Source organism: Bacillus sp. FSL K6-0073, assembly GCF_038006085.1.
In the GTDB taxonomy this organism is placed as follows: Bacteria; Bacillota; Bacilli; order Bacillales; family Bacillaceae_G; genus Bacillus_A; species Bacillus_A cereus.
The window spans coordinates 5,155,103-5,212,773 of sequence record NZ_JBBOUN010000001.1 but is presented as its reverse complement, the minus strand read 5'-3'; the positions used below and the strand labels follow the sequence as shown (position 1 = coordinate 5,212,773).

Here is a 57,671-nt window from a genome sequence, read left to right as displayed (position 1 = left end):
TGATCAGAAGAATCTTATTGCCATTGATGGAGTAGTTTTAAACAAGCATGATTTATGTGAAAAGTATGATGTTAGTGAAAATAAAATATTAAACTTAATTAAAAAGATGTCAATTGAAGATTCTGAAACTTTCTTCCGACAATTCAGGGGGACTTTTGCAGGAGTTTTTTGGGATAAGGAGACGAATAAATTAAACGTATTTACAAATCATATTGGTGATAAGGAAGTTTTTTATTACCTATGTAAGGAAAGCCAAGTTTTCTATTTCTCAACTGATTTTAAATCTCTTATAAAGATGGTTCATGAACAAACAAGTAGACAGTTTAAGATTAATAATAATGCAGCTTATAGTTTAATGGTACATTCTCATGTACTATGTAATGAAACGTTATTTGAAGATGTATATAGGTTAACACCAGGGCACTATATACAATATTCTAATGGTACTATCGAAAAGGAGTGTTATTATGCCATAGATAATACTCCTATTAGTATTTCAAAAGAAGAGGCTTTAGCTAGGCTGGATACTTTGTTTAGAAATGCTGTGAAAAGAGTTTTTGAGAAAGATTTGGAATATGGATATAAACATCTAGTTGCTCTAAGTGGTGGCTTAGATTCTCGAATGACTGCTTGGGTGGGGCATAATATGGGATACACCAATATGTTGAATTACACGTTTTCACAAACTGATTATTTAGACGAGACGGTGCCCAAAGAAATTACTGATACGCTAAAAAGTGAATGGATGTTTAAAGCTTTAGATAATGGTACATATCTTTACAAGTATTTTGATGAATCAGTTAAGATATCCGGTGCTAGAAGCCAGTCATGTACCATTTCTCATACACTTAGTATGCTTAGTAATCTTAATTTAAAAGAATATGGACTTGTTCATACAGGACAACTTGGGGATGTAATAATTGGTACTTTTTATGATCAGGGAAGGAAACAAAATTTCAAACCTGGATCTGGAGCGTATTCTACTAAACTGCTGGATAGGGTTCAATACACTGAAGAGAAAGCTGTACATTTAGAGGATCAAGAGATATTTAAATTTTATAATAGAGGTTTTACAGGAGTAAATATAGGACTAAAACCTATGTTTCTCTATACAGAAACAACATCGCCATTTTTAGATGTAGATTTTCTAGATTTTTGTTTATCTTTACCATTAGAGTATAGAAGCGGACATAAGATTTACATTGAGTGGATAAATAAGTTTTATCCTGAAGCAGCAGATTTCATTTATGAAAAGGTAAAAGGGAAAATTAATCGAAAGACGATTACAGTTCAAGGCATACCAGTTCCATGGACGAGCGTTCCGGCGGCGGCAGTAAAATTAATTAAGAATAAATTAGGCTTAAAGTTAAGTTCAAAAAAACATATGCATCCGATGGATTATTGGTATCAAAATAATAAAAATCTAAGAGATTTTTATGAGGAAAAATATAATGAAAATATTAACTTATTAACTGAAGAAAGCCTAAGAAAAGATTGTAAGTTTTTATTTAGAGAAGGAAATACTCTCGAAAAAGATCAAGTAGTTACATTATTAGGTTTTTTAAAACAAATGGATATTTATATTAAATAGTAATGGTAATTTTGTTGTTAGAAACAGAATAATGTATTTAGAAATAAAGGTGTATTACTGAAGTATATGGTTAACTATTAGATAAGGAATAATGAAAAAGATTTTTCACTTTGAAAATCGTTTATAAAGTAGAATTATTGATTGTTTTTAACAAGGAAACAATATGAGTATAATTTATACGCAATTAAAATAGTTCAAGGAAAATAAAATGGATAGGATATAGTAATGAATAAATTAATTATATACGGTGTGTTTTTATCCTCGTTTTTCTTTATAGTAGGTAATAGATTTAATAACACATATATATACCCTTCTGGTATATTATGCTTTATGTATATTGCATATACTTTGTTAAATTTATTAAAGGTAGGAAGTTTAAGAGTTAATTTACCCAAAAGGGAATTGACTCTGATATTATTTCTAATAACATATATGTTATTTACCTTTTTTATAGGTTTATACATAGGATTAGAAAATAAGTCAATATATAAGGTGTTTTTTGATAATTTATATATATTTACTTTTATACTTATGCTTACTACCTTCTCATGGACGGATGATTTTTCTATGAAATTGTCTAAGATGGTGAGTTATTCATTTATAGCTATGGGATTAATAGGTATTTTTCTATATATAAAAGGAATCTATGGGCTGGGCATCAGATTCAGTTCACCATATTTTACTGTTTTTGACGAAAATACAATGATGCACTATTTTAGTGAGGTTAGATTTCAATCAGTTTTTTCGCAAAAAACGAAATATGCATTTTATTGTTTAACAGGAATGTTTATACTTAAAACTAATTCTCATCTAGATGTAAAAATACGTTGGATAGGGATAATAATATTAGCTATTAACGTTGTTTTGACAAATTCAATAATGTCCCTTGGAGCGATGGTTGTATTAATGGTAACATTTATTGAGTATAAAAAAATTAATAAATATTTTAGATACCTTATTGTTCTTGTTACGATTTTAGGAGCAATTATATGTAGTTTCATAGTATTTAATTATACTGCAGACGTGCGGGATTTAAGTAGCTGGGGATCTAGGAAGTATATTTGGGAAGGTGCATTGGATTTACTAAGACAACATCCTAATGGTGTAATAGATAACTGGTATTTATACAAAATAAATATTTATTTCCAAGGTGCACACAATGTATTTTTAAATGAATTTCTTGATTATGGAATTATAGGAGGAGGATTATTCTTAATAATCTATTGTCTTATTTTCTATAATTTATTTAAGATTAGCAAAGAAACAATTGGATTCTTTTTAGTCACTACAATATTATTTATGGTTGACAATATACTATATTGGGAAATTGTTCCTGTGTTTTGGTTATCTTATTTGATAGTCAAAATTAATTTAACAAATAATCGCCCGCATCAAATATAGGGATTTTAGAAATTTAATCATGATTTTTATACTAAAAGGTAGCAAAAATAATTCATTGCTACCTTTTAGTATAATTAAAAATTTGTAAGGAATTTCAAGAGGTATATAAATATGAAAAAAATGTTACTTATTCCAAAGGGGCAGTATGGATATAATACGGACTATTTAAAAATGGTGAATTATTTATCGAAACATAACGTCCATGTTGATATTTTATGTTTTGATAATAACCGTTTGAGAGTAAATCTCCCGGAAAATGTTAATGTTAAGTACATTAACATTAGTAAAAATAGAATAATAAATTATCTAAAATATAATATAGAGATAATTAAATTCATTTTAAAGAATAGAAAAGAATATAATTGGATTATCGTTAGTGGGACAATAGAATACTGTGGATATATTCCGTTGTTATTGAGAAAATTCACCTCAAAAGCAAATTGGATTATGGATATTCGAACTGGAGCGGTGTTTTCCAGTGAAAAGAAAAGGCATTTTTATGATAATGCTATGAAATGGTCTACGAAGTTCTTTGACCATATAACAGTTATTTCAGATTTATTGGCGAAAAAATTACAGATATCTAAATATACATTATTACCCTTAGGCGCAGATCGTATTGTGGATATTAGGGAGAAAAAAGTGAATACAGAGAAAATAAAATTTCTTTATGTAGGGACTTTTGAAAATAGAAATCTTGAAAATGTTATTAAAGCATATGATATTTTTTGTACAAAAAACGACAATCAAATTCAAACTAGTTTGGATGTAGTTGGTTCTGCATACACGGAAAAGTATCAGCAAAGAGTTATGGAAGCAATAGAGAACGTTAAAAATAAGGGTAATATTCAATATCACGGTAGAAAAAATCATGATGAAATAATAAACCTTTTCAAGGAAGCTGCGGTAGGTTTTTCTTATGTCCCCATTACGGATTATTATGATGTACAACCTCCTACCAAAACATATGAATATATTATTAATGGAATAGTATGTATAGGAACTAATACAAAAGCCAATGCAGAAATTATTAATGATAGGAATGGGATACTGATTAATGAGGACATTAATAGTATTGTTGAAGGAATAGAAAAAGTCTCTAAAGAAATTTGTAAATATGATATTTTACAGTTGTCGCAAACAGTGGAAAATTATGAGTGGGACAAAATAGAGTATCGATTTCATGAGTTTTTAAAAGAAATAGATATAAAATAATAGATTGAAAATAGAAGTTTACGTAGATGTGGTAATCTATTGAATAATTTATTATAGTTTGCATAGGTAGTTTCCGAAAAATAGAAATTAATTCTATAAGGTTGGTTGAAGACAATGAAAAATATATTATTTGTAATCCCTTATTTAGGTGGAGGGGGAGCAGAGAGAGTACTAATAGATTTAATAAATACATTAAATAAAAAAAATATATATAATATAACAATTTTTACAATTGGTAGTGGTATATTAGATGATCAATTAGATAAAGAAATAAGACATGTGAAATTATTTAATGTAGATTTAGCTAACCAAGATATAATATCAAAAATTAAAATAAGATTAATTCTTAAATTTCTTAAGATTTTAAGTCCATCTAAAATGAGAAAGTTTATTAGTATTTTTTTAAAAGAATCATTTGATATTGAAGTAGCTTTTTTAGAAGGATTCCCTATAAAATTTGTGTCACAAAGCTCTGCAATGAAAATAGGTTGGATTCATACAGATTTGAAGAGGTTTAATTATTGTAGAGCGTATTTTAAAAATAAAATTAATGAATTGGATACTTATTCAAGTATGAATAAATTAATTTTTGTTTCGGAAACATCTAAGGTAGGTTACTTGGAGTATTTCGAAGGAATTAGAAATCAAGATAATTTATATGTATTAAAAAATATATTAAATATAGAAAGGATTATGTCTTTATCTAAAGAGGAAATTGAATTTGATTTTAAATATATTTGTAGTGTAGGTAGATTGAGTGAGGAAAAAGGATTCGACCGTTTAATTGAAAGTTATTATAAATTAAAAAAGGAAGGAGAAATTGGAGACCTTAAACTGCTAATCATAGGTAGTGGAAAAGATGAAAATAAGCTAAATGAACTTGTTAGAAAGTTAAAATTAGAAGAATATATTATATTTGTACCATTTAGTAAAAATCCATATAAGTATATTAAAAATAGTGAATTTTTCGTTTCATCTTCTAGGGTGGAGGGCTATCCTACAGTTGTTCTAGAAGCATTGGTACTAAAAAAGATAGTTGTTGCTACGGATACAGGGGCTTCTAGTATTTTGAATAACGGAGAGTTTGGATTAGTAGTTTCAAATAATACAGATGGAATAATAAAAGGAATTAAAGAAGTAATGGATAGGAATTCTGTATATGCTAGGAAGGCGTTGTTGGGAGAAAAGATGGTGTTAAATGAAAATAAGGAGAAATTAGAAAGAATTATAGAAGTAATTAATGGTTATAAAATGTAATATTAGTAAATATAAGTAGGGTGGAAAAAACTTTATAGGGAAAGTCTAATATAAATTTAAAGAAAAAATGAAAAATTAAAAGAAAATTAGATTTTAGAAGTAGTTATGAAGTGTTTATAAGAATATCTCATCTAATACAATGGTTGCTGGGAATTCTGCTAAAGCAATTAGTAAAACAAGTAAATCCATTATTAAACAGAAAAAGGAATGTAAGAAAATCATTTGTTTGATGAAAGTTATACTTTAGGTGGTAATATTACTAACGAAAAAAGAAATGAGAAAAACATTACAAAATGGGATTTTTAAAATGAAAATTAATTTAGTATGTTGGGATTATAGGAGGAAAATTCTTGAAAAAGATTTTATTTGTTATTGGACAACTAGGAGCAGGTGGAGCTGAGAGGGTTCTTATAGATGTTGCAAATAACTTATCAAATAATAAAGAGTATTCCATAACAATTTTTACATTTTGTAAAAATAAACTAGATAATCAGCTCTCCAGAAGGGTGAATCATATTAGTTTATTCAATATAAATGCACAATCGAGAAAAATTAGTGATAGAATTCTAAATCGTATTGTGGTCACTAATTTATTTAGATTACTTGAAAAAATTAGTGCAAATTATATAAGGAAAATTATAGGTACACGTGTGAAAGGAACATATGATATCGAAATAGGATTTGTTGAGGGATTACCAATAAAAATAGTATCTTCTTCAAAATATATCAAATCTTCAAAACGCATTGGCTGGATTCATACAGATTTAAGTAGGCATAATCATGCCGAAAAATTTTTTGAAAGCCATTCAAAGGAAACTGAAACGTATAATAATGTAAACAGTATGGTTTTTGTTTCGGAGCAATCAAAAGATGGATACAAAAACTACTTTAAGGAATATCATAAAAATAGCTTTGTTATTCCAAACTTTATAGATTGTGATCGTATTAGAAAGTTATCTGAAGAGAAATGTGAATTGAATTTTAAATATATTTGTTCTGTGGGACGGTTGGTGAAGGAAAAAGGTTTTGATAGGTTAATTACAGCATACACATTACTCCGTAAAGAAGGGAAATTGAAAGATACAAAGTTGGTAATTATCGGAAGTGGTTATGAAGAGAACAATTTAAAAAATTTAGCTACTGATTTAGGTGTTGTAAATGATGTTGTATTTATTCCCTTTACGGAAAACCCATATAAGTATATTAAAAATAGTGAGTTTTTTATATCTTCATCGAGAGTTGAAGGGTATTCCTTAGTTGTAGCAGAAGCAATTCTTTTAGAGGTTCCAGTGGTGTCAACAAGGACTGGAACGGTTAGCATACTTGGTGAAAGTGAGTATGGTTTGATTGTAGATAACACAACAGAAGGTATTATCGAAGGGGTAAAGCAGTTAACTAGCGATATTCATTCCTTTAAATGTAGGGCAAGTAAAGGAAGTATAGAGGTTGAAACAATTAATCGAGAAAATATGAAAAAAGTAATTTCTTTAATTGAGAACTAAGTGCAGAAAATATTAAACATGAGAGATGTGTCATAAATCATGAGTAGTTTAACCAGAAATACAATTTATAGTTTTATAAATCAAATAGTATTATTAATTATACCTTTTATAACTTTTCCTTATATTTCGAGAGTATTAGGACCAGGAAACTATGGAACTATTAATTATGCAACTAGTATAGTAACTATTTTTGCCGTATTTGCGGGAACAGGATTAATTGGATATGCAACACGTGAAATAGCTATAGTTAGTAATGATAAAGAAAAACTAAGTTTGAAATTTCAAGAATTATTTATTATACAACTAGTATTAACAATTATTATGTTGTGTTTATACGGAGCGTTTTTATTTAATAATACAGAAATGAGAAGTGAATTTCTCATCTTCTTTATTACGGGATTAACAATGTTAACTAATTTATTTACTTTTCAATGGTTTTTTGTGGGTATAGAAAAATTCAAGTATATTACAACACGTGATCTTGTGGTGAAAATTATTTTTGTTCTTTGTGTATTTATATTCATCAAAGAACAAAATGATTACCTATTATATGTTGTATTAAATTTGGGGAGTTTTATGCTGACGGCTTCTTTAAACAGTTGGTATTTATTAAAGTTTATTAAACTGAAAAAAGGAAAAGTATCTTTAAAAAACCACCTAAAACCAGTGCTTTTAGCATTAGTCATTTCGTTTATAAGTACAGTTACATTACAATTAAATTCAGTTCTCTTAGGAACCATTGCTGTAAAGGCAAAATTAGGAGTTTATAATGTGGGTATAAAAATGACAACAATGTTAGTAGCTATTGTTTCAAATGCGTTTGCTGTATTATTACCAAGGCTTAGTTATTTGAATAGTAATGATGACCATAGCTCACAGCAGAAAATCTTAAATAAGAGTGGACATTTTTTAGGCATTGTTTCAATACCAGCATGCATTGGTTTTATTTTATATTCAAATTTAATAATAAAAACTCTCTTTGGGCAGTCTTATTCAGGCGCTATAATAGTATCACAAATTACATCAGTATGTTTAGTAATAATGCCACTGGTAGCAATTTATGCATATTATTTGTATTCTGCTAGCAAAGAACATATATCCATATATGCCATGATAATAGCCTTAGTTATTAATGTTATTGCAAATATTATTTTGACAACAAAGTATTTTGTCGTTGGTGCAGCGATTACATTTGTATTAACAGAGTTCTCTAAGCTAGTGGTTTATTATTTCTTTTTAAGAAGATTGGGTATGAATTCTAGGTTGTTTTCAAAGAATTACTTATCATATTGCTTTATATCTATTATAACAATTGTAGTACCGTATATAATATTTAGCCCTAAAGGGATATTTTCATCTGTATTTACTATAATAGGTAGTGTTATTCTTTATTTTATTTCATTGGGAATACTTAAGGATAAGTATTTTATGGATTGTGTCCAGATTATAAAAAATATGTTGGTACGTAGAGGAAGTAAATAAATTTTGACAATATAAGATTGACTACTTTAATAGATAACTGATAAATTAAGATATGAAATGGATTATAAGAATATAAAGAAGGTATAAAATATGAAAAAGAAAATTATATTTTGGATTCTAGGTATTGTTGGGGTTCTTATCGTTGCAGGTGGTGCATATGCATATAGCGTTTATTCTAATGTGTCTAATACTTTAGATGCGGTGCATAAACCGCTAGAACGTGATAAGTCTGAAAAACGTGATCAAAAAGTAGATGTTGCAGATAAAAAGCCTATTTCTATTTTATTAATGGGAACAGATCAAAGAGAAAGTGAAACATCAAGATCTGATTCATTGATGTTATTTACTTTGAATCCTCAAAAAAAATCAATGAAGATTACAAGTATTCCCCGTGATACTTATACAGAAATCATTGGTAAAGGTAAAAAAGATAAGATTAACCATGCTTATGCTTTTGGTGGTATTGATATGGCTGTAAAAACAACGGAGAATTTTCTTAATGTACCAGTCGATCATTACATTGAAGTGAATATGGCTGGTTTTAAAGATATTGTGGATGCTGTTGGTGGCGTTGATGTAAATAACGATTTAGATTTTACATCAAGGGATACACACTTTGCTAAAGGTGAAATTCATTTAGATGGTGAAAAAGCTTTAAAATATACTCGTATGCGTTATGAAGATCCACGCGGTGACTTCGGTCGTCAAATGCGCCAACGTCAAGTTATTCAAGCTGTAATTAAAAAGGGCGCAAGTGTATCGTCTCTATCAAGCTACGGTGATGTATTAAAAGCAATTGAGAAAAACGTAAAAACAAGTTTAACGCAAGATCAAATGTTTGATATTCAAAAGAATTATAAAGATTGCATGCAGAATAGTGAAGAGATTCAAATCCCAGGTGACGGCCACAAAGCCGCCGATGGTATTTGGTACTATTATGTTCCAGATGCAGCAAAACAAGATTTAACGAATAAATTAAAAGCGCATCTTGAATTAACTAAGTAATATGTAACAACCCAACTCCTTTGGAAGGAGTTGGGTTTATTTTTGCATGGATTTATATTAATATTATATGTTGTGAGATTAATAGATGAGGTGAATCGATGAATAAGAAAGCAGTACTTGTCCTTGTTATTTTTGTATTGTTTGTAGCTTCGATTGTGAGCGGTAAATTGTACTGGAATAAGAAGATTGCGAATGCAACAGGGCAAACGAGTGAAGTAACGAAAACAAAGGCTGAAGTAAAAGATAGCAAGGCAAAGAAAGAAGAGAAAAAGGAAGAGAAAAAACAAGATGCGAAATCATCTTTTAATGAGGCATACGCGAAGAACTTGCCAGATGCAGTGAAAGAGAAATTAAAGAAAGCCGCTGAGGATAAAAAGGCAGTAAACCTTGTTATTGTTGGTGACGAAGCTTCTTCATCTGAAAAAAGTGCTTGGGCAGCTAAGTTAACTGCGAATTTAGAAACTGCTTACGGTAAAGGTTTATGGAATGTGACTGTAAAGGAATATAAGGGTGAAAGCACAGAAGAGTTAATTACGAATAAACGTGATAAAGAGATTGCAAAAGAGAATCCAGATGTGATTTTATTTGAACCACCGTTTATTACTGATAACGGTAAAACTGGTAATGGAAACTCTGTTGTGAATACACAGAAGTTCGTTCAAGCACTTTCTACTAGTGCAAAGGGTGCTACGATTATGATTCAACCATCAAATCCAGTGTATGGTGCGAAGAATTATCCGAAATCGATTGAAGCATTAAAACAATTTGCGACGCAAAATAATTATACATATATTGATCATTGGGGAGCATGGCCGGATGCAACAACAAAGGCTATTTTACCGTACTTACAAGAAGAATTTGGTTTCCCAAGTGCTAAAGGTCATGATGTTTGGGCTCAATATGTAACGAATTATTTCATAGCTAAATAAAATCTGTGAGAAGAAAATCATTTGTTTTAATAAAGGATAAATGATTTTCTTTTTTATTAAGGTTTAATAATATTGGAGGTTTAATTATGGGAATACTTGTAACAGGTGGAGCAGGATATATTGGTAGTCATACATGTGTAGAATTACTAAATAGCGGTTACGAAATTATAGTAGTGGATAATCTTTCGAATAGCTCGGTAGAATCTATAAATCGAGTGAAAGAAATAACAGGAAAACAATTTAAGTTTTATAAAGAAGATATTTTAAATCGCGAAGCGCTTGACGCAATTTTTGAAGAAAATGAAATTGAAGCAGTTATTCACTTTGCAGGATTTAAAGCTGTAGGGGAGTCAGTAGCGATTCCATTAACATATTATCATAACAACATTACAAGCACGTTAGTGCTATGTGAAGTAATGCAGAAACATAATGTAAAGAAGATAATCTTTAGTTCATCTGCAACTGTATATGGTATCCCGGAAACGTCACCGATTACCGAGGAGTTTCCATTAAGCGCAACAAATCCATATGGTCAAACGAAATTAATGATTGAGCAAATTATGCGTGATGTAGCATTTGCAGATGCAGAATGGAGTATCGCATTACTTCGCTATTTCAATCCATTTGGTGCACACGAAAGTGGGCGTATCGGAGAAGATCCAAATGGAATCCCAAATAACTTAATGCCATATGTAACGCAAGTAGCAGTAGGTAAGTTAAAAGAATTAAGCGTATTCGGAAATGACTATCCAACGAAAGATGGAACAGGAGTCCGTGATTACATCCATGTTGTGGACTTAGCAAATGGTCACGTAAAGGCGCTTGAGAGAGTACTGAGTACAACAGGAGTAGATGCTTATAACCTGGGCACAGGCATGGGCTATAGTGTACTAGAGATGGTTGAAGCGTTTGAAAAAGTTTCGGGCAAAAAAGTTCCTTATAAAATTACAGAACGTCGTCCAGGTGATGTGGCAGTATGTTTTGCTGATGCATCGAAAGCAAAGCGTGAATTAGGCTGGGAGGCAAAACGTGGATTAGAAGAAATGTGTGCAGATTCTTGGAGATGGCAATCAAATAATAAAAGTGGCTATATGGATAGTGAAGTATAAAGAGTTTTGAGCTAAATGATTATGGTTTAATCTACTAGAGTTAATGATTCTTAATTTACAAGACTAGATGTATAGAAAGTAGGGGCAAAATGAATTCAATCTTAATCTGTGGCGGAGCTGGCTACATCGGTTCTCACGCTGTGAAAAAATTAGTAGACGAAGGTTTATCGGTAGTAGTGGTAGATAACTTACAAACTGGTCATGAAGATGCAATTACGGAAGGCGCGAAGTTTTATAATGGTGACCTTCGTGATAAATCCTTTTTAAGGGATGTTTTTAAACAAGAAAATATTGAGGCGGTTATGCATTTTGCAGCTGATTCTTTAGTTGGAGTTAGTATGGAAAAGCCCCTTCAATATTATAATAACAATGTGTATGGTGCACTTTGTTTATTAGAGGTAATGGATGAGTTTAAGGTAGATAAGTTCATTTTCTCTTCTACTGCGGCAACGTACGGTGAGGTAGATGTTGATCTTATTACTGAAGAAACTATGACGAATCCAACGAATACGTATGGAGAGACGAAGTTAGCAATTGAGAAGATGCTTCATTGGTATAGCCAAGCTTCTAATTTACGTTATAAGATTTTCAGATACTTTAACGTGGCTGGTGCGACTCCAAATGGTATTATTGGGGAAGATCATCGCCCAGAAACACATTTAATTCCTCTTGTGTTGCAAGTGGCTTTAGGTCAACGTGAGAAGATTATGATGTTTGGTGATGATTATAATACACCAGATGGTACTTGTATCCGTGATTATATTCATGTTGAAGATTTAGTAGCGGCTCATTTCTTAGGGCTTAAAGACTTGCAGAACGGCGGAGAGAGTGATTTCTATAACTTAGGAAATGGTAATGGTTTCAGTGTAAAAGAAATTGTTGATGCAGTTCGTGAGGTTACAAATCATGAAATTTCTGCTGAGGTAGCACCGCGCCGTGCGGGCGATCCAGCACGTTTAGTTGCTTCTTCTAAGAAAGCGAAAGAGAAGCTAGGATGGGATCCTAAGTATGTAAATGTGAAAACAATTATTGAGCATGCGTGGAATTGGCATCAAAAGCAACCGAATGGATATGCTAAATAAATATAATAAGTGAAAGAGAGGGTATCGTCGACAAAATATGTTCGACAATCCCCTCTCTTTTTTTGTACGATTTTTGCTATACTAAACTGTACTATAATACATGATGGAAGGAGGAGAATGATGAAAATACTTGTGGTTGATGATGAATCGAGTATTCGTAATTTGATTCGGATGCAGTTGGAGATGGAAGGTTATGAAGTGTTGGCAGCGGCTGATGGGAGAGAAGCTTTAGAGCGATGGAATGAAGGGCCGGATGTATTAATTTTGGATGTTATGCTTCCGGATACGGATGGGTATGAGTTGCTTCGTTTGTTCCGTGAGAGGGATAGGGATATTCCGGTGCTTATGTTAACGGCAAAGAGTCAGATGAATGATAAGTTGCTTGGCTTGCAGCTTGGTGCTGATGATTATGTGACGAAGCCGTTTAATTATGCGGAGCTTATTCTTCGGGTTAAGAATATGGCGCGGCGTGTAAAGAAGACGGAGGCGGCTGTAAGTCATGAAGTAATTGAGGCTGGAGAGATCGTGATTTGTCCTAAGGAAAGAAAGGTACATGTGAGTGGACAAGAGATTCAGTTAACGTACCGAGAGTTTAATTTATGTCAGTTGTTTGTTTCAAATCCGCAGCGTGTGTTTATGAGGGATGAGTTGCTTGAGAAAGTATGGGGATTTGAGTATATCGGAAATACGAGAGCAGTTGATATTATGGTGCAGAGACTTCGCAAGAAGCTTGGGACGAGCGGAGAATATATTAAGACAATTTATGGCGTTGGCTATAAACTGGATTGTTAAGTGGTGATGGTATGTCTTTAAAGCGAAATATGGTGTTTGGAATAGTTGGGCTGTTAATTCCGATTTTTGTTCTTTTATATGCAGTTGTTTATATTACGTTAGAAAAGAATATGTATCATAACGCAGCAGATTCTTTAGAAAAGTTAAGTGTAGAAGCACAAATTTATACGATGAATTATTTAGAGAAGGAAGCAGAAGTGGATACGCTTGGTCCGAATTCACTTTTAATTGCGTCGTATTTAGCGAAGCGTATGGATGTCCGTGTGCAGATGATCGGGAAGAATGGCGATGTTGTTGCAGATACACAAAAAGGAGCATTGCTTCACCGTAACATCGACATTGAGAGTTCTTTGAAGGGGAAGAAGTCTTATGTTTTTGAGGAGGCGGATCCCGCTCCCATTCTTTTGTTTTCAAGCCCGGTTTATTATGGAAACGATGTCATTGGAAGTATTCGTTTTATAAATGAGTTAACGGGTGAGAAGGAAGTTTTAACAAATGTGAGCTGGACGTTCTTAATGACGTCTCTTTGCCTAGTAGCTACCGGTATTTTCTTTGCGATTCGTTTGGCGAAGTCTCTTCATAAACCGATTGATCAGTTGAGACAAATGGCACAGAGGCTCGCGAATGGTGATTATAAGAGTAAGATTGAGTTAAATGAGTACGTGGAAATCGCTCAGCTTTCAGCATCTTTTAATGCGATGGCCGATGGAATTGAGCTGCATATTAAGCAATTGCAGGAGGAGAAAGAGAAGCAGAAAGATTTCCTAGACCGCATTACGCATGAGCTAAAAACACCGCTAACGGCGATTATTGGTTATGTTGATTTAATTCCAAAGTTACAATCGAAAGAAGATGTACAGGAAAGTCTTCGTTATGTGGCGGTGGAAAGTGAGCGTTTATTATCACTTGTAGAGGAACTGCTTAAGTCCTCGAAATATGGGAAGAGTACGTTTAAAGTGTCACCTACAGTTGTGAATATAAAGGAATTGGCAGAAGAAGCAGTTTCAATTGTGAAACCTCGTCTAAATCAGTTTGAAATTGAAGTGATAAATGAGTTAACGGATGTACATGTTGTTGCGGATTTTGATAAGACGAAGCAAATTTTCTTAAATGTGCTTGATAATGCAATTAAGTATAGTGATGCTTCGCACATTCGTATGAATGTAATTGTAAATGAGCATGAGGCGAAGGTTTTTGTTCATGATGATGGGATCGGTATAGATGAAGTGGTGCTTGCAGAGTGGAATGAGTCTCCGAAAGGAAAGGCACTTCCTTCTAGTTACGGGAATGGTTATGGTTTGTATATTTGTCAGGAGATTATGAATAAGCAGGGCGGAAGCATGCGGATTGAGAGTAGTGAAGAAATAGGTACTACAATATTCATTACATTTTTGCTTCCGAGAAGGATGGAAGACATAAAAAACTTGAAAGCGGTTAAATGATACATTTATGAAACAATTATGCGGTATTTTCGAAACAACGTTTTTTTATCTTGGAGGTAGGCAGAAATGAAAAGGCTATCATTTCAAATTCTTATGTTTGTCATTTGTATGATTGTTTCTCTTGTTTTGTTTTATGTTATGGAGAAGCAAATCTATAATCGAATCAACATTGTAAATGATAAACAAGCCGTTTTACAAAGGGTGAATGAATCTCTTCCAATTGAAGTGAAAGTAAGACATGAAAAGTGGGGAGAAATCGTTGTAACGGATGAAGTTCGTTTGCATACGATTGTTTCATTCTTTGACCGAATTCGAATAGAGCCAGGGGACGTTAAGAGCCAAGAACAAGTATTTACTGGAGAAGTAACGTACTTGAATGGACATAAGCGTACTTTTGCAGTAGGTGACTTGTTCCAGTATGGGGAAAATGTATACGGAAAGAATGGCATGGATCCGATGATTTCAGCACTTCAAACGTATTTATTAAGCCTGTATTACACGCCAGAGCGTATTAGTGATTTCTTTGCTTCAGCAAAGGATGTCGTAGTACGTCAAGGCGATGTGGTACGTACTATCAATCTTACGCACATACTTGATTCTATTCGATACGCAAAGCAAATTACAGATTACGGAGAAATTCAGAAGTTATTACAATCGCAGAATGAACCGATTGCTTATATTACAGCTTATAAAACAGGTAAGCGTGTAAAGAATGATCGTGAAGATATTCTTACGATTTCTGTGTATCCATCGTACTTTGTTGTGCAATATCTCGGTGATAATAACGGGAATGTCATGTATATGAAAGGCTCTCTAGCAGAGTTATTCGTAAAGGAGAATGCGTCATGAGAAAGATAGCCTTTTTCTTCTTTTTGCTAGTAATTGGAGGAGCGATGTCTAGTTGCTCTCGAGATACAACCTCTATTAAATATAGTAAAAATGGTCTCCCTATTTTGGATGATCGTCATATTGTTGCGTATGTGGCGGCTCGTGAGGAAGTTGGTGAAGCGTTACTTTCATCATTTTGTAAGCCGCGAGGATGTACGTATGAATTTATTCGTCTTTCAACAGAAGAACTTCTTCGTAGAGTGGAAGAAGAAGCTGGAAATCCGAAGGCGGATATTATTATTGGCGGTACAGTAGATGCGCATCAAATGATGAAGCAAAAAAATCTTTCTATTCCTGTGATAAGCCAACATGCAAATCGTATTTCAAAAACTGTTAAAGATAAAGATGGTTATTGGTATGGTTATGAAGTGGAGAAGCTGGCAATTGCGATTAATAAAGAGCGGTGGAACGAGGAAATAGCGCCGCTCGGTCTCTCGTATCCGTTAAGATGGAAAGATTTATTGAATCCAGTATATAAGGGGAAGATTGTCATGCCCGATCCAAATGTTTCAGGTACAGCATATACGTTTTTCCAATCACTTATTGATACGTTAGGTGAAGAGGAAGCGAAGGAATATGTGAAGAATCTGGCAGAACAAGTTGGAGAAGTAACAGTGAATGGTTACATCCCAGCAGAACTTGTTGCGAGCGGTGAATATATGATAGGCATCAACTTTATGGGAGATCAGAGAATGCTTCAAAAACAAGGCTTTCCGATTTTAAGTAACGAACCTGAGCAAACAGGGTTATCCGTTAATGCGATTTCTAAACTAAAACGTGCACCGAGTGGTATTATTGCGGATTTATTTATTGATTATTGTTTATCAGAAGAAGCGGGGCATATTTTAGAAAAAGTGTCGTTTGGCGTACCAACGATGTTTGCGAAGAATGAGAAAGAAATAGAAGGACAGCCGGTTAGAAGGACGAACCAAAATATATCAAATAGCGGAATAATCGAGATATGGAATAGACAGCGTCTCTCTCTGAAGTGAGAAAAGGAGACGGAAATATATGTTTAAATGGCTCAAGCCAGCACCTGCAATTGAAAGATTGCCAGCGGATATGATCGACCGTGTATATCGATTACTACGTATTCGTGTGTTAATCGGGATTTCAGTTGGATATGCTGCTTATTATTTAGTTCGTAGTAACTTTACGTTATCAAGTACGTATTTAGTACAAGAATATGGTTTTAGTACAGCTGAAATTGGTCTACTAGGTTCAGTAATGGCAATTGTTTATGGATTTAGTAAGTTCTTTATGGGTAATTTATCAGATAAAGCTTTCGCCCAGCGCTTTATCGCAGTCGGTTTATTCTTATCAGGGCTTGTAAATATTTGTTTCGGTTTTGCATCATCCTTTGGGATGATTGTTACATTACTCGTTGTTAACGGTATTGTACAAGGTATGGGAGCACCACCTTGTAGTATTGTTATGACGAAATGGTTCTCGAAGAAAGAACGTGGTACGAAAACAGGTCTTTGGAATATTTCACATAACGTTGGTGGAATGCTTGTGCCACCACTTGTCGGAATTGGTGTAGGTATTTTCGGTGAAAATCATTGGCAAGGTGGCGTATTTATTTTCCCTGCGATTATCGCAATGGTAATTGCAGTACTTGTTTGGATCAATGCGAAGGATACACCAGAATCTGAAGGTCTTCCTCCAATTGATGAGTATCGTAATGACTATGAAAATCTTGAAAAAGCAGATAATGCTAACAAGATGTCACCAAAAGAAATTTTAATGAAGTATGTAGTGAAAAATAAATTTGTATGGTTCTTATGTATTGCGAATGCTTTTGTTTATTTAATTCGTTTCGGTGTTATTAACTGGGTTCCACTTTATTTAACGACAGTTAAAGGATTTTCAAAAGCAGAAGCGCATGCGGCATATGCAATCTTTGAAGGTATGGCAATTCCAAGTTCATTAATCGTTGGCTTTTTAAGTGATAAATTATTTAAAGGAAAACGTATGCCATTATGTATTATTAGTATGGTTGGAGTTGTTATTGGTACGTTTATATATTGGCAAGCAACTAGCGTACTTGTTGTAAGTATTGCAGTTTCTATTATCGGTTGTTTAATCTATGTACCACAGTTCTTAATCGGTTTAAGTGCGATGGAATTAGTACCGAAATTTGCAGTAGGTACGACAGTTGGTATGTGTGGTCTATTCGGTTATGTAGGCGGAAGTCTTGTAGCTAACGCAGCAATTGGTGTTATTGTTGATAGTTCTGGCTGGGATGGTTGTTTCATCTTACTATTAACAGGTGCGGTTTTATCAACAATCTTCTTATTTATTGTTCAACGTGGACATGAGAGAAAAGATCCTAAAGTAGCGTAATATTTTGTTTGAAAAAGCTATCCAATTATTATTTTGGATGGCTTTTTCTATATAATATAATCTTTCCTTAAATCTATCTTAAAAGATATAATGTCATATTTCTAATCATTGGAATTTTTGTTACAATATAAATGGATGTGTAAAACTTTGTAAAAATAATGTAATAATATGCAATCTATTTTCAGAAAGTTTTATACAATTTTTATATTAAACTATTAAGTTATAAAAGGGAGAGAGAATATGTTACCAAATACGGTTCGTACTCCAAACAAGAAGAAGAAATGGATTATTATTGGGGTTATTGCACTAATTGTTATTGTAGCGGCAATTAATATTTTTGTTATGCAAGGTAAGAAGAAGGGTGCATCAACAAATGCTGATGCTGTAAGTTTTGAGAAAGTGACAGAGCGTAAGCTGAATAATACGAAGTTAATTTCTGGTCAGGTGAAGCCTGGTAATATTGAAAGCTTCTATGCAGATCCGGCCAAAGGGAAAGTGAAAGATATTGAGGTAAAAGAAGGGCAAGAGGTAGAGAAAGGTACGAAGTTATTCTCTTACGATAATGAAGAAATTAATCTTCAAATGAAGCAAGCTGAGCTTGATCAGAAGATGGCGGATATGCGTTATGATCAAGGGAAAAAGAAGATTGATTCGTTGAAGAAAGAAATTAAGAAGGCGAAAGATAGCGGAGCTGGGAAAGAAGTAACAGATCCGATGGAAGAGCAAGTAAACGAGTTAGAGATAGCTCAAAAGACAACTGATCTTGAGAAAGAAAAAGGAAAGTTGCAGAAAGAAGAGTTAAGTAAAAAGCAGAAAGAGCTTACGATTTATAGTAATTTCGCTGGTGTTGTTCAAAAGTTAGATAAAGATGCGGCACAAAGTTCATCTCAAGCGTTAGGTGGTCAAGGAAAAGCGTTTTTACAAGTAGCTTCTAAAGATCCATTCCAAGTTCAAGGTACGTTAACTGAGCTTCAGAAGTCACAAATTCAAAAAGATCAAACATTCACTGTAACGGCAAAAGCAAATAATAAGAAGAAGTGGACAGGTAAGATTACAGAGGTAAGTGAGTTCCCAACAAGTGCAGAGATGGCGCAAGCTGGCGGTATGGGTGAAGCAACTCAAAATATGTCCCAATATACATATAAAGCTAGCCTTGATAGCCAAGATGGTTTATCTCCAGGTTACCACGTTTCTCTGCAAGTAAACTTAGAGAATAAGAAGATGATTGCTGTCCCAAGTAAGAGCATTGTAGCAAAAGGCGATGATGCATTTGTTTATGTTGAGGATAAAGGTAAGCTTCGTAAACAAAATGTGAAAAAAGGTTCTACTGATGGAGACTGGACAGAGGTTGTAGAAGGCGTAACAGTGGGGCAAAAGGTGGTTAAAAATCCTTCCGACGATGTGTATGACGGAATGGAAGTGAAAGAGAAATGATTACGTTAAATAATATTGCTAAAACGTATTATCAAGGAAAATTGGCAGTGCCGATTTTGCACGGTATTAGTTTAACGATTCAGAGCGGTGAGTTCGTTTCGATTATGGGACCGTCTGGCTCTGGTAAGTCGACGCTTATGAATATTATCGGTTGTTTAGATCGTCCAACAGAAGGCGAATATATGCTGAATGACGTGAATATCTTAACAGCAGACGAGTCAAAGCTTGCTTTAATTCGTAATGAATATATTGGCTTTGTATTCCAGCATTTTAATTTACTACCTCGTCTTTCAGCGGTGGAAAATGTTGAGCTTCCGCTCGTATATGGTGGCGTGAAGAAAGCGGAGCGTCGCAAGCGTGCTTTGGAGGCGTTAGGTAAAGTTGGATTGGCAGATCGCGTGCATCATTTACCAAATGAGTTATCAGGTGGACAGAAGCAGCGTGTAGCGATTGCAAGAGCGATTGCGAATAATCCAACGTTTATTATGGCCGATGAACCGACTGGTGCACTTGATACGAAGTCTGGTGAGCAAGTTATGAATATTTTCACGAAGCTTAATGCAGAAGGTACGACGATTGTTATGGTTACGCATGAAGAGGAAGTAGCAGCGTATTCTTCTCGCCGCATTGTACTGCGAGACGGGAAAGTTACAGAAGATAGAAGGTGTGCGGTATGAGTTTACTAGATAGTATAAAAATTGCCCTGTCTTCTATTTTAGCTCATAAACTGCGTTCAGCTCTTACGATGCTCGGTATTATTATCGGGGTAGGTTCGATTATTACTGTCGTTGCAATTGGGCAAGGCGGGGAAGCGATGTTGAAATCAAAATTCGCAGGTTCTGGTGGTAATAACCTTATGCCAATTCAATTTAAAGCAGATATTAATGATGAATTTGCTATAGGTGGATTTGAAATACCGAAGTTAACGGAAGAGGATATTTTGGAAGTAAAACAAGTGAAAGATGTTTCACACGTTATTACAACAAATTCGACAACAGAGACACTTGATGTAAATGATAAAAAAGCAAGGCTGAATGTTATTGGACTTGATAATGAATATTTTGCGGTTAATAAAGTAAAGGTTGTAAAGGGCCGCTCCTTAAATGAATCAGATATTTCTCACGCGAATAACGTTGTGATGATTAGCACAAAAACAGAGGAAACGTTATTTAAGGACGTAAACCCAGTTGGACAAATTATTGAGATGAAGGGACAGCCAATGCAAATTATTGGTGTGTATACATCAGATAATGAATTTATGGGATTTGAAATGGAAGAAGCGTTAATTCCTCTTACGTTATGGCCTGTTTTATATGGGACAGATGATATTCAAAATATCGCAATTCAAGCTAAAAATGTAGACAATTTAGAAGCAGCAGGGAAACGAGCTGTTGATGTATTAAATAGTCGTAAGCCAAGTGAAATCCCAGGTAAATATGAACTGGTGAATTTAAAAGAACTCCAAGAAAATGTTTCTAAAGTAACTAGCATCATGACGATGATTATCGGTGGTATCGCTGGTATTTCATTAGTCGTTGGTGGTATTGGTGTTATGAATATCATGCTCGTATCTGTAACGGAGCGTACGCGCGAAATTGGGATACGTAAAGCGCTTGGAGCAACGCGTAGTAAAATTTTATTACAGTTTTTAATTGAAGCTGTTATGTTAACACTTTTAGGTGGTTTAATCGGAATTGGTCTTGGGTATGGCGGAGCATATATCGTTTCTACATTCGCAAAATGGCCACCGCTCGTTTCGTGGGAAGTTGTCGTTGGAGGCGTACTGTTCTCGATGACACTCGGTATTATTTTCGGATTAATTCCAGCAAATAAAGCTGCGAAATTAGATCCAATTGAAGCATTGCGTTATGAGTAATTAATAGTGTAGTAGAACTACACATTACCGTTCTAGTGGGCGGTTCGTAGCCTCTTGCATGAGGAAGTGAACCGCCCGTTAGAACGGGTTATATAAATAGAAGGAGGCGTTATAATGGAAGCAAATATTAATACGCAAGATGTAGGTGCGAAGAAGCCATCATTATTAGGAATGATTACTTCTCCAGGTGAGCAATTTGAGAGAATGAAGACGAAAAGTCCAGTATGGGGGGCATTTTTCCTTTTCATTATATTAACAGCTGTAATTGCAGGGATTAGCATGTATCAAGTAGTAAATCATCCTGGTGTAATGGGTGAGGTGCCTGATGCCGAAGCAGCTAAAGTTGTTGGTTACTTCGGAATAGGAGCAGGTATTGTTGGTGGGCTATTTGGTACTGCGATTTGGTTCTTCATTGCGGCAGCTATTTATAAAGTGATTATGATGTTTATGAGTAATGATACTTCATACATGAAATTATTATCTATTTATGTCTACACATATACGATTTCAATTTTAGGTGCAATTGTGAACTTTATTATTAGAATGATTCTTGGTGGAGATATTGAAACTTCTTATACAAGTTTAGCAACTTTATTTGAGCCAGGTACAGTTGCTCATGGTGCTGCTTCATCATTCGAAGTTTTCAATATTTGGGCATTAGTTGTAATGGGATTAGGATTACATATTACGGCTGGATTAAGTAAAAAACAAGCAACGATTTTAATTGTTATTTTCTTTATTCTTTCAGTTGGATTTAGTAGTTTAAGTGGTCTAGCTCCAAAATTTGACGCATAATTTATTCTTTTAGAAAAAGGTGACTCTTAAGAGAGTCACCTTTTTTATTTTTACCCCTATTTCAAATACCACGAACAAAATTTCAAATACTATCTAGTGTAATTTCAAATTCCGTCGGTAGTATTTGAAATTACTCACAGTGAAATCTTTTCTTTATTTTTATATTGTGAAGGTACCGCGGAATACTAGAAAGGTATACCTTTTAGAAACGGGTACTGTGTGAAGCCAGCCACTTTTAAAGAGGCAGTTGTTTTGTATGAAGGGATGATTGTAAATCAAATAAAGAAATTAGGTATTCGTCAAGATTATGAAGAGTATTATCAATGTGGTTTAATTGGTCTTTGGCATGCGTATGAAAGATTTGATGCAAAGAAGGGGTATTTCCCTGCATATGCACTTGTAACGGTGCGTGGTTATATATTAGAAAGATTGAAGAAAGAATCTACTTTGCAAGAAAGATGTGTATGTGTAGGTGAGTATGAGGAAATCTTTCATTTTGAAGATGTTGAAATAAGAGTGAAGGATTTTATGAGTGTGTTAGACGAGAAGGAGAAGTATATTATTTTTGAACGTTTTTTTGTAGGGAAGACGATGGGAGAAATCGCTTTAGAGACGGAAATGACATATTATCAAGTAAGATGGATGTATCGGCAAGCACTCGAGAAAATGCGCGATAGTGTAAAAGGATAAAAATAGCAAATAGAATGGAAGGTGATGAAATACTACCTTCCATTCTATTTGTTATTAAGGTGATGAATCTTGCATGTTCATTTGGGATAATACATATCCAGCTTTCCATAATTGCTGACTTAGCTTATGGGAACTAATTTGTATCGTTACGGTAGCTCCGTTTGAAAAATGAATTTTAGCTCGTTTAGCTTTTTTGAAAAACTCTATTGTATGAACATGTTTGAAGAAAAGCCAAATACAATTTGGAGAAGCAGGAGATTCTGTTGGGAAAGCACAAATATATTCTCTATGATTGATCGGAATTGGAACGTTTTGTTTGAATTTAAATTTTGTTTTTACAGCATTACGTCTCCCTTGATAAGTAGAATGAATATTTGTTAGACAAGATTTCTGTATAAGTTGGAGAGCAGTTTGACAGGAGTAAAGATGGTTTCCGCTACTGTCGATAATTTTTGTACGGTAATAAGGGTGTTTACATGGTTCAAGCATCATTGTAGAACTAGAAATAAAAATGTTGTTTTCATTATCCATAATTCTATAGCCTCCCTTATAATTTTCATTCTGAATATAATTATATATAAATTAAGTAAATTTACTGTTAATATTCTATTTCATATTGTAAATTTTGTCTATTCGTTTACAATCAATAGGTGATAGTCTTTCTAATTTGCATCGCTTGTACATATATATGAAAATAGAAAAGAGTAGGCGGTGATATAGTATGAAGAAAAAGTATATTATTATGGCTTTAGTTGTCGTTCTCCTAGTATATTTAGCAAACAGTAATCCGAGTAAGGGAGAATATACAGAATGGGCAGCGAAGCAGTTTATGAAGCGTAATGATGTGAGTAAGAAGCTAGATGAAGTTCAAAAAGAGAATGAAGAGGGTCTTCTTGGCGACTTGGCATCGGCCGGTAAAAAGTTAGCCAAAAAGTATGTTGAGCCACAAGTTGGGTTATTAATTGATCATTATACGAAGCGAAATGATTATATATTCTTCTCAACATATACGACTGAGTTTGATATAGGGGAAGAACATTATAAGTACGTATGCGTCGGTTTTTCAAAGATTTTTATTCCGATTGAAATGCCGAAGAAAAAAGACGAATCTGCAAAATGATGCAGATTCGTCTTTTTCATTTTATAGAGTAATGGGAACTTCAGATACATTTTTTTCTACAAGGCGAGCTCCCTTTTTTCTTGTATTTTCATCAATGGATGAAAATACAGATGAGGCAAGGATTGTATCCATTACTTGATTTACGACTTGTGCATCGATTGGTGTGATGGGCGTATCGATAGAAAAAACGACTGTTTTTCCATCTTCCTTCGCGAAAATCAACTCTAGTACTTGCATGTGTTATTCCCTCCTTTGTATTTATCACGCTATTTACGGGATTTGGGTCTGCCGGTTAAATTGCGGGCTAATAATCAGCGGGGATGAATAAAATCCCCACTGATCCGAGTTTTACTTTATAGTTTAGAAAGATCTGATGTGCTTACAAGTTGTACAGCGTGAAGCGGTGATGCTTGTAAGGAAGCTAGAGCATGAGCTACATTGTGTACTTGATCTAAGCTCGCATTTGTTTTAACACGTTTAAATTGTTTGCTCTTGAAAACTGTTTTGCCGTTCTTATCTAATCCGTTGTTTAAGACAAGACGTAAAGTTAAATCCATTACGATTGTTTCAATTGCCATGTGTATCACCTCCTCGTATGATTAAGTTAGGTTTTTTAGGGACGGGATGTACCTATAAACCCAAGAGTATCTATTTTTATGAGATACTTAAATTTGTAGATAGAGTGTTGCCGACCACCTCCTTGAATCTTTGTATTCGGTTGAAAGAATGGTACCTCTGTCTAATAAGTAGTTTACGAATGAGTTGGATGTTGATGACCATTGGTCATTCTTCGTATCTCTTACGAGGTAGTAGCGCTTATTAGTTCAGAGGAGGACAACACTATCTAACACTGATTAAAATAGGGGTGTAAGCTATGTTCTATTTAGGTATTGATATCGCTAAACATAAACATTATGCGTCCATTATCGATCAAACTGGAAAACCTATTACTAAGCCATTTCCCTTTCAGAATCACAAAGAAGGTGGACAAGCACTATTAAATTGGATGTACCGATACATTGAGTCTCCTACAGAAATAATGATTGGAATGGAGGCAACAGGACATTATTGGTTAGCCATTTATTCTTTTCTACTGGATCATGGCTTCTCAGTCGTTGTATTAAATCCAATTCAAACCAATGCCTGGCGAAAAGGAACAGAAATTAGAAAGCGGAAAACAGACGCCATTGATGCCACTATGATTGCCGATATCATTCGATTCGGCCGTTTTGTTGAAACTCCACTTGTGGACGAGAAAATGTTCGCTCTAAAACAAATGAGCCGCTTTCGTAATGCGCTTGTAAGTAATATGAGTGATTTAAAAAGAAAAGCTCTTGTCGTATTAGATCAGACTTTCCCAGAGTACCAAAGCATCTTTTCGGATGTTTTTGGTAAAACTTCTTCACAAATCTTACTTGAATATTCCTCTCCTAGTGACTATGAACAGATATCTATTGATGATTTAACACAAATAATTGAGCAAACCAGTCGTAACCGACTTGGGAAGAAAACAGCCAACAAACTAATGGAATTAGCCTCTAATTCGTTTGGTGTTACTTTCTGTAAAAACGCTTTTTCCTTTCAACTAAAAATGTTGATGGAGCAAATTCGTTTTATCGAAGATCAAATCAAAGAGTGTGAAGAAGAAATGTCACAACTTTTAATTGATTTAGATACTCCTATCATGACAATACCTGGCGTTGGACCGATTTTAGGTGCCACTATACTAAGTGAAATTGGGGATATACACCGCTTTGACAAACCATCTAAACTTGTCGCATACGCAGGCATCGATGCCTCTGTGTCCCAATCTGGGCAATTTGAATCCTCAGGTACGTCTATATCCAAACGTGGCTCTTCTCATTTGCGTAGAGCCTTATTCCAGGCGGCTATTACAGCTCATAAACATGACCCTGTATTAAAAGCCTTTTATGAAAAGAAACGAAAACAAGGAAAGCACTACTATGTTTGTATAGGAGCCGTAGCTAGAAAGCTGTGTTACATTATCTATGCCATTCTTAAAAGCAATAAACCTTATGAAATTCCACCACACACAACAGAAACATGAACTTCTCATTTTTTTGAAAATCCTTAGGTTTATTTGATACGCCCTTTTTTAGAGAAACACCCCCTATTTATATAAAAAATCCTCCTTGACTTCTCATAGTTGGTCTTTCACTTTATAAATAGGATGCAAATGTCATGTTTTGGCGTGAAATTTTTTCTTTTTTTTGGTACCCTTAAAAGATTAAGAGAGGAGAATTCTGGATAATGAATCGTAAATGGTTATTTTGGATTCCTGTATTACTATGGATGGGGCTGATTTTCTATTCTTCGGCACAACCATATAAAAAGCAGGATATGCGTTCAGATATTGAACAATATGTAAATGTTGAATTTGTGAAAGAGCATTTTTCATGGGTATCTATCGATTATGGTGGAGGAACCCCTGTTAGTATTGCGAATAAAGGTGTAGGCGGATTTATTGAGTTTTTCCTTCGTAAAGGTGCTCATTTTATGGTGTTCTTTATGCTAGGTTCATTGATTTATTACGCTTTTCATCGATCAGGTCATTCGAGGAAAAGATGTTTTATATATGCCCTTCTTTTCGTTGCGGGTTATGCAACATTTGATGAAATTCACCAATGGTATACGGGAGACCGTACACCAATGTGGCAAGATTCATTGCTTGATACGTGCGGCGGGTTAACGGGGATTATAATAAGTAATTGGTTTTGGAATAGAAAAAAGCGCTAATCTCATTTCGAGATTAGCGCTTTTTTTGCGGGTAGTAAAATTCCCCGTAAAAGCCCGATTGGTGAGGGCTGATAATCAGTGGGAGATGAACAAAACCCCCACTGATTCAAGTTTCACTTTATACACCGAGTAATTCTTTTAGTTCGTCTGTTGATAGTTCAGTCATCCAACTATCGCTTGTGATGACCGCATTGTTTAGAGATTGTTTTCTTTCTAGCATTTCATCAATTTTTTCTTCTAATGTTCCTGTTGTAATGAGTTTGTGAACATGAACAAATCGTTTTTGACCAATGCGATATGCGCGGTCTGTTGCTTGATTTTCCACAGCTGGATTCCACCAACGATCGTAGTGAATGACATGGTTGGCAGCGGTTAAGTTTAATCCTGTTCCGCCAGCTTTTAAGGATAAGATGAAAATGTCATACGTTCCGTTTTGGAACTCCTCAATCATCTTGTCGCGATCTTTTTTCGGTACACTACCGTTTAAGAAGAGGACACGCTGGCCGAATTTTTCTTCTAGCACACGTTTTAGCATGTTCCCCATGCCGATATATTGAGTGAAGATGAGGCAACTTTCATTTTGATCTTTTATATTTTCTATGAGCTCCATCAACGTTTTTGTTTTCATAGAGCGTTCAATGACATTTTGTGGCTCTTCTTCTTTTAAATAAAGAGCTGGATGATTACAAATTTGTTTTAGCTTGTTCAGCATAAGTAATATAAAGCCGCGTCTTTCAATTCCACTTAATCCTTCGACATTTTGCAGTGTATCTTGAACAAGTTGTTCATATAAGGAAGCTTGTTCACCAGTAAGAGGACAGTAAGCTTTTTGTTCTTGTTTATCTGGTAAATTTAATGCGACTGTTTGATCTTTCTTCGTTCGGCGCAGTAAAAATGGTGAGATAAACCGTTGAACTTGCTGGATTTTTCCTTCATCACGATCCTTTTCAATTGGTGTGACGAAGCGGCGTTGGAATTGCCCTAAGCTTCCGAGATATCCATGATTAATAAAGTCGAAAATGGACCAAAGTTCAGCGAGGCGATTTTCCATCGGTGTACCAGTTAAAGCGATTTTGTGATTTGCTTGCAAGTTTCGTACTGCTTTCGACTGTTTCGTATGTGGGTTCTTAATATTTTGTGCTTCATCCAAAATAACAGCATCCCAGCATAATGAAGTTAGTTCTTCCTCATCGAGTTGAGCCAATGCATAAGATGTTAATACAACATCTGCTGATTGAAGGAAATCTTCAAATGAATTCCCCTTATCTCTATTACTTCCGTAATGTAATTGAACACGTAAATTCGGTGCGAAACGCTCAAATTCTTTTTGCCAATTTCCAAGAACAGATGTCGGCGCTACGATTAATGCAGGGCCTGTTTTGAGATTGTTTTCTTTTATATATAGTAAGTAAGAGATTGTTTGAATACTTTTCCCGAGTCCCATATCGTCGGCTAGCAATGCTCCAAATCCAAGCTTTCGTAAATATAACAACCATTCAATGCCGTGTTGTTGATACGGACGAAGTGTTGCGTTTAGTGAAGTAGGGACATCTACTTTTGGAATATCTCCAATATGAAGCAGCTTTTGGAATAGTTCCTCATAATATCCATCTAGTTCGATTTCAATATCAGTAAACGGACTATCATCTTCTACAATTTCTGTTTCAGCCGTATTTGATAAATGTTGCTGCAGGACATCTTTCATCTCTAGTCCGTATTTATCGGCACGGTTCATGAGTTTCCTTACTTCTTCGATAAAGGCTGGATCTAGTCGCATCCATTGGCCATTTATATTAAATAGACGTTTATTTTGTTCAACGAGTTCGAAAAATTCGCTTTCTGATAAATCAATGCCGTTCGTCGAAATGCGCCAATCAAAATTAACGAGCGTATTCATACCGAAGAACGATTGTGTTTGTGCTGTATTTTGCTTCAGCTGGACACGTAATTTCGGTTTTGTTGCTTTTAAATTTTGCCACCATGATGGTAGTAAAATTGTAATGCCGGCTGCAAGTAATTCATTGCTTGCTTCTGTTAAGAAGTTCCAAGCTTCTGTTTCAAAGAGCTCATTTCGGAACGTATCTCCTTCTTTTAACCACGGTATGAGTTTACTAAAACCTTCTTGTGTTTCTGTAATCCGTTCTTCGTAATCGTGCCACCTTTTCGGTAAGGAATCGATGTTTTCATATACATATATGCGATGCGCCCCGCGCTTTGGTGTCACAATTGTTTCAAGCTTCCACATTTCAAATTCTTCTTGTGGTTCTTGTAGTCTTAGTCCGATTGTAAACGGAAGATCATCTTCAATATAACCAATTTTCCGAAGCCAATCTTCTTCATGTAGTGCTGTTTCCAGTTGTCTTTTCGTAAAGTCATAATGTTCATATAGTCTTTTAGCATCTTCCCAGCCGTCATTTGAGCGGTTGTCTTGTAATATGCTTTCATTTACTGCTGCTGAGAAAAGCGATGCTAATGTGTCATCTTCAATTGGTGTATTTTGAACTTTCCAAGATGGTTGTTTAGGCCAATGATTCATATCTGGTACGAAACTACCACTCGTAAAGGCATCCCATAGTTCATTTGCATCTTTCGTAAGTGCTGTAATCGTGCCGTTTATTTGAATATGTGCAAAGGAATTCATCGGTTTGTTTGCAATGTATTCAAAGGCTTGTGCATTTGTTAGCAGCACACCTTGTTTTCCTTCGAAGGTTGCTTCTTTTAGAAACGTACCGTAGAAAGAAGTGGAGTGCCATGTGAATGCATTTCGTTTCCAACTTGTTACGGATAATGGACTACCGCTGTCATCTTCTCCCCAAAGGAACCAACCTTGACTAACATGCTGGAGCCTAATTGTTACTTCAGTTTGATTGATCATCGATTAATTTTCCTTTCCGTAATTCCTCTTGTAGTGCACGCAGACGTGAATGGAGATTAGCGATGTGAATAATGAAAGCATCCCATTCATCGGTGCGTTTTAATCGTTTATATAATGTACGTAATTTCTTTAAGTAACGAACTGCACGTTTATATGATTTACGATTTCGTTCTTCAATCGCCTCTACAGCAGCAAGATGGTAAAGAGGAAGTGCCACTTCTGGCGCTTCTTTTTCAATATCTTTCAGTGGCTCTTTCAACAGTTCAATTGCCTCAAATCCATATAAGAGATGAAGCTCTGCCCATGTGCGATACTGTTTTTTCGCGAGTACGTACTGTTCGTAGTTTGTGAAACTATACGGTAATAGTTCTTGTAAAATCATTTCAAAACCAGCTTGTTCATTTGTATGTGTTGCGTATGTTTCATACATGATTACAAATAGCCGAACGATATCTTTTATGAAAATCGTATTTTCGTGATCTTGGATCGTTTTCTTTACTTGTTTATACGTAAAGGAAAGCCAGTTTTTTGCACGATCCCATTGCATGGCACTTAATAGTTCTTCTAACCAATAGAAGTATAGACTCACAACAGAAGCAGGTTGTTTCTTTAGTAAGTCCATCGCTAGTAAATCTTCATCATTTAAAAAGAGAAGATGAGAAGACGCTAATGCTTTGGATAGTGGATTGATTTTCATGTCGATTCGTTTTTCTTCCTCTTCTATGTTCTCTTTATTGTTTAAAAGTTCACTCCATATGTGACGATAAATGAAAAATCGCTCTTGCGTATAAGCGTCGGTAGAGAAGAATACTTCATGAACGAGACGAGCTGTTTCTTGCAAAATTATTTCAGACTCTGAAGGAATCGCTTCTGATTGTAAGTCCCGAACGATGGATTCCACTTTATCTACAAATAGGCGAATGACATTAACAGGTTGGTGATAAGAATACGTTTTGTTTGCTTCGAATGCCTGAATTTCTTCTAATAATTTTTGAAAGCAGTAAATTGCTGCATGTAACCTGAATAATTCATGTATGGCGATGACGCGCGGAGCTTTCCGCTCAAGCTTCGTATAGAAATCTGTAAAGATACTCATAAGAAAATACATTTGTTTATAAGTAAGGCGAGCTTGTTCTTTTTTAAATGAATCATATTCTTTTTCAAAATATGATTCCCAACTTTTATAATCCGTTTCTTCAAAAGCTGATGATTGCAATACTTGTCTTGCAGTTCTAATAGGAGGAAGGGAAGGTTTCGTATTATTTTTAAATAAAGTTAATACATCTCCTACTTGCCCGAAACTAGACGCTGCAGATAGTAATACAGCGAGCATATGCTCACATTGTGTTGGTGCGAAGCAATCACAATAACTTTCAGCGACATTACGAATCGGAATATGAACGCTATATACGTTGCCTTCCGCATCTACAGTTCCTGACAGTGTATAACCATCAAAGTCAACGTTGTAGACAACACCACTACGATATAGGTGCCGAGCTGTAGCGACATGTTCCTGATCAGCTGTTTGCTGCGGATCTAGTCCTTGAACGAACTCATTCGCAATCATCATAATTTCATCTTTCGTAATTGAGTGTTGCAGCATAATATTCCTCCGTACACATATTTCTTTCCTTTACCATTATAAACAAAAAATGCTCAAAACAGAAAAAATGAAATTTGGATTACATAACTTGAAAATCATGGTAATATATAAAATGTTAATTTTATATATGAATATATACGTATAGGAGGAGAAATGATTTGTCAGATTTACAGACGAAGTTAGGTAGTGGAATGAATAAGTTACAAGAAGGAATAGAACAAGGGAAAATGAAGTTGCAAGTTGCACAAGAAATTGCTCAATTGAAAAAGGGAATGCAAGTGCAAATGCAGAAAAAAGCAGAGGTTCTATTAGAGGTTGGGCAGCAAGTGTATGTTCAATTAAGAGGAAGTGGAGTAAATGAAGCGAGTTTAAAAGAAATGATTGCTCCAGTTCAAGAATTTGATGTAGCTATTTATCAAGCAAGAAAGCGCATTGTTGAATTGCAAAAACAACAAGGTGAAAAAGCTACATGTGAATGTGGTGGACCTTTATCAATAAATGATAAGTTTTGTGGTTCGTGTGGAAAACCTAACCCGATGTTAGCAGTAGAAAATGAAGGTGAAACGGTAAATTGTATTTCATGTAATGAGCATATTGATAAAAACTCTACTTACTGTCCAGTTTGTGGAATTAAGCAAAGTGGGGAGTGAATTAAATGTATTGTCGCACATGTGGAAAACAACATGGTGAAGAAGTAAATTATTGCCCAAATGAAGGTAGTATGGAGATTGCAGGAGCTATAGATGCAGTAACGTTAGAAAAAGATACTGCAAAATACTGCAAAGGTTGTGGCAGTGAAAATGCTCAAAAAAATTTATATTGTCAAAAGTGTGGGTATTCTTTATCTGTTGTGAAGAAAAAAGAACAATCTGTAAAATTGCCTACAATGGATGGTGCTCCTAAAGTTGAATTTAAAGCAGATAAAGCCGTTTTACAAAAAGGTTTTATTGGTGGGGCTGTTGCAAGTATTCTCATGTTAATTGCTGGCTGGATTGGTAGTTTATTATTTGCTTCTATGTTAAGTGAGATGTTTAGCAAATTTGCGAAGGAATTAGAAATGTTGCCAAGTTTTTATTCGAGTGCAACTTCTACGATGTTAAGTTACCATTTACTTGGTTTTACAGCTAACGATGATAGTGGATTGATATTTTCTTTATCTTGGCATACTCCATTTACATTATTATTAATCATTCCATTTATTATTTTCGCTGGTACAGGAATTTGGTTAGGGAAACAGCATGTTGCGAAAACGATTAAAGATCAAATCTTTATGGCAGCAACAGTTGGTATTATTTATGGCGTCTTTTTATTCATTATAAGTTTTATAGCATCACAATCTTTTGCAATTCCATTCTCAGAAGCAGGTAAGATTACGGTTGGCTATTCAGCGATTAAGAGTTTATTGAGTGGTTTTGTATGTGGAACATTATTTACCTTATTAGGATTTATTGCTCATACAAGCAAAAACAATATGGCAGCAGCATTTCAAGAGTTAATGCCATATGGAGCGTCTGTGTATTACGGTGTTTCAGCTATGATAAAAGGACTTTTAGTAACAGCGGTAGCGGTTTGTATTATGGCGTTAGTAAGTAAGGAAGACGGTATTGAACCATTAAAAGAAATAACAACTTTAAAATCTGAAAGTACATTATTAGCATTAGAGTTAACACCTCAATTATGGAGTATGGCTCATTTTGCGCCGTTAGAAGTATCAAGTCCAGCACTTAGTAAAGAATTTACTAGAATTGGTAAGAAATCAAATACATATGAGAGCACACTATCGTTTTCATTTATATCAGGCGTCTCTGTAAATGGCGTAGAGCTTAGAGAGATATTGATTTCAAAAGGAGCAAATGAGGAAAGCCTTGCAGAATTCGATAAAGTGAATAATGTATTCCATTATGGTTTATTACTGCTTATTATTCCATTGTTCTTTATGTTTAGAGCGGGAAGAAAGTTAGCTAAATTACCGACCGCCAATATATATATTACATTAGCGGTATGCAGTGGTTCTTACACAATTATGATGATTGTAATGAATATGATTTCTAAGTTCCAAATTAATGTTTCAGGAACGGTAACAGGTTTATTTGGAACAAGTGGAACGGTATTATCTATGCAAAATTCATTTATATATTTAACTTTGTTTAGCTTGATTGTGACATATGTAGCAGCATTTGCTGGAATAAAATTAGCTAAAAAATAGGAGGAGAGCACGTTGAAGTTTTGTGGAACATGTAAAAAGAATGTTGCAGACCATTTGAACTTTTGTCCTGAGTGTGGGAGTAAAGTAGAAGTAATCGTTGATAACACTGCTGCTTCATATACAGAATTACAAAGCGAGACAAAACCAGTGAAAAGTAAGAAAAATTTATTTTTGATCATTGGTTTTGTTGTTATTGCTGCATTATTATTTGGGGCATATAAATTTGGAGCATATAAGTTTTCAAAAGAAAAGCAAGTAAATGTAATGATTGAAGCATTCCAAAAGAAAGATATTAATGCAATTGATGAGTTTGTAAAAGCGAATGATTCAAGCTTAAAGATTAAGACAGAGGATATTAAAGCGTACATGCGTTATTTAAAAGAGAATCCTTCTTACAACAAACAATTACTGTCTTATTTACAGAAAGAGACAGTAGATCAAAAGTTAACAAAAGATAAACCTGCATTTAAAGACGGGGAAATAGTAGAAGAGGGAAAAGAGTGGTTCTTATATCCAAAGTATAAGTTAAGCATGAAATCTTATTATATGAGCATTAGTACAACTGCAAAAAATGCAGAAATACATGTGAATGACAAAAAAGAAACAGAGCTTTCTAGTGATAAAACTTCGAAAGAGTTGGGGCCATACTTCCCAGGTACATATGTTGTAAAGGCAACGGCGAAGACAGAACTTACTGAATTAGAAACAGAGAAAGAAGTAGATTTAGCGGATGAACAGAGCGAGAAGGTGAAAGTGGATTTATCGCTTGAAGGCAAGTATGTAAGCATTTCTTCTGATGAAAGTGATGCAACTGTATTTGTGAACGGGAAAAAACGTGGAAAATTAAATTATGGAAGTTATAAGCTTGGTCCTGTATCCACAGATGAAACAGTAGAAGTACATTTAGAGAAAACTACTGATTTTGGTGTGATGAAATCTGAAAGTGTTAAAATTGGAGACCAAAGCACGTATTACTTAAAATTCCCGAAAGAAACATCAAGTTCAGCGGTGGGCGAATTTGTAAGAAAGCATATTTATGATAACGTACGTGCAATTTCATTAAATGATTTTAGTTTAATTGAAAAGAATTATGATAAGAGCGGGAAATCGTATAAGGAAGACCGTGATTATATACAGTATTTACACAAAAAAGGAATTACAGAAGACTTATTAGCGATGGAAGTTCGTAATGTAGAGCGTCAAAGTGATACGAAATATAAAGTAACGACATATGAAGAGTATCATATTCGTTACGGTGATGGATCTGTGAAGTTCAAAAGTTTTAATAACGAACATATTGTAACTGTGAATGGGAATGGAAAGATGTTGTATCATTCTCTTGGTGCAAATAATACGTTGAAATCAGAAGATGTATCTGGTCCAACTCGTTAATATGAGAGAAGCTGTTCAATATTTGAACAGCTTCTTTTTTTGTAGCTAAATCGATATTTCGTTTTGAACCGTTGATATATCGTAAGTTATGATAGATATAATTGAAAAATCGTTGATATATTTTTTTACAATTATGAGTGTGTTTCCTTTAATATTTCTTGTACATATGGATCATGTAATATCTGCTCTATAATTGGTAACATGTTTTGTTCAAATGGAATGTCGATAGGAAATGGCTTTTGAGAGCCTGGTTTTACTCCATATTGCACAATTTTGTAATGTGTATTGTTTTCAGACTTGAGCACAATTAACTTATAGCGGTTATCATCGCCAGCGAGTGAGAAATCAATAGATGTAGCGTTATATGTTACTTCATCTTTATATATGTACGGTTTTGGCGTACCAATCCAGTCTACTTTTGCTTGTACATTCATGGGCATAGCCTCCTTATATGTATTATAAATAAATAAAAGCCAGCTCTCAATAAAGAGAACCGGCTTGTAATTTAGCAGTCATTGGTTATTTTAAAATTTTCACTTTAACAGTTTTACGTCCCCATTTTTGAGCAGCGCTATCTGATCCAAGTAAGATATCGATACGGTTACCTTTAATTGCACCACCAGTATCTCCAGCGATAGCTTCTCCGTAACCTTCTACCCATACTTTAGATCCTAATGGGATTACTTTCGGGTCAACAGCGATCATTTTCATGTTTGGATTCGCAGTTAAATCATGACCCATTGCAGTTAATACACGGCCGCCATATGTGCCACCGTTTTCGCTCGGGTGAGCTGTATATGCTGTAGCTACAACTGTTAACTCACGACCACCAGAAGGTGTGTTAGTTTCAGCAGCTTTTACAGCAGGCTTAGCAGCTGGTTTTGCTTGCGCTACAGTTGTTTGAGCCTTAGCTGGTGCTTCAGCTTTAGCAGGAGCAGTTGTTTCTTGTTTCTCAATTACAGGTGCTGTACCTGTTAAGAAAGGAACATGAACATAAGCTGTTTTCCCGTTATATTCAAATTGTAACCACTCATTTTGTACTTGGTTTGTTGTTTCGATTACATCGTCTTTCTTCAACTTTCCAAGAACCTCTGAGTTTGTGTTCGCTTCAGCACGTACGTTTAATACGTTAGCTGTTACGTAGTAGATGCTTTTTGTGAACTCTGCACTTACGAATGCGTCTTTACCGTTTAAAGTAACTTTTGACCATCCGTTCTCTGTATTTTGTACATCTATTTTATTACCGTTTAGTAATTTACCGACAACTTTTGATTCCGTAGTAGGGTTTTCGCGTACGTTTAGTACGTCTGTTGTTACAACAGTTTCTGCATTAGCAGATGATGTGAAAATCCCAAGACCAAAAACTGCTGCTGTTGCTATACCAATTAATTTTTTCATGATAGCCTCCATTGCGTTTGTTTTCGTGTCCTCATTATAGCAACAGATTTTTTCGGATTTGGGGAAAACACACAATTACAAACCATTCGTAATAAGTCGTTAATATCCTGTAATATAACAAAAAATATAGGAAAGCGTTTTTCATTCTATATGACTCATAGGTTTCTAGTTATATTCAAAATATTTAATACAACATGTTTTTTTCGACGTAAATAAAAATATTACAGGAATGTTACATGATGTTTACTAAACGATTACATTCCTTGAGTATTTTACCGTTTTATGGGTAATATAGTTATATAAACATAAACATTTTGTTTGTGAAGCTATAAACATGTGCTATATACTAGCAAAAAAACCGCATAATTGTTACAAAACGAAAGGGTTGCAAGGAAGAAATTTGCCCTTTTTTACATATGTAACACATCCTTTTTTAGGAAAATACATTCCTATCCGCGTTTTTCTCACACAATTTGACAGCAGTATTTCTAACTTGTAGCTCTTGCAGAGTAAAAAGGTTATACGAAAGGTAAGGCTGTCCATAAGAATTCGAATTGGTGAAGGTGAAAGTAAGAAAATCACCGCAAAATTATAGTTTTCTATCCGATTTTACATATCGGAATTTATGTTATTTACAAAAGCGAAACCTACGAAGGGGGATTTGATGAGGAAACTGACAAAAACATTCATCGTTTCATTAACATTATGTATTGCATTTACAATTTGGGGGATTATTCCCGAATCTATTATTGGAAAAGGTAGTTTAGGAAATGTAACAACCGCAATTCAAACTGCATTAGTTAGTAAGTTCGGCTGGTTTTATATTATTTCCGTTTCTATTATTTTAGGTGTGTCTATCTTTTTAATTGTTTCGAAATACGGTTCTATTCGTCTAGGTAAAGATGATGACGAACCTGATTATAGTTATATGACATGGTTTGCTATGTTATTTAGTGCTGGTATGGGTATCGGCTTAGTTTTCTGGGGCGTTGCCGAACCATTAAATCATTTATACGCACCTCCGTTTGGAGATAGTGCAACTGAGGAAAGTGCGCGCCTTGCACTGCGTTTTTCATTTTTCCATTGGGGATTACATCCTTGGGGATTATATGCGTTTGTAGCGTTATGTATTGCTTATTTTACCTTTAGAAAAGGAAAAGCAAGTACGATTAGTGCGACAGTAGGTCCGTTATTTAAGGGCGGGGAACACGGGCGTATTGCTCATTCATTTGATGTGTTAGCTGTTTTCGCAACTGTGTTTGGTGTTGCAACGTCATTAGGTCTCGGTGCAAAACAAATTGCAGGTGGTGTTAGCTATTTAACATCTATCCCGAATTCATTAACGACACAGTTAGTTATTATTGCAATCGTAACAGTTCTTTTCATGTTATCTGCACAAACAGGTCTTGATAAAGGAATTAAATATTTAAGTAATACGAACATTATTTTTGCGTTTGCACTTATGATTATTGTATTATTTGCAGGTCCAACAAACTTTATTATGAATTACTTCACTTCAACAATAGGTTCGTATATTCAGGAATTGCCAAGCATGAGTTTCCGTTTAAGTCCATTGGATGAAGGCGGAAATCAATGGATTCAGTCATGGACAATTTTCTATTGGGCGTGGTGGATTGCATGGTCACCGTTCGTAGGTACGTTTATTGCTCGTGTTTCACGAGGTCGTACAATTCGTGAGTTTGTTATCGGTGTGTTACTTGTACCGACCGTAATCGGTGCGCTTTGGTTCTCCGTTTTCGGCGGGACTGGTATTCATATGGAGCTGTTTGGTGATGCACATATCTTTGAAAAAATTAAAGAGATGGGAACAGAAGTAGGATTGTTTGCTATGTTCGATCAGATGGGAAGCTTTGGATCAGCTTTATCTGTTTTAGCGATTCTTCTTATTTCTACATTCTTTATTACATCTGCAGACTCTGCAACATTTGTTTTAGGCATGTTAACGACACATGGTAGTTTAAACCCACCAAATCGTATTAAAATGATTTGGGGTATCGTTCTAGCCGCGATAGCTTCTACCTTATTATATATTGGCGGATTAGAAGCCTTACAAACGGCAGCTATCATTGCAGCATTCCCATTCGTCTTTGTTATTTTCTTTATGATGGCAGCATTATTTAAAGAGTTACAAAAAGAAGGACGTATGAAGCGTCATTAGTAATAGAAGGAAAAGAGCTGATTTTATATCAGCTCTTTTTTTAATCCCTCTATTTGTCGGGCAGTAAGCCCCCAAACTCAAAAGTCAGCAAAAGCAAAGAAATCGGGCTGCCTGTAAAAGTCTGATTGGTGATGACTGATTAAAATCTCACTTTATATAGAAGGAATTTGAAATGCGGGTAGGGGAAATAAAATACTTTACCATATAAGTAGTATGCCTTTTATACGAAGAAAAAACGCTAGGTTTCGACAATATTCGATCCCTTACGAATTCTATTCATATTTTTGACAAAAAATTGTCGGAAATGTGTTGTCACGTTTATATATATGTGCTATATTATTTCCTGTAAGCGATTTCAAATAGTTTTAAAGCGCATTCAAGGGGGACATCTAGAATAATGAAACGTTACGAAAGAAAGTGGAAGCATATTTGTTTGAAACGTGTGGCACATCGTAGTGTCCAAGAAAGCACGGAACCTAAGACTGAAACGCGCAAAGAACAGCAAGAGAAGCAATTGGTTCTACAAAAATAGCAATCACTTTTTCGTATATAAATGAAGGTCGATCGTTCGTTGGGGGATGGACGTGAAATTACTTTCAGCTAAGGGGTATTGTCTGATATATAATTTATACGGCAATAAATAAGCACAGAGCATACGGCGCTCTGTGCTTATTTTTATTATTTATCTTTTTTGAATCGAACTGTTTTATCCCAGCCAATGACTTGTTTCTTGCTCTTTGCACGTAAGTATAAGATTAAGCTACGAATAAATAAGTACGTAAAGAGCTGTGCGTACGTAAAGTACATAATAACGCTAATAAAAATATTAGTCGGTGTAAAGGTTCGTTCGACACTCTGGGCACTAAATAATTGAGAAACATATGTAATATATGCGACATACCACATAAATAGTAGCGGAATGCTATATTGAATTTGGAATATCCCGAGCAGCCCAATTACAAACCAAACGTTCGAAATGATTAGGAATAGCCAAAATACAACATACACTAGAACTTGTTGTAAGGAATGAACAAGCAGCTTTCCTTTAAAGAAACTTAATGATGAGAACATTTTTTCTAAAATATATAAATTTCCTTGGAGCCAACGTGTACGTTGTTTAATAAGAATTTTTAAATGCTCTGGTTCTTGTTCCCAAGTAACTGATTCTGGGACGATTGGTAAGAGATAACCTTTTTGTGTAATTCGTAATGTTAATTCAGCATCTTCTGCAATTGCGTAAGGGTCATAGCCACCAAGCTCTTCTAGTGCGGAGCGACGAAGAAGCATGTTTGTTCCTGTCAGCGAGCCCGTTTGGAATAGTAACCAGCGTCCAGATTGCATAAGGAGCTGGAAGATTTGGAATTCTAGCGAAATCATTCGCGTCAACCAGTTTCTTTTTTCGTTTACTGTACGAACGTGTCCAACAGCTCCAACAGCATCTTCAGTTGTTTCAGCGTGCTCTACAAGCATTCGCAGTGCGTGTGGTTCAGGTTGGTTATCTGCATCGTAAACACAGAAGTACTCACCATCTGAAATACTAAGCCCATAGTTTAGTACACGTGATTTACCCTTCGGTTCACCGGGAGGAACACGAATATGGCGAATATGAGCATAAGCTTTGTCGAAATCATCGCCGATTTCAGGTGTTTCATCTTGAGAGTTATCATTTAATAAATAAATAGTTAGCTTTCCTGGATATTCAATCTTTGCCATCGCCTCTAAAGTATCTTTAATAACGACGCCTTCATTATGGGCAGGTATGAAAATATCGACGCTCGGATAATGTTCTAGCGTACGATCTTTCCGTTTACTATTTCGGTGAATTAAGCCCGCGATTGTTAAGAAAGAGTAGTAAACGAGTAAGCCAGAGAATAGAAAGGCCGTAAAAATAAGTACATATTTAATTGAAAATGTGATGCTAATCCAAAAAACGAGTACGCAAAACAGAAGGAATAAAAGAAGTATAACGAGAGTCATCATAACAGTGTCTGTCCTTTGTTTCCAATTTGCTCGCGTGAAATTTTTATATCTTTGATTGCTTCAGCAGCAAGCCATTGCTCCATTTTTGGTTTTAGGCGGTTCATTACAATGTCAGCACCAGCTTCATTTGTGTTTTGTAATAAAATAACTAGCGTATTATTATCATATTCAGCAGCAAGGTCAAAATCATTCCTTACCGTTTCAACTAATAAAGAAGCTACACGGTCCATAACACTTTCCTTTGTATATTTACTAAAGGAAGTGAAATCAAAGTAAACAATAATGCCTGTTTCATTACGACGATTCATTGCAGTCGTTAATAACGCTTGGCGTCTCTCGAATTCTTGTCTTGTTAGTAATTTGGATTCTCCAATATATTGTTCCAATGTTCTCACACGCTCAGTTAAAGCTTTATTTTCATGAATCACTTTTTTCAATAGGTGAGTTGTTATATATACAATGAAGAAGTTAGCTGCCATCAGGAAGTGGGTAATCATATATTGCCATTGATCTGATGTACTCCATAAGTGAAGCCATGCTTGATAGAACAAATAAAATACGGAAATAATGGTTCCTAGTATGAAGAAAACAAATGCTGTTTTGTCAGCTAAAAATAAGAATAGTACATTTACGATTATGTATATTATTGTAAAAATGAGAGCATGCTCATATTTCGTCACATATACAGTAGTAAAATAAAATACAATTTGTAAAATCCACATAGAGAGGATTTTATAGAACTTATCTTTCACAAAACTTTCCTCCTTAAAGCTATTTCATCAATAGATACTTGTAGTATGCGCAATTATTAAGAAATTGACCATGTCGTGAAACTCTTTTGAAGGGCAACAACAAGTAGTATCTCTATTTTCATAAGAAAAATAAAAAGACTTAAACATTATTGTATCATAATGTGCTTATATTTAGGATAAATTGATTAATAGATACATAAAAGACGTTTGGATTGCATGAAAAAAGTCTCCTCTTGTAGAAAGAGAAGACTCTATATAAGTTTATAGGAACATCATACCTGCAACTGCTGCGTTTAAGAAGTTCGCTAATGTACCAGCGATAACTGCTTTAATCCCTAATTGTGCAATTTGTTTACGGCGAGTAGGAGCTAACGTTCCTGTTACACCTAATTGAATTGCGATAGAAGAGAAGTTTGCAAATCCACAGATTGCAAATGTTAAAATTAGATTTGTTTTGTCAGAGAACTCTGCCATGTGTGGTCCTAAGTTTGCGTATGCAACGAATTCGTTGATTGCAAGTTTTTGACCGATAAAGCTTGCTGCTTGTATCGCTTCACCAGGAGAAACCCCGATTAAGATTGCGAATGGTGATAATAAGTAACCAAAGATTAAATCAAGGCTAAGTTTAATATCGAACAGAGAACCAACCCATCCTAATAATCCATTTAATAAAGCGATTAATGCGATGAAAGCCATTAACATTGCTGCTACGTTAATAACAAGTTGCATACCTTCAGATGCGCCGCGTGCAGCTGCATCAATAACATTTGCGTCTTCACGTTCTGTAGAAAGTTCAACGTTATTATCTACTTTTTCTGTCTCTGGCATGATTAGTTTCGCAATTAATAAGCTCGATGGAGCCGCCATAATTGCAGCTGCTAATAAGTGCTCTAACGGAATACCCATTGCTGCATAACCGACAAGAACGGATCCAGCAACAGCTGTCATACCGCTTACCATAATAGTGAAGAATTCACTATTTGTTAAGCGTGCTAAGTAAGGTTTAATTAAAATTGGAGCTTCAGTTTGTCCTAAAAATACAGTCGTTACTGAGTTTAGGCTTTCTGCTTTAGAAGTTCCAAGAAGTTTACTTAATGCACCACCAACGATGCTAACAAATTTCTGCATAATACCGAAATAATATAAGATTGCTACTAATGAACTAATAAATACGATTGGAAGTAGTGCTTGAATAAAGAATACAAATCCCCAAGGTCCCTTTGCGTTGACTAAATCCCCAGTAACGAACTTAATTCCCTCGTAAGAAAAATTAATTAATCCTTGAACACCGTCAGCAGCGTGTTTTAAACCTGCTTTACCAGCGTCCCATCGTAATACGATAAATGAAAATGACATTTGTAATGCTAGCGCAATTAAAATTGTGCGCCAATTAATAGCTTTGCGGTTGGAAGATAGTAAGAAAGCAATTGCTAATACTCCAATCACGCCGCCAATTCCCCATAAAAGATTCATGCAGTGTATGCTCCTTCCTCATAGTAAAAACAGTGTATAAACCAGTTGTCTATACGTTTGCGAATATAACATCTTTAGTAACTTATCATAATGGACATCGGAGGTCAAACGTCTAATGAAAAGTTTAAATAAAAAGAAAATTCTTCAAAAAAACACATATAAAATAAATAGACATGAAATAGGTTATGTTTTTTATGAAAATATATACATTATGATAACGTTATGCATTGTTTTTGCAGAATAAAGTGTATGAAATGGAAGAATGGATACATTATTTTTGTAGAGAGAAGGTAGGAGAAAGGGAGTAATATGTTGAACTCATAGCAAAAAAGCCTTCTAGTAAACTAGAAGGCTTTGAAACTATTAATTAAGGTGCTTTCGTGTATCCTAAGAAGTGGCTCTTCCAATAAGAGTTACTTAATGAAGCGATTGCGACACCTTTATCTCCAGCTTGGATAAACGATCCGCCTCCAAGGTAAATACCCATGTGTGAAGGACCAGATTTATAAGTGTTTTGGAAATAAATTAAGTCACCCGGTTGTGGACTTGAAGTTTTTGGTAGGCTACTCCAATATCCCGCAACACTTTGACGGCTAATGTTATGACCAAATTTCTTAAATACGTGGTAGATGTAGCCACTGCAGTCTACGCCGTTAGCAGAAGTTCCGCCCCAAACGTACGGTACACCTTGCATTGATTTTGCATATGCAAGTACGGAAGAACTGTCGCCGCTATTATTGCCTGTATTATTATTGTTGTTATTGTTTTGATTGTTATTTTGGTTATTGTTAGGCTTATTATCTACTGCGCCTCCAACTGGTGTTTTAGACAGGTAACGTGTTCCGATATAACCAGTTTGACCGTTGTAGTTAATTTTGCTCCATCCAGAGTTTTCAGAGATTACTTGAACCTTCTGTCCTTGTGGAAGTGCGCCTATGATTCTATAATTTGTACCTTCGCCGCTACGTACATTTAGTGCAGAAGCATTAATGTAGTAGTCGCCAATTGCACCTTGGTTAGGTTTTTCAGGTTGTTTTGGTTGCTCAGGAGTAGTAGTGCCACCTTTAACGAATTTCACAAATTCGCTACTAACAAAGCCTGTTTTTCCTTGGTAATTTACTTTAAACCAACCGTTTTCAGATCCAACTACGTTTAATGTTGTACCATTTAAAACGCCACCAATTACACTATGGTAAGCGGCAGGGCCTGTACGAACACGTAGAGATGTAGCGTTAACCACGTAAGAACCACCAGTTTGAATAGTTCCATTATTATTGTTTTGCTCTTGTTTGTTGCCTTCTGTAACGTTTTCGTTAGAACCGCCTTTTGTTACGTAGTCTTTGCTTACATAAGCAGTTTGTCCTGCGTAATTGATTTTGAACCAATCTTGAACTTCGCCAACAACTTGTACTACTTGTCCTTTTTTGACAGAACCTACAGTTGTATGAGAAGTGCTAGGACCTGTACGAACGCGAAGGGAAGATACATTTACTGTATAGTTTCCGCTTGCTGGTTTTACTTCTTGGTTGTTATTATTCGTATTGTTGTTTGAAGAACCTGCATTAGAAGAAACGCCAGATACGAATTCGCCACTTACATAACCTACTTGTCCATTATGGTTAATTTTCACCCAACCATTTTCTTGTCCAATTACGTTTAATGTTTGTCCTTCATATACACGCCCAGAAACAGAACTAGATGTGTTAGGAGCTGTACGTACACGTAATACATCAGCGGTAACTTTATTGTTTCCACCTGTACTTACATTGTTGTTTGCTGCGCCACTTTTTGATACAAATTCGCCACTAACAAAGCCTGTTTGTCCATTAATGTTAATTTTGAACCAACCGTTTTCTTCGCCAATCACGTTTAGTGATTGACCGTTATAAACGCGTGAGATGATGTCGTGAGAAGTGCTTGATCCCGCACGAACATGTAATACGCTCGCGTTTACCTTATAAGATGAGCTGTTTGATGCAGAAGCTTGGACAGTTGTAGCAGCTTTTTGTGTATTTTGTTCAGGTGCAGCTTGAACACTATCAAGTGTAGGTGCTGCTCCTCCTGCTACAGACACTGCCGCAAGACCGGCAAGATACTTTTTCATAATTTGTCGATTCCTTTCTGTCTGTAATGTAGTGAAGAAATATTTACCAACTGTTAAAAATTCTAAAGAGCATGTCGATTACTGTCAAGACTTATATAGGAATCTGAATATGACAAAAAGATTACAAGAAAAAAATCAAGGCATAAAATTACACCTTGATTTCCATTTAAATGCATATATTGAATATGAAAGGACAGAAATTATTCGTGTTTAAGAAGATGCCATATTGGATTGTAATAAGATTTGATTAAAAGATTTTTGCAGTTTTTTGGTGATAGGCCCAACTTGCCCATCTTGAATCGCGGTCCCATCAAGGTGGGTCATTGGTAAAATTTCAATCGTTGTGCCTGTAAAAAAGCATTCATCTGCTTGATAAACGTCACGAACGCTGAAAAGTTCTTCCTGCACAGGAATGTGAAGAGTATTCGCTAAAGAAAGGACATATTGACGAATAATGCCATTTAAAATAAGGTGATTGGCTGGATGTGTGTAAAGCGTTCCGTTTTTAATTAAAAAGAAGTTGGAATGGCTCCCTTCCGTTACAATACCGTTCCTTACGAGAAGTGCCTCTTTACAGCCTTTCCGTTCAGCTTTCGTAGCAGCTAGTACGTTTGGTAATAAATTTAATGATTTAATGTCACAGCGTAGCCATCGAGTATCGGGTTCTGATATAGCGCGTATACCATATTCAATCCATAAAGCTGGTCGTTCTTTTTTTGTAATATAGGCATAAATTGTCGGAGGGTTGTCATATGAAAATACATGTGTGCGAGCTTGTACACCACGAGATACTTGCAAATAAATGATGCCATCTTCGTGGAAATGGTTTCGTTCAATTAATTTGTAAAGTAAAGTGATGAGCTCAGCTTTTGAGAAAGGGAGCGATAATTCTACTTCTTCCATGGATCGATATAATCTCGTTATGTGCGGATCTAATAAATGAAAGTTCCCTTTATATAGGCGAATAACCTCATAGACACCATCTCCGAACTGCGAACCTCTCTCTTCAAGTTCTATGTACGTTTGTTGTTTTGTTGTATCAATAACTTCATCATTCCAAAGTACAAATTTTTCGTATGCCAATTTCCGTCCCATCCTTTCGTAAGTACGTAAGTAACGTGAAACTTTCATTCATGCGAGATAAAAATCACTATAGTAATTTTTATGTGAGCAATTCTCTACATATGACCGTATATGTATTTGTAAATCATAGAGAAATAAGGATGATTTACCCCGCATTAACGGCAGTAAAGCCCCTACTTACAAATTCGGGTAGAGCAAAGAAGTGAAGTGGGCGAATTACTGCCCGTAAATGCCCGATTGGTGAGGGCTGATTAAAGTTTCACTTTACAGCATTTTGTATATACAAATTCGAAAATAAGAAATGAGAATCCTGCTTTTAAATAAAAAAAAGCAACATTCTTATGGAATGCTGCACAAGGAGGGTAGCTATCTTTCATAGGGACATTGTCTCGTTGAATGCTTTGTGTATGGAAACAAAACAAGTTGAAAGACAATTATAAGAAAGTAGAAACAAAAGATTTACACATTTCTTTAAGGGATCTTACGAAAGATGAGAGATAAGAAATATGTAGAACCTCGTTTACATATTTTATTATAGAGATTCTTCATTAACACTATGTGAATATTTGGTAAAGGTTATGTAATTTTAAAGTTAATGAATATAAGTAGTTGTATGGAAGAAAATAAAAAAGAGGCTGAGATTACTCAGCGCTCTTCTTTTCTTCTTTAATAACTGTTTTTACTTCACCAGTTTTGATCTTATTACTTTCAGAGAAGCGAAGTAAGTCACCTTCAATGATTTTATCAGACATGTTCAATTCATTTTGGGCACGATCAATTAGTGGTTGGGATTCTTCTTTCGGTAATTGTACAACTTCGCCAGTAGCACGGTCATAGAATGTACTGTTTGTGTACATGTATTTATCTGTAACGAAGCTACCGTCACGAAGAACAACAAATCCTTTATTATCAGGTGAGAATACATCATGACCGAATCGAACGTCATTTGTAGAATCTACACCAAGTAAGTTTAGAATAGTTGGTTTAATGTCAATTTCACCAGTTGGTTTCGAAATTGTTTTACCTTCTTTTTGACCTGGAACGTGAATAAACATCGGTGTTTTTTGTAAGTTCATATGGTCAAATGCAGTGATTTCTTCTTTTCCTAAGAACTGTGCCATTGCACGGTTATGGTTTTCAGAAATACCGTAGTGGTCACCGTAGAATACGATTACTGAGTTGTCGTAAATACCTTCTGCTTTTAGACGCTCAATAAAGTGTTTCATTGCTTCGTCTAAGTAACGAGCAGTTACCATGTAACGGTCAAATACTCCATCACCAGAATTATATTCGTCGATTAATTTTGTACTGTCATCGTAAGTGAATGGGTAATGATTCGTTAAAGTAAGGAAGCGAGTATAGAATGGTTGCTTCACTTGTTTTAACATATCAATAGATTGATCGAAGTATTCGATATCTTTTAATCCCCAATTTAATTTTGTTTCTGGCGTAATCTTGTAATCAAGCTCGTTGTAGTAACGATCATAACCAAGTGCTGGATACATAATGTTACGGTTCCAGAATGTTGCGTTGTTTGCGTGGAATACCGACGTGTGATACCCTTGCTGACGTAAAATTTCTGGAGTTGCTGTATATTCATTGTTACCGTGTGTAAAGAATACAGCACCGCGGTCTAGTGGATATAACGAAGTATCTACTAGGAATTCAGCATCAGATGTTTTACCTTGACCAGTTTGATGGAAGAAGTTATCAAAGTAATAACTTTCTTTCGTAAATTGGTTTAAGAATGGTGTAACTTCTTGTCCGTTAACTGTTGCACCAATTAAGAATGTTTGTAATGACTCAAGAGAGACAACAATTACGTTTTTCCCTTTTGCAGTACCGAACATATTTGGATCTGGTTTACTTTGTGTTGTTTTTACGTAGTTTTCTGTTTCTTGTAATTTACTACCGTCAGCGAACGCTTTTTGTGAACTTGATTTTGCTTGTAAGCCAAGATCGTATACTTGGTGTACATATAATCCTAAGTTTTTAACAAGCATAACGCGGTCGAATGAACGTGTTAATAGTTCTGGGCGTTCAGCTTCTGCAAGTCCTAAGTTTGCGAAGAAGATAGCAACTGTTGATACGAAGTATAGGGAACGCATCGGGCGTGCTACACGCTCTGTAGGTGCAAAGTTTTTCATTTTCTTCAACAGAACGAAGAATATGATAATGTCTGCAAATGCAAGGATAATTTTGTAGTTAAATAATTCTTTCACACTAGAACCTAAACTTCCGAAGTTAGATGTTTGTCCTAGCACCGGTAATGTAACGAAGTCATTGTAGAATCCGTAGAACATTACGTTACCAACAAGAACGATTGTTAAGACAAAATTAATTCCAAGTGCTATATAGTTACGTTTTTTCCCTTTTGCAAATAATGCAAGACCAACAAGCAGTAATGATGCTGCTAATGGGCTAAGGAATAAAATGAATTCTTGCATGAAAGATTCAAGTTTTAAATCAAAGCTTGTGCGTGTAATAAGGTAAGTTTTCAGCCATAAGGCTAAAGCTACGAATACAGTGAAACGCACATTTTGAAATTGTGATTTCAAGGTTTCTTTCATTCATTTCCACCCTTTCTCTATCAGGCTTGGTCGATTTTGGAGCGAAAAATGTTAAAATAAAAAATACATAGTTTTCTTGGCCATAATTAAAGGTTCTATATTCACCCATATACGACTATAACTATGCATACCCTTTTGGTTTCTTTTGTTGCTCATAAGCATAACGTCATTTCTGTATTATACAACAAAATTCATTTCTGAGAAACACTATAACATTTTACATTTTTTGTATAAGGTTTGTCACTACCAGAGAAAACTTTAACATTCGTTTATATGTCCGTCAACTAGAAAATATAACAAAGGTAGAGCAGAATGTTAAGTGGAAGTGAAAATTTTCTTTGTTGAGAAATAAGAAATGAAGATGGGTAAGGGTTATCTAGAAATCTATTATATGAAGGAAATAGTGTGAAAATTAACGAACACTTGTTCTTTTTTAGTTTGTTTGTTACAATGAAAGTTCATTGATAGGTTTTGTGTAATTTCCATGAACTTTTACTGATAACATATTGTAGCTTATTTCTTTTTAAAAATAGGGAGGCTTTTACATGAAACAAAAATTTTCAGTTGAAGCGTTTTGGAAGAAAGTAAAACATGTTGCAAAGCAAGCAGGGCAGTCGGTCATTTATGCAAGTTTATTACTGTTTTACGTTTTACAAAGACCCGATGTTCCAAAACGAGTGAAAATTATTGTAATTGGAGCACTTGCTTATTTTATTGCACCGATTGATGCGATTCCAGATTTCATTGCTGGAATTGGCTATACGGATGATTTAGGGGCGTTAACGGCCGCACTAATACAGGTGTCGTTATACGTCAATGAAGATGTGAAAGATAAGGCACGTGTGAAGTTGGCAGAATGGTTTGGTTCGGATATAGACACAACATTTATCGATCAGAAATTAGGTCAATAGGTGAAATCTGTCATAAGGTGACAGGACGAACATAAGCGAGGAAGTGCATTATGCCATCAGGAAGAACGCATACGAAAATAAACTTAATATCCCTTCCGGTTGTTTTGTTTTTGCTCTTTTCGTATGGATTAACAAATTTTGATTTTTTATTAACTTTTGCAATTGGTTTTTTAGTAGGTACTTCATTTTTAACACCAGATTTAGATACGTACAGTAATGCTTATAACAAATGGGGTTTCTTACGTATATTTTGGTATCCTTATAAGAAAGTAATGCCGCATCGATCTTTCTTTACGCATACGATTATACTTGGTGATGTGATTCGTATTGCGTACATGTTAATCGTCTTTTCTCCATTTTTATTACTATTAAATGTAATCGCACTGGATGGTAATTTAATAGAAATTGCGAAGAAGCATGAGGTTGAAATTGTAACGTTCTTAATGGGAATTGTTGTGGCAAGTACGCTCCACATTATAGCGGATAAAGTGAATACGCGCCGAAAGAAAATGATGAGAAAAAAGAAGAAACGCAGAAGATAAAGTGAACGAATTAGGAAAAGGGCCCCTTGCAAATTGCAAGGGGCCCTTTTTAAACAAACATTTGTTTAAAATTAAGCTTTCAGCACTTTAATTCCTTTTACAATGTTCCAGATGAAGTAGTATAAGCTGATGATTCCGCAAATAGCTAAGACAATCATTGATCCAATTCCAAGTGTTACATCTGGTTGATCAGATCCAAGACCCATAATTCCTAGAATAGTTACGCCAATGAATGTAGCGATACTTGGAATGATGTGTGTCCATAGAGCACGTTTTGCATGTGGTTTTGTTTCAGCGTCTCCCACAATCCAAACGATAATAGGGAATAAGATAGGGGCAAATAGTACACTAAAGTATGATAACGCAGCTAATATTTTATTTCCGTTCATATATATCACCTCATGAATAATTTCTGTTGTTATACTATTATTATGCAATAATTTTGGCAAACTTCCTATCGATGAACATTACAAGAACGTGACGATTTTGTAAGATTTTCTGTTAAATAATAAAATTTTCAAAAAAATCTTTTTTAATAGAAATTGTTATGGTACAGTATAAATGAAAGTTGTTGAAAACGTTTTCTTAAACGTTTTTTTATTTTAGGCTTAAAGGTATGATGACCTGATAGTCTATTGATGAGGTTATTCTATTTAAAAGGGGATTCTTTAGGGGGAGAGAACAATGAACACATGGACACAAGTTTATGATCCATTCGGAAACATTTGGATTTCGGCAGCGGTCGCACTTATTCCGATTATCTTTTTTTTCTTAGCTTTAGCAGTTTTCCGCATGAAGGGGTATGTGGCAGGATTTATTACAGTTGTACTTACAGTTTTAGTAGCGTTATTCGCTTATAAAATGCCGTTCACGATGGCAATGGCAGCAACCGGATACGGTTTTTTGTACGGGTTATGGCCAATTGCTTGGATTATCATTATGTCCGTATTTTTATATAAAATTTCTGTAAAAACAGGTCAATTTGATGTGATTCGTGCATCGGTATTATCGATTACGAACGATCATCGTCTACTCGTTATTTTAATTGGATTTTCATTTGGAGCATTTTTAGAAGGAGCGGCAGGATTTGGGGCACCAGTAGCGATTACAGCAGCGCTTCTTGCGGGTCTTGGGTTAAATCCTTTATACGCAGCAGGTCTTTGTTTGATTGCAAATACTGCACCAGTGGCGTTCGGAGCGATGGGAATTCCGATTACAGTTGCTGGACAAGTAACAGGTATTGATCCACATAAAATTGGACAAATGGCTGGGCATCAATTACCGTTCCTATCATTATTTGTTCCATTCTTTATCGTATTTTTAATGGATGGATTTAAAGGGATAAGACAAACGTGGCCTGCGTTACTTGTAGCGGGTAGTTCATTTGCGATTACGCAGTTCATTACAGCGACATTTTTAGGACCGGAACTTCCGGATATTACATCGGCACTTGTAAGTTTAATTAGTTTAGCGCTGTTCTTAAAAGTTTGGCAGCCGAAAGAAACTTATCAATCTGGGCAAGCAAATAGTGAAGTAGCAGCAACAATGACAGTAGCATCGATGCCAAAATTAACGTTTGGAAAAGTAGTGAAGGCATGGTCCCCATTTATCGTATTAACGGTTATGGTAGTCATTTGGAGCCAAAGTTTCTTTAAGGCATTATTCGCTCCAGGAGGGACTTTAGAAAGTCTTGTATTTAAGTTTGAAATTCCAGGTCTGCATAATCTAGTAATGAAAGCAGAGCCAATTGTAAATAAACCAACGCCTTACGAGGCAATTCTGAAGTTTGATGTATTATCGGCAACTGGAACAGCGATTTTAATTGCTTGTATCATTTCCATGTTTATTTTGAAAATGAATGTAAAAGATGCAGCAGTGACATTTAAAGAAACGTTAAGCGAATTAAAAATGCCAATTCTATCTATCGGATTTGTACTAGGGTTTGCATTTATCGCAAACTATTCTGGTCTATCTTCTACGTTAGCGTTAGCATTAGCCGGAACTGGCGGACTATTCCCGTTCTTCTCACCATTCTTAGGCTGGATTGGCGTATTCCTAACAGGGTCTGATACGTCTGCGAATGCACTGTTCTCAAATTTACAAGCCATTACAGCGCAGCAAGTCGGCGTATCTGAAGTGCTTCTTGTTGCAGCAAATACAACAGGCGGTGTAACAGGGAAAATGATTTCCCCGCAGTCGATTGCAATCGCTTGTGCAGCAGTTGGTCTTGCTGGAAAAGAATCGGATTTGTTCCGTTTTACAGTGAAACATAGCTTGTTCTTCGTCATAATTGTGGGGATTATGACTTATGTTCAGGCATATTATTTAACTTGGATGATACCGTAATGTCTATTATAGAAATGAGAATAAGCATAAATGTAGTTATATAGGGATTTTACTGTTGTATAACGTAGGGTTTAAAATGATGAAACACCACTTATGGGGCAGATGTAAATAAGGAATTTTTTTGGAAGTGGTTTTTAGGGCAGAAAAAGAAAGATAATTTTTAAATAAAATAATTGAACAATGTTGTTTATAAAGCTCAATTTATTAAAGAAAGTCTTTCTTCTAAAATTGAAGATAGCTTGTCTTGACAGGGTAAGTGAAATAGACGGTGGATCACCTTTAATAATTTTGAGCTTTTTTATTTGTATAAAAAATAGAAACAGTTATTACTTAGTAGAAATTTTATATATGCAACTATGTAACGCATAGTGCTTTTAACAAGAAGTGGTACTTGTTACTGAAATATATTATATCTTTAGGTTTATATATGATTAAAATGTCTGATTTTTTAATTTTTACTTTTATCATCTATAGTAAAATTGAATTATAGAATTGGTAGAACTGAAAAAATATAGGCGAGGTGTTAAAATGGCCAGAAGTACAGAGTCAATGCAGAGAGCAATTTATTCACATGGAGATACCGTAAGATACATAGAACCTGATGAGGCCATTACTATACGAGATCAAGGATATATTAAAGGGTATACTTTATATTGTGAAAATCATCTTAAATCTGGTTGTAAAGCTGAAGTCAAGGTGGTAAACAGAGGACCAGATAATCGTTTTTTTAATTTGATGCCTGAGGGAGAAGGGCGAGAGGGACACTGTATCGACTGCTCATATATTTTGAAGACTATTCCAGTTAGAGAGCGATTTAGGGATGTCCCCAAAGACAAAAAGTTAGTAGTGGATATAGATGAACGAGATATGTTTGGCAGCAAACAGACTAAAGTAATAAAATCGAAAGAAAAGAAAGAATCTGCAAAGAATCAAGTTTTAGCAGTTCCAGAGAAAATTATTACAAGGAAGGTTCCCGGAGTTAGAAATGAATATATTAGAACTATTAGTGAACTTATTGAATTACTGCATAGTAAAGATGATTTAATCATTAGAAACGTATTAAGGCAATTATATGTTACTAATAAACTATATAAAAGAGAAAGCTATCAATTGTTATGGGAAAAAAGGCCTAATCATACATTTATAGTTGAAGGTTTTTTAGATAAAAATGACTTAGAGAAATTAGAGCAAAAAGGGTATGGGTTTGCTTACCCGTTCTATAAAAATAAACCAGATCAAATACGTATTATGCTGATTTATAATGGGAATGGAAAAAAGAGATTTCAAATGACATTAAAAAGTTTACTGAAATGGATCGATAAAAAGACAGATGGAAATCGAAAACTGGCTCTTATAAAAGGGAATATCGTTGATTATTATGAAGATAAAAGAATCATTTTGTTAAATGTAAGAGATATTGATATTAAATATAAAGTAAAAGAATATAGTGCAGAGCAAGTTTCTCAATTTAAAGAGACGAAAAATCTGCCGTTACAAAAGGATAAAGCAGATAACGAAAAGGTAATTAACTATCCAGAATGGAGTGAAGAAAACAAGAAGCAGCCGTCATATGAAGAAAAACTAAGAGAAGTTACGTCTAAAAGTGTTAGGGAGATGCCACCTTTAAAATCTAAGGAATTACCAAAAGAGACAGTTATTCCAATCAGGACGAAGAAAATAGATGTACTTACAACGGATTTTTTGCTTCAGTTTATTGAGGATGCGCATCTGCAAAGAATGAGGGATACAAGTGTTGGAAAAGTGCCTTTAGCAAGATGGTTTGATTCATATTCTGAAAGTGAATATGCAATGATTCCGTTAGAAAAGCTTAAAGGGGTTGATAACTCTAAACGAAGAGAAGGGAGTTGGCTAGAACAATTATATAGTTTGAATAGAATACGACAGAATTTAGAAAGTGTTCAGAGATATGGGATTGAAGAGTTTAAGGAATTTATAAAAAAGGAATCAGATATTATCTTTGATTACTATCAGGATTTCGATAGTTATTATGTTTCGATGCAGGGAACACATAGAAGTGTTATAGCAAAAGTTTTGAATATAGATTATATTGGGGCTAAAATAACTACAGTCCATAAATTAAATGGAAGATTAGAGGAAGAGAAAGAGCAATTTAAAGAGCAGTGGAGAAATTTATTAAATATTATTAAGGAGATTAACCTTGTTACTAAATATGATCCTAATAAAAAATGTATAAATCTTTATGCGAGTAACAATGTATTTATTATCTCCATTAAAAATATTCAACCACCAACCCTTTATCAAGATGGAAAATATAATTTTGGTTATTGGATTTCGGTATTTAAAGATATAAAAGCTGAGGGAGATAAATTAAATAAAAAACCATTATTATTACGGAAATGGATTTTATATTATAAAAAGAAAAGTAATGTTTTTTGGCGTTCGAAAGAAGAGCATTACTATAAATTGTTAGAGAACTATACTTTGAAAACAGAGATAAAATAAGTTGGCTTTTAGGCTGTGATGCTCTTTCTTATCTAATAAAATGTATTCTTATGACTGTTTTCTTACCTACAATACCTACAGTTACGGATAATCAAGATATCCTTTGAGCAAGTAGCGTTTCAAAATGGCTGCTTGTTTTTTTACTTGCTTCTTCTAATAAATGAGCGTATATATTCATGATTGTCTGTATATCGCTATGTCCTAAACGTTCTGATATGACTTTTAAATTTTCGTCTTGCGTTAATAAATAGGTAGCATGAGTGAAACGTAGCCCGTGTAATTTAATATGGCGTAATCCATGTTTTTGGGGGAAATAATGCCACCTACTGCTAGCTTTTTCAGGAGTAAGTGGTTTACCAGTCCATGTTGAGAATAAGAAGAAATGTTCTTCACCTTCCTACAGATCACCACAGGCAATACGTTTTTTAGCCAAGTACTTTTTATATTGTTTTAATTTGACTGTAAAAGCAGGAAGGATAGAAATAGTTCTTTTTGATTTGCTCTTTTTAGGCTCTTTTAATAGTATCTCTTTGCCTGCTCTGCCAACTGTTTGTTGGATATGAATCATATCATTATCAAAATTAAGATGTCCCCATTCTAAGCCTAATAGCTCGCCCCTACGCATGCCAGTAACGATAGCTAATTGGAATAGCATCTTATTCATTTCTTTTTTTTGCTCCGTTAAAGCCAAAATCTTAATGATTTCCTTTTGATCGTAAGGCTGTATCTCTTGTTTCTTTCCTTTTAATTTTGAGCCATCCATAGAGTTCTTCTTGATAAATCCCCATCCCATTCACAAGCCTTTTTGAATAGCATTTTAACTCTTGTATGGATTGAATTTATTGTGGTAGTTGCTAATCCCTTAGTTGGTAAATTCTCATGGAATAAAGTAACTAAATGGAACAGTTTAGAAAGGGTATTGAACGCCAAGACTCCTGTAGCAATAAGGGGTAAAGATGTTGTCTCCTGTTAAAACTGTTTAAAAGCATCGTATAACGTGGATGATTCCGTAAAAAACAAAAGAAATAAACTTTGAATTTTTCAGATTATGGTGTATGATGGGAAAGTATTGAAAATTAAATCAGTGATAAACTAGGGGTGCCTAACGTATGCGTAGGCTGAGAGAGAAGCGCGTGAACTTCTTAACCCTTTGGACCTGATCTGGCTCGTACCAGCGTAGGGAAGTTAACGGCTTTACATAATGATGTCTTTATGAGCCAGGTCCTTATTTTTTTATGGACCTGGCTCTTTTTATTTTGGCATGCGCTGGCCATATCTCGTCCTTGTCACGAACAGGGGGGCAACAAAATTTATGAAACAATCTGTTTCAGCTGAGCAAATTGAATTGAAATCTAGTTTACCAGGGAGTAAGAAAGTATATGTGGATGGACCACGAGAAGGTATGAAAGTGCCGATGCGTGAGATTGAACAAAGTGAAACGAATGGCGTTCCAAATCCACCAATCCGTGTGTATGATACGAGCGGTCCTTATACAGATCCTGCGTATAAGGTCGAGTTGGAAAAAGGAATTCCAACGCCGCGCCACTCTTGGATTATGGGGCGTGGTGATGTAGAAGCATACGAAGGGCGTGAAGTGAAACCAGAGGATGACGGTGTGAAAGTAGCTTCGAAGCATACACCTGTTTTCCCGCAAATGGATCGCCAGCCGCTTAGAGCAAAGCAAGGTGCAAACGTTACGCAAATGCACTATGCACGTAATGGCATTATTACGTCTGAGATGGAATACGTTGCGATTCGTGAAGGGGTAGAGCCGGAGTTTGTTCGTAAGGAAATTGCAGAAGGTCGCGCTATTTTACCAGCGAATATTAATCATCCAGAAGCTGAACCGATGATCATCGGGCGTAATTTCCATGTGAAGGTAAACGCCAATATCGGAAACTCAGCTGTATCTTCTTCGATTGCAGAAGAAGTAGAGAAGATGACATGGGCAACGCGCTGGGGTGCAGATACGATTATGGATTTATCTACAGGTAAAAATATTCATACGACGCGGGAGTGGATTATTCGTAACGCGCCTGTACCAGTTGGAACTGTACCGATCTATCAAGCGCTGGAAAAAGTAAACGGAATTGCAGAAGATTTAACGTGGGAAGTATATCGTGATACGTTAATTGAGCAGGCGGAGCAAGGCGTTGATTACTTTACGATTCACGCTGGTGTATTGCTTCGTTACATTCCAATCACGGCAAAGCGTACGACAGGTATCGTTTCGCGCGGTGGTTCGATTATGGCGCAGTGGTGTCTATTCCATCATAAAGAAAACTTCCTATATACTCACTTTGAAGAGATTTGTGAAATTATGAAGCAGTACGATGTTTCGTTCTCTCTTGGAGATGGATTACGTCCAGGGTCTATTGCAGATGCCAATGACGAAGCACAGTTTTCTGAGCTTGAAACACTTGGTGAATTAACCAAAATTGCTTGGAAACATGATGTGCAAGTTATGATTGAAGGACCTGGACACGTACCGATGCACTTAATTAAAGAGAATATGGAGAAAGAGCTTGATATTTGTCAGGGCGCGCCGTTTTACACACTTGGGCCACTAACGACAGATATTGCACCAGGTTATGACCATATTACATCTGCAATTGGAGCTGCGATGATTGGCTGGTTTGGAACAGCGATGCTTTGTTATGTAACGCCGAAAGAACATTTAGGTTTGCCAAACAAAGATGATGTACGCACGGGTGTTATTACGTACAAAATTGCAGCGCATGCGGCTGATCTTGCGAAAGGACATAAAACGGCTCATCAGCGTGATGATGCACTTTCAAAAGCACGCTTCGAATTCCGTTGGCGCGATCAATTTAATTTATCTTTAGATCCTGAACGTGCGATGGAATATCATGATGAAACGTTGCCTGCAGAAGGGGCAAAGACAGCTCACTTCTGTTCAATGTGTGGACCGAAGTTTTGTAGTATGAGAATTTCACATGATATTCGTGAATATGCAAAAGAAAATGATTTAGAAACGACAGAAGCAATTGAAAAAGGAATGAAAGAGAAAGCAGAAGAATTTAAAGAAGCTGGTAGTCA

General features: G+C 35.2%; 47 protein-coding genes, 1 pseudogene and 1 riboswitch (2 of these 49 running past the window's edge). Of the genes and pseudogenes, 33 read left to right on the top strand and 15 right to left on the bottom strand.

Annotated elements, in window-relative coordinates; translation table 11 throughout:
• The 20 genes from MHB52_RS27020 to MHB52_RS26925 form a co-directional block, all read left to right on the top strand.
• Positions 1-1,591 carry the 3' portion of a hypothetical protein gene (locus MHB52_RS27020; RefSeq protein WP_061664352.1) on the top strand. 191 nt of this gene lie to the left of the window's left edge, so only the last 1,591 of its 1,782 coding nucleotides appear in the window; the start codon falls outside the window, past its left edge; it ends in the stop codon at positions 1,589-1,591.
• Between the two features lie 225 nt (positions 1,592-1,816).
• Positions 1,817-2,992 carry an O-antigen ligase family protein gene (locus MHB52_RS27015; RefSeq protein WP_080451685.1) on the top strand — a complete coding sequence of 392 codons (1,176 nt, stop codon included), beginning with the start codon at positions 1,817-1,819 and terminating at the stop codon, positions 2,990-2,992.
• A gap of 111 nt (positions 2,993-3,103) precedes the next feature.
• Complete coding sequence (locus MHB52_RS27010) at positions 3,104-4,207, top strand: glycosyltransferase (RefSeq protein ID WP_048538361.1); 1,104 nt, start codon at positions 3,104-3,106, stop codon at positions 4,205-4,207.
• Positions 4,208-4,321: 114 nt separating this feature from the next.
• The gene (locus MHB52_RS27005) at positions 4,322-5,464 is read left to right on the top strand and encodes a glycosyltransferase (RefSeq protein ID WP_063264076.1); all 1,143 of its coding nucleotides are present in this window, start codon (positions 4,322-4,324) and stop codon (positions 5,462-5,464) included.
• Positions 5,465-5,814: 350 nt separating this feature from the next.
• The gene (locus MHB52_RS27000) at positions 5,815-6,966 is read left to right on the top strand and encodes a glycosyltransferase (RefSeq protein WP_061663322.1); all 1,152 of its coding nucleotides are present in this window, start codon (positions 5,815-5,817) and stop codon (positions 6,964-6,966) included.
• A 39-nt stretch (positions 6,967-7,005) separates the two neighbouring features.
• Entirely contained in the window at positions 7,006-8,448 is a 1,443-nt protein-coding gene (locus MHB52_RS26995) for a flippase (RefSeq protein ID WP_061663321.1), read from the top strand.
• A 90-nt stretch (positions 8,449-8,538) separates the two neighbouring features.
• Positions 8,539-9,453, top strand: coding sequence for a polyisoprenyl-teichoic acid--peptidoglycan teichoic acid transferase TagU (gene tagU / locus MHB52_RS26990; protein WP_000726823.1), 915 nt, complete (start codon positions 8,539-8,541; stop codon positions 9,451-9,453).
• 98 nt (positions 9,454-9,551) lie between these two features.
• Positions 9,552-10,382, top strand: coding sequence for an SGNH/GDSL hydrolase family protein (locus MHB52_RS26985; protein WP_048538365.1), 831 nt, complete (start codon positions 9,552-9,554; stop codon positions 10,380-10,382).
• A gap of 86 nt (positions 10,383-10,468) precedes the next feature.
• Entirely contained in the window at positions 10,469-11,491 is a 1,023-nt protein-coding gene (gene galE / locus MHB52_RS26980) for a UDP-glucose 4-epimerase GalE (protein ID WP_193533292.1), read from the top strand.
• Positions 11,492-11,580: 89 nt separating this feature from the next.
• Positions 11,581-12,573: a UDP-glucose 4-epimerase GalE gene (gene galE / locus MHB52_RS26975; protein ID WP_061663011.1), complete on the top strand. Its 993-nt coding sequence runs from the start codon at positions 11,581-11,583 to the stop codon at positions 12,571-12,573.
• 120 nt (positions 12,574-12,693) lie between these two features.
• Positions 12,694-13,365, top strand: coding sequence for a response regulator transcription factor (locus MHB52_RS26970; RefSeq protein ID WP_000699553.1), 672 nt, complete (start codon positions 12,694-12,696; stop codon positions 13,363-13,365).
• Positions 13,366-13,376: 11 nt separating this feature from the next.
• Positions 13,377-14,807: a HAMP domain-containing sensor histidine kinase gene (locus MHB52_RS26965; protein ID WP_061663009.1), complete on the top strand. Its 1,431-nt coding sequence runs from the start codon at positions 13,377-13,379 to the stop codon at positions 14,805-14,807.
• 66 nt (positions 14,808-14,873) lie between these two features.
• Positions 14,874-15,656, top strand: coding sequence for a DUF3919 family protein (locus MHB52_RS26960; protein ID WP_000826624.1), 783 nt, complete (start codon positions 14,874-14,876; stop codon positions 15,654-15,656).
• A complete protein-coding gene (locus tag MHB52_RS26955; RefSeq protein ID WP_001225641.1) occupies positions 15,653-16,687 on the top strand; it encodes an ABC transporter substrate-binding protein in 1,035 nt (344 codons plus the stop codon). Before MHB52_RS26960 ends, MHB52_RS26955 begins: the two co-directional genes overlap by 4 nt.
• Positions 16,688-16,706: 19 nt before the next feature.
• Positions 16,707-18,041, top strand: coding sequence for an MFS transporter (locus MHB52_RS26950; protein ID WP_000477602.1), 1,335 nt, complete (start codon positions 16,707-16,709; stop codon positions 18,039-18,041).
• 240 nt (positions 18,042-18,281) lie between these two features.
• Positions 18,282-19,475 carry an efflux RND transporter periplasmic adaptor subunit gene (locus MHB52_RS26945; protein ID WP_016118917.1) on the top strand — a complete coding sequence of 398 codons (1,194 nt, stop codon included), beginning with the start codon at positions 18,282-18,284 and terminating at the stop codon, positions 19,473-19,475.
• Positions 19,472-20,152, top strand: coding sequence for an ABC transporter ATP-binding protein (locus MHB52_RS26940; protein WP_000631626.1), 681 nt, complete (start codon positions 19,472-19,474; stop codon positions 20,150-20,152). The genes MHB52_RS26945 and MHB52_RS26940 overlap by 4 nt, the downstream gene beginning before the upstream one ends.
• Positions 20,149-21,351 (top strand): ABC transporter permease, encoded by a 1,203-nt coding sequence (locus tag MHB52_RS26935; protein ID WP_000054354.1) that lies wholly within the window; start codon positions 20,149-20,151, stop codon positions 21,349-21,351. Before MHB52_RS26940 ends, MHB52_RS26935 begins: the two co-directional genes overlap by 4 nt.
• Positions 21,352-21,465: 114 nt before the next feature.
• Positions 21,466-22,146: a Yip1 family protein gene (locus MHB52_RS26930; RefSeq protein ID WP_016118916.1), complete on the top strand. Its 681-nt coding sequence runs from the start codon at positions 21,466-21,468 to the stop codon at positions 22,144-22,146.
• Between the two features lie 219 nt (positions 22,147-22,365).
• Positions 22,366-22,836 carry a sigma-70 family RNA polymerase sigma factor gene (locus MHB52_RS26925; protein WP_033694298.1) on the top strand — a complete coding sequence of 157 codons (471 nt, stop codon included), beginning with the start codon at positions 22,366-22,368 and terminating at the stop codon, positions 22,834-22,836.
• Between the two features lie 54 nt (positions 22,837-22,890).
• Here MHB52_RS26925 and MHB52_RS26920 read toward each other — a convergent pair whose 3' ends face one another.
• Positions 22,891-23,367 (bottom strand): competence protein ComK, encoded by a 477-nt coding sequence (locus MHB52_RS26920; RefSeq protein WP_000368313.1) that lies wholly within the window; start codon positions 23,365-23,367, stop codon positions 22,891-22,893.
• Positions 23,368-23,557: 190 nt separating this feature from the next.
• On the opposite strand from MHB52_RS26920, the gene MHB52_RS26915 reads away from it, so the two are divergent.
• Positions 23,558-23,956, top strand: coding sequence for a DUF4359 domain-containing protein (locus MHB52_RS26915; protein WP_000731405.1), 399 nt, complete (start codon positions 23,558-23,560; stop codon positions 23,954-23,956).
• Between the two features lie 21 nt (positions 23,957-23,977).
• Here MHB52_RS26915 and MHB52_RS26910 read toward each other — a convergent pair whose 3' ends face one another.
• Together MHB52_RS26910 and MHB52_RS26905 are read right to left on the bottom strand one after the other, a co-directional pair.
• Positions 23,978-24,193: a DUF2922 domain-containing protein gene (locus tag MHB52_RS26910; protein ID WP_001197593.1), complete on the bottom strand. Its 216-nt coding sequence runs from the start codon at positions 24,191-24,193 to the stop codon at positions 23,978-23,980.
• Positions 24,194-24,309: 116 nt separating this feature from the next.
• A complete protein-coding gene (locus MHB52_RS26905) occupies positions 24,310-24,534 on the bottom strand; it encodes a DUF1659 domain-containing protein (protein WP_000963861.1) in 225 nt (74 codons plus the stop codon).
• Positions 24,535-24,830: 296 nt separating this feature from the next.
• Between MHB52_RS26905 and MHB52_RS26900 the strand changes: the two genes are divergently transcribed.
• Together MHB52_RS26900 and MHB52_RS26895 are read left to right on the top strand one after the other, a co-directional pair.
• On the top strand, positions 24,831-26,024 hold the full coding sequence (locus MHB52_RS26900; protein WP_061663050.1) for an IS110-like element ISBth13 family transposase: 1,194 nt from the start codon (positions 24,831-24,833) through the stop codon (positions 26,022-26,024).
• A 203-nt stretch (positions 26,025-26,227) separates the two neighbouring features.
• Entirely contained in the window at positions 26,228-26,713 is a 486-nt protein-coding gene (locus tag MHB52_RS26895; RefSeq protein ID WP_001080707.1) for a VanZ family protein, read from the top strand.
• Positions 26,714-26,831: 118 nt separating this feature from the next.
• On the opposite strand, the gene MHB52_RS26890 is transcribed toward MHB52_RS26895, so the two are convergent.
• Together MHB52_RS26890 and MHB52_RS26885 are read right to left on the bottom strand one after the other, a co-directional pair.
• The gene (locus tag MHB52_RS26890) at positions 26,832-29,588 is read right to left on the bottom strand and encodes a DEAD/DEAH box helicase (RefSeq protein WP_061664420.1); all 2,757 of its coding nucleotides are present in this window, start codon (positions 29,586-29,588) and stop codon (positions 26,832-26,834) included.
• Positions 29,572-31,191, bottom strand: a complete 1,620-nt coding sequence (locus MHB52_RS26885) for an SWIM zinc finger family protein (RefSeq protein ID WP_016118914.1) — start codon at positions 31,189-31,191, stop codon at positions 29,572-29,574. The genes MHB52_RS26890 and MHB52_RS26885 overlap by 17 nt, the downstream gene beginning before the upstream one ends.
• A gap of 158 nt (positions 31,192-31,349) precedes the next feature.
• On the opposite strand from MHB52_RS26885, the gene MHB52_RS26880 reads away from it, so the two are divergent.
• From MHB52_RS26880 to MHB52_RS26870, 3 genes are read left to right on the top strand one after another with little or no spacing between them, the layout of a single operon-like run.
• Positions 31,350-31,841, top strand: a complete 492-nt coding sequence (locus tag MHB52_RS26880; RefSeq protein WP_001281753.1) for a zinc ribbon domain-containing protein — start codon at positions 31,350-31,352, stop codon at positions 31,839-31,841.
• Between the two features lie 5 nt (positions 31,842-31,846).
• Positions 31,847-33,397, top strand: coding sequence for a zinc ribbon domain-containing protein (locus tag MHB52_RS26875; RefSeq protein WP_061664419.1), 1,551 nt, complete (start codon positions 31,847-31,849; stop codon positions 33,395-33,397).
• Positions 33,398-33,409: 12 nt separating this feature from the next.
• Positions 33,410-34,789, top strand: a complete 1,380-nt coding sequence (locus MHB52_RS26870; protein WP_061664418.1) for a zinc ribbon domain-containing protein — start codon at positions 33,410-33,412, stop codon at positions 34,787-34,789.
• 131 nt (positions 34,790-34,920) lie between these two features.
• Here MHB52_RS26870 and MHB52_RS26865 read toward each other — a convergent pair whose 3' ends face one another.
• Positions 34,921-35,223: a DUF3910 family protein gene (locus tag MHB52_RS26865; protein ID WP_001102542.1), complete on the bottom strand. Its 303-nt coding sequence runs from the start codon at positions 35,221-35,223 to the stop codon at positions 34,921-34,923.
• Between the two features lie 85 nt (positions 35,224-35,308).
• Positions 35,309-36,187, bottom strand: a complete 879-nt coding sequence (locus MHB52_RS26860; RefSeq protein WP_000733353.1) for a cell wall-binding protein EntA — start codon at positions 36,185-36,187, stop codon at positions 35,309-35,311.
• 664 nt (positions 36,188-36,851) lie between these two features.
• Here MHB52_RS26860 and opuD point away from each other — a divergent pair.
• The gene (opuD, locus tag MHB52_RS26855) at positions 36,852-38,366 is read left to right on the top strand and encodes a glycine betaine transporter OpuD (protein ID WP_001229104.1); all 1,515 of its coding nucleotides are present in this window, start codon (positions 36,852-36,854) and stop codon (positions 38,364-38,366) included.
• 397 nt (positions 38,367-38,763) lie between these two features.
• Positions 38,764-38,898, top strand: a complete 135-nt coding sequence (locus MHB52_RS26850) for a hypothetical protein (RefSeq protein WP_000833067.1) — start codon at positions 38,764-38,766, stop codon at positions 38,896-38,898.
• Between the two features lie 146 nt (positions 38,899-39,044).
• Here MHB52_RS26850 and MHB52_RS26845 read toward each other — a convergent pair whose 3' ends face one another.
• The 6 genes from MHB52_RS26845 to MHB52_RS26820 form a co-directional block, all read right to left on the bottom strand.
• Positions 39,045-40,346 carry a glycosyltransferase family 2 protein gene (locus MHB52_RS26845; protein WP_000988751.1) on the bottom strand — a complete coding sequence of 434 codons (1,302 nt, stop codon included), beginning with the start codon at positions 40,344-40,346 and terminating at the stop codon, positions 39,045-39,047.
• A complete protein-coding gene (locus MHB52_RS26840) occupies positions 40,343-41,098 on the bottom strand; it encodes a diguanylate cyclase (protein WP_061664417.1) in 756 nt (251 codons plus the stop codon). The genes MHB52_RS26845 and MHB52_RS26840 overlap by 4 nt, the downstream gene beginning before the upstream one ends.
• Positions 41,099-41,359: 261 nt before the next feature.
• A complete protein-coding gene (locus MHB52_RS26835) occupies positions 41,360-42,571 on the bottom strand; it encodes a NupC/NupG family nucleoside CNT transporter (protein WP_001051029.1) in 1,212 nt (403 codons plus the stop codon).
• Between the two features lie 367 nt (positions 42,572-42,938).
• Positions 42,939-44,675, bottom strand: a complete 1,737-nt coding sequence (locus MHB52_RS26830) for a C40 family peptidase (RefSeq protein ID WP_000760292.1) — start codon at positions 44,673-44,675, stop codon at positions 42,939-42,941.
• 210 nt (positions 44,676-44,885) lie between these two features.
• A complete protein-coding gene (locus MHB52_RS26825) occupies positions 44,886-45,770 on the bottom strand; it encodes a D-amino-acid transaminase (RefSeq protein ID WP_080119342.1) in 885 nt (294 codons plus the stop codon).
• Positions 45,771-46,399: 629 nt separating this feature from the next.
• Complete coding sequence (locus MHB52_RS26820; RefSeq protein WP_000665350.1) at positions 46,400-48,328, bottom strand: LTA synthase family protein; 1,929 nt, start codon at positions 48,326-48,328, stop codon at positions 46,400-46,402.
• Positions 48,329-48,873: 545 nt separating this feature from the next.
• Here MHB52_RS26820 and MHB52_RS26815 point away from each other — a divergent pair.
• Together MHB52_RS26815 and MHB52_RS26810 are read left to right on the top strand one after the other, a co-directional pair.
• A complete protein-coding gene (locus MHB52_RS26815) occupies positions 48,874-49,239 on the top strand; it encodes a YkvA family protein (RefSeq protein ID WP_000810369.1) in 366 nt (121 codons plus the stop codon).
• A gap of 50 nt (positions 49,240-49,289) precedes the next feature.
• On the top strand, positions 49,290-49,781 hold the full coding sequence (locus tag MHB52_RS26810; RefSeq protein WP_001139060.1) for a metal-binding protein: 492 nt from the start codon (positions 49,290-49,292) through the stop codon (positions 49,779-49,781).
• Between the two features lie 71 nt (positions 49,782-49,852).
• Here the strand turns inward: MHB52_RS26810 and MHB52_RS26805 are convergent, their stop codons facing one another.
• Positions 49,853-50,170, bottom strand: coding sequence for a DUF4870 domain-containing protein (locus MHB52_RS26805; protein WP_001014099.1), 318 nt, complete (start codon positions 50,168-50,170; stop codon positions 49,853-49,855).
• A gap of 295 nt (positions 50,171-50,465) precedes the next feature.
• Between MHB52_RS26805 and lldP the strand changes: the two genes are divergently transcribed.
• Together lldP and MHB52_RS26795 are read left to right on the top strand one after the other, a co-directional pair.
• Positions 50,466-52,127, top strand: a complete 1,662-nt coding sequence (gene lldP / locus MHB52_RS26800) for an L-lactate permease (protein WP_061664416.1) — start codon at positions 50,466-50,468, stop codon at positions 52,125-52,127.
• 528 nt (positions 52,128-52,655) lie between these two features.
• Positions 52,656-54,611 carry a hypothetical protein gene (locus MHB52_RS26795; RefSeq protein ID WP_061664415.1) on the top strand — a complete coding sequence of 652 codons (1,956 nt, stop codon included), beginning with the start codon at positions 52,656-52,658 and terminating at the stop codon, positions 54,609-54,611.
• A gap of 91 nt (positions 54,612-54,702) precedes the next feature.
• Here MHB52_RS26795 and MHB52_RS26790 read toward each other — a convergent pair.
• Positions 54,703-55,266 (bottom strand): annotated as a pseudogene (locus MHB52_RS26790) (site-specific integrase).
• Between the two features lie 429 nt (positions 55,267-55,695).
• A riboswitch (TPP riboswitch) is annotated at positions 55,696-55,811 on the top strand.
• Positions 55,812-55,923: 112 nt separating this feature from the next.
• Here MHB52_RS26790 and thiC point away from each other — a divergent pair.
• Positions 55,924-57,671, top strand: the 5' portion of a protein-coding gene (gene thiC / locus MHB52_RS26785; protein WP_000814479.1) for a phosphomethylpyrimidine synthase ThiC. Its footprint extends 13 nt past the window's final position; 1,748 of the gene's 1,761 nt are visible here — the first part of the coding sequence; its start codon is at positions 55,924-55,926; its stop codon lies beyond the right edge, outside the window.

Bases quoted from the DNA above. Each gene is read 5' to 3' on its own strand.
- MHB52_RS26950 (WP_000477602.1), top strand. From the start codon at position 16,707: ATGTTTAAATGGCTCAAGCCAGCACCTGCAATTGAAAGATTGCCAGCG.
- MHB52_RS26795 (WP_061664415.1), top strand. From the start codon at position 52,656: ATGGCCAGAAGTACAGAGTCAATGCAGAGAGCAATTTATTCACATGGA.
- MHB52_RS26805 (WP_001014099.1), bottom strand. From the start codon at position 50,170: ATGAACGGAAATAAAATATTAGCTGCGTTATCATACTTTAGTGTACTA.
- MHB52_RS26865 (WP_001102542.1), bottom strand. From the start codon at position 35,223: ATGAATGTACAAGCAAAAGTAGACTGGATTGGTACGCCAAAACCGTAC.
- opuD (WP_001229104.1), top strand. From the start codon at position 36,852: ATGAGGAAACTGACAAAAACATTCATCGTTTCATTAACATTATGTATT.
- MHB52_RS26955 (WP_001225641.1), top strand. From the start codon at position 15,653: ATGAGAAAGATAGCCTTTTTCTTCTTTTTGCTAGTAATTGGAGGAGCG.
- MHB52_RS26920 (WP_000368313.1), bottom strand. From the start codon at position 23,367: ATGGATAATGAAAACAACATTTTTATTTCTAGTTCTACAATGATGCTT.
- MHB52_RS27010 (WP_048538361.1), top strand. From the start codon at position 3,104: ATGAAAAAAATGTTACTTATTCCAAAGGGGCAGTATGGATATAATACG.
- MHB52_RS26940 (WP_000631626.1), top strand. From the start codon at position 19,472: ATGATTACGTTAAATAATATTGCTAAAACGTATTATCAAGGAAAATTG.
- MHB52_RS26960 (WP_000826624.1), top strand. From the start codon at position 14,874: ATGAAAAGGCTATCATTTCAAATTCTTATGTTTGTCATTTGTATGATT.
- MHB52_RS26835 (WP_001051029.1), bottom strand. From the start codon at position 42,571: ATGAATCTTTTATGGGGAATTGGCGGCGTGATTGGAGTATTAGCAATT.
- MHB52_RS26930 (WP_016118916.1), top strand. From the start codon at position 21,466: ATGGAAGCAAATATTAATACGCAAGATGTAGGTGCGAAGAAGCCATCA.
- MHB52_RS26885 (WP_016118914.1), bottom strand. From the start codon at position 31,191: ATGCTGCAACACTCAATTACGAAAGATGAAATTATGATGATTGCGAAT.
- MHB52_RS27005 (WP_063264076.1), top strand. From the start codon at position 4,322: ATGAAAAATATATTATTTGTAATCCCTTATTTAGGTGGAGGGGGAGCA.
- galE (WP_061663011.1), top strand. From the start codon at position 11,581: ATGAATTCAATCTTAATCTGTGGCGGAGCTGGCTACATCGGTTCTCAC.
- MHB52_RS26985 (WP_048538365.1), top strand. From the start codon at position 9,552: ATGAATAAGAAAGCAGTACTTGTCCTTGTTATTTTTGTATTGTTTGTA.
- MHB52_RS26875 (WP_061664419.1), top strand. From the start codon at position 31,847: ATGTATTGTCGCACATGTGGAAAACAACATGGTGAAGAAGTAAATTAT.
- MHB52_RS26900 (WP_061663050.1), top strand. From the start codon at position 24,831: ATGTTCTATTTAGGTATTGATATCGCTAAACATAAACATTATGCGTCC.
- MHB52_RS26825 (WP_080119342.1), bottom strand. From the start codon at position 45,770: ATGGGACGGAAATTGGCATACGAAAAATTTGTACTTTGGAATGATGAA.
- MHB52_RS26860 (WP_000733353.1), bottom strand. From the start codon at position 36,187: ATGAAAAAATTAATTGGTATAGCAACAGCAGCAGTTTTTGGTCTTGGG.
- MHB52_RS26915 (WP_000731405.1), top strand. From the start codon at position 23,558: ATGAAGAAAAAGTATATTATTATGGCTTTAGTTGTCGTTCTCCTAGTA.
- MHB52_RS26895 (WP_001080707.1), top strand. From the start codon at position 26,228: ATGAATCGTAAATGGTTATTTTGGATTCCTGTATTACTATGGATGGGG.
- MHB52_RS26945 (WP_016118917.1), top strand. From the start codon at position 18,282: ATGTTACCAAATACGGTTCGTACTCCAAACAAGAAGAAGAAATGGATT.
- MHB52_RS26970 (WP_000699553.1), top strand. From the start codon at position 12,694: ATGAAAATACTTGTGGTTGATGATGAATCGAGTATTCGTAATTTGATT.
- MHB52_RS26935 (WP_000054354.1), top strand. From the start codon at position 20,149: ATGAGTTTACTAGATAGTATAAAAATTGCCCTGTCTTCTATTTTAGCT.
- MHB52_RS26815 (WP_000810369.1), top strand. From the start codon at position 48,874: ATGAAACAAAAATTTTCAGTTGAAGCGTTTTGGAAGAAAGTAAAACAT.
- MHB52_RS26820 (WP_000665350.1), bottom strand. From the start codon at position 48,328: ATGAAAGAAACCTTGAAATCACAATTTCAAAATGTGCGTTTCACTGTA.
- MHB52_RS26995 (WP_061663321.1), top strand. From the start codon at position 7,006: ATGAGTAGTTTAACCAGAAATACAATTTATAGTTTTATAAATCAAATA.
- MHB52_RS27015 (WP_080451685.1), top strand. From the start codon at position 1,817: ATGAATAAATTAATTATATACGGTGTGTTTTTATCCTCGTTTTTCTTT.
- MHB52_RS26910 (WP_001197593.1), bottom strand. From the start codon at position 24,193: ATGCAAGTACTAGAGTTGATTTTCGCGAAGGAAGATGGAAAAACAGTC.
- MHB52_RS26845 (WP_000988751.1), bottom strand. From the start codon at position 40,346: ATGATGACTCTCGTTATACTTCTTTTATTCCTTCTGTTTTGCGTACTC.
- MHB52_RS26905 (WP_000963861.1), bottom strand. From the start codon at position 24,534: ATGGCAATTGAAACAATCGTAATGGATTTAACTTTACGTCTTGTCTTA.
- MHB52_RS26810 (WP_001139060.1), top strand. From the start codon at position 49,290: ATGCCATCAGGAAGAACGCATACGAAAATAAACTTAATATCCCTTCCG.
- tagU (WP_000726823.1), top strand. From the start codon at position 8,539: ATGAAAAAGAAAATTATATTTTGGATTCTAGGTATTGTTGGGGTTCTT.
- MHB52_RS26850 (WP_000833067.1), top strand. From the start codon at position 38,764: ATGAAACGTTACGAAAGAAAGTGGAAGCATATTTGTTTGAAACGTGTG.
- MHB52_RS26890 (WP_061664420.1), bottom strand. From the start codon at position 29,588: ATGATCAATCAAACTGAAGTAACAATTAGGCTCCAGCATGTTAGTCAA.
- lldP (WP_061664416.1), top strand. From the start codon at position 50,466: ATGAACACATGGACACAAGTTTATGATCCATTCGGAAACATTTGGATT.
- MHB52_RS26965 (WP_061663009.1), top strand. From the start codon at position 13,377: ATGTCTTTAAAGCGAAATATGGTGTTTGGAATAGTTGGGCTGTTAATT.
- galE (WP_193533292.1), top strand. From the start codon at position 10,469: ATGGGAATACTTGTAACAGGTGGAGCAGGATATATTGGTAGTCATACA.
- MHB52_RS26830 (WP_000760292.1), bottom strand. From the start codon at position 44,675: ATGAAAAAGTATCTTGCCGGTCTTGCGGCAGTGTCTGTAGCAGGAGGA.